Origin of the sequence: Kluyvera sichuanensis (genome assembly GCF_040930405.1) — a bacterium.
In the GTDB taxonomy this organism is placed as follows: Bacteria; Pseudomonadota; Gammaproteobacteria; order Enterobacterales; family Enterobacteriaceae; genus Kluyvera; species Kluyvera sichuanensis.
On sequence record NZ_CP162271.1, the window covers coordinates 1,525,789 to 1,583,459 of the forward strand.

Annotated in this window: 52 protein-coding genes and 2 pseudogenes (2 of these 54 only partly in view); 23 read left to right on the forward strand and 31 right to left on the reverse strand. The window is 51.5% G+C overall.

Annotated elements, in window-relative coordinates; all coding sequences use genetic code 11:
* Positions 1-1,037: the 5' portion of a CmpA/NrtA family ABC transporter substrate-binding protein gene (locus AB2B48_RS07635; RefSeq protein ID WP_368301431.1), read on the reverse strand. It extends 220 nt beyond the left edge of the window; only the first 1,037 of its 1,257 coding nucleotides appear in the window; the start codon lies at positions 1,035-1,037; its stop codon lies beyond the left edge, outside the window.
* A gap of 208 nt (positions 1,038-1,245) precedes the next feature.
* A complete protein-coding gene (nasR, locus tag AB2B48_RS07640) occupies positions 1,246-2,463 on the reverse strand; it encodes a nitrate regulatory protein NasR (protein WP_368301432.1) in 1,218 nt (405 codons plus the stop codon).
* 70 nt (positions 2,464-2,533) lie between these two features.
* Here nasR and AB2B48_RS07645 point away from each other — a divergent pair, with 70 nt between their 5' ends.
* Positions 2,534-2,887, forward strand: coding sequence for a DsrE/DsrF/TusD sulfur relay family protein (locus AB2B48_RS07645; protein WP_185669712.1), 354 nt, complete (start codon positions 2,534-2,536; stop codon positions 2,885-2,887).
* A 276-nt stretch (positions 2,888-3,163) separates the two neighbouring features.
* Complete coding sequence (locus AB2B48_RS07650; protein WP_185669711.1) at positions 3,164-3,409, forward strand: DUF1883 domain-containing protein; 246 nt, start codon at positions 3,164-3,166, stop codon at positions 3,407-3,409.
* Between the two features lie 43 nt (positions 3,410-3,452).
* Here AB2B48_RS07650 and AB2B48_RS07655 read toward each other — a convergent pair whose 3' ends face one another.
* Positions 3,453-4,115, reverse strand: a complete 663-nt coding sequence (locus tag AB2B48_RS07655; protein WP_185669710.1) for a gamma-glutamylcyclotransferase — start codon at positions 4,113-4,115, stop codon at positions 3,453-3,455.
* A gap of 364 nt (positions 4,116-4,479) precedes the next feature.
* On the opposite strand from AB2B48_RS07655, the gene chaA reads away from it, so the two are divergent.
* Positions 4,480-5,580, forward strand: coding sequence for a sodium-potassium/proton antiporter ChaA (chaA, locus tag AB2B48_RS07660; protein WP_185669709.1), 1,101 nt, complete (start codon positions 4,480-4,482; stop codon positions 5,578-5,580).
* A gap of 110 nt (positions 5,581-5,690) precedes the next feature.
* Here chaA and kdsA read toward each other — a convergent pair whose 3' ends face one another.
* From kdsA to hemA, 6 genes are read right to left on the reverse strand one after another with little or no spacing between them, the layout of a single operon-like run.
* Entirely contained in the window at positions 5,691-6,545 is an 855-nt protein-coding gene (gene kdsA, locus AB2B48_RS07665; protein ID WP_333494845.1) for a 3-deoxy-8-phosphooctulonate synthase, read from the reverse strand.
* A 52-nt stretch (positions 6,546-6,597) separates the two neighbouring features.
* Entirely contained in the window at positions 6,598-7,407 is an 810-nt protein-coding gene (gene sirB1, locus AB2B48_RS07670; protein WP_185669708.1) for an invasion regulator SirB1, read from the reverse strand.
* Positions 7,408-7,410: 3 nt separating this feature from the next.
* Positions 7,411-7,803 carry an invasion regulator SirB2 gene (gene sirB2, locus AB2B48_RS07675; RefSeq protein WP_368301433.1) on the reverse strand — a complete coding sequence of 131 codons (393 nt, stop codon included), beginning with the start codon at positions 7,801-7,803 and terminating at the stop codon, positions 7,411-7,413.
* On the reverse strand, positions 7,800-8,651 hold the full coding sequence (prmC, locus tag AB2B48_RS07680) for a peptide chain release factor N(5)-glutamine methyltransferase (RefSeq protein ID WP_368301936.1): 852 nt from the start codon (positions 8,649-8,651) through the stop codon (positions 7,800-7,802). The genes sirB2 and prmC overlap by 4 nt, the downstream gene beginning before the upstream one ends.
* The gene (gene prfA, locus AB2B48_RS07685; RefSeq protein WP_185669706.1) at positions 8,651-9,733 is read right to left on the reverse strand and encodes a peptide chain release factor 1; all 1,083 of its coding nucleotides are present in this window, start codon (positions 9,731-9,733) and stop codon (positions 8,651-8,653) included. The genes prmC and prfA overlap by 1 nt, the downstream gene beginning before the upstream one ends.
* Before the next feature lie 35 nt (positions 9,734-9,768).
* Positions 9,769-11,025 carry a glutamyl-tRNA reductase gene (gene hemA, locus AB2B48_RS07690; protein ID WP_185669705.1) on the reverse strand — a complete coding sequence of 419 codons (1,257 nt, stop codon included), beginning with the start codon at positions 11,023-11,025 and terminating at the stop codon, positions 9,769-9,771.
* Between the two features lie 197 nt (positions 11,026-11,222).
* Here hemA and lolB point away from each other — a divergent pair, with 197 nt between their 5' ends.
* The 4 genes from lolB (at position 11,223) to dauA (ending at position 15,655) form a co-directional block, all read left to right on the forward strand.
* Positions 11,223-11,846, forward strand: coding sequence for a lipoprotein insertase outer membrane protein LolB (gene lolB, locus AB2B48_RS07695; RefSeq protein ID WP_368301937.1), 624 nt, complete (start codon positions 11,223-11,225; stop codon positions 11,844-11,846).
* Positions 11,846-12,694, forward strand: a complete 849-nt coding sequence (gene ispE / locus AB2B48_RS07700; protein WP_368301938.1) for a 4-(cytidine 5'-diphospho)-2-C-methyl-D-erythritol kinase — start codon at positions 11,846-11,848, stop codon at positions 12,692-12,694. Before lolB ends, ispE begins: the two co-directional genes overlap by 1 nt.
* A gap of 206 nt (positions 12,695-12,900) precedes the next feature.
* On the forward strand, positions 12,901-13,848 hold the full coding sequence (prs, locus tag AB2B48_RS07705; protein WP_003856663.1) for a ribose-phosphate diphosphokinase: 948 nt from the start codon (positions 12,901-12,903) through the stop codon (positions 13,846-13,848).
* A gap of 151 nt (positions 13,849-13,999) precedes the next feature.
* The gene (gene dauA, locus AB2B48_RS07710) at positions 14,000-15,655 is read left to right on the forward strand and encodes a C4-dicarboxylic acid transporter DauA (RefSeq protein ID WP_368301939.1); all 1,656 of its coding nucleotides are present in this window, start codon (positions 14,000-14,002) and stop codon (positions 15,653-15,655) included.
* A gap of 94 nt (positions 15,656-15,749) precedes the next feature.
* On the opposite strand, the gene AB2B48_RS07715 is transcribed toward dauA, so the two are convergent.
* On the reverse strand, positions 15,750-17,213 hold the full coding sequence (locus AB2B48_RS07715; RefSeq protein WP_185669704.1) for a pyridoxal phosphate-dependent decarboxylase family protein: 1,464 nt from the start codon (positions 17,211-17,213) through the stop codon (positions 15,750-15,752).
* Between the two features lie 15 nt (positions 17,214-17,228).
* Positions 17,229-18,614: a diaminobutyrate--2-oxoglutarate transaminase gene (locus tag AB2B48_RS07720; RefSeq protein ID WP_072011324.1), complete on the reverse strand. Its 1,386-nt coding sequence runs from the start codon at positions 18,612-18,614 to the stop codon at positions 17,229-17,231.
* Between the two features lie 610 nt (positions 18,615-19,224).
* Between AB2B48_RS07720 and lysC the strand changes: the two genes are divergently transcribed.
* The gene (gene lysC / locus AB2B48_RS07725) at positions 19,225-20,586 is read left to right on the forward strand and encodes a lysine-sensitive aspartokinase 3 (RefSeq protein WP_185669703.1); all 1,362 of its coding nucleotides are present in this window, start codon (positions 19,225-19,227) and stop codon (positions 20,584-20,586) included.
* A gap of 89 nt (positions 20,587-20,675) precedes the next feature.
* On the opposite strand, the gene ychH is transcribed toward lysC, so the two are convergent.
* Positions 20,676-20,960, reverse strand: coding sequence for a stress-induced protein YchH (ychH, locus tag AB2B48_RS07730; RefSeq protein WP_185669702.1), 285 nt, complete (start codon positions 20,958-20,960; stop codon positions 20,676-20,678).
* 279 nt (positions 20,961-21,239) lie between these two features.
* On the opposite strand from ychH, the gene pth reads away from it, so the two are divergent.
* The 3 genes and pseudogenes from pth to AB2B48_RS07745 form a co-directional block, all read left to right on the forward strand.
* Complete coding sequence (gene pth, locus AB2B48_RS07735; RefSeq protein ID WP_368301434.1) at positions 21,240-21,824, forward strand: aminoacyl-tRNA hydrolase; 585 nt, start codon at positions 21,240-21,242, stop codon at positions 21,822-21,824.
* A gap of 160 nt (positions 21,825-21,984) precedes the next feature.
* Complete coding sequence (ychF, locus tag AB2B48_RS07740) at positions 21,985-23,079, forward strand: redox-regulated ATPase YchF (protein WP_106926651.1); 1,095 nt, start codon at positions 21,985-21,987, stop codon at positions 23,077-23,079.
* A gap of 181 nt (positions 23,080-23,260) precedes the next feature.
* Positions 23,261-23,543, forward strand: a pseudogene (locus AB2B48_RS07745) (integrase arm-type DNA-binding domain-containing protein); the annotation flags it as partial.
* A 6-nt stretch (positions 23,544-23,549) separates the two neighbouring features.
* Here AB2B48_RS07745 and AB2B48_RS07750 read toward each other — a convergent pair.
* The 8 genes from AB2B48_RS07750 to AB2B48_RS07785 form a co-directional block, all read right to left on the reverse strand.
* Positions 23,550-24,710: a Gfo/Idh/MocA family protein gene (locus AB2B48_RS07750; RefSeq protein WP_333010441.1), complete on the reverse strand. Its 1,161-nt coding sequence runs from the start codon at positions 24,708-24,710 to the stop codon at positions 23,550-23,552.
* Positions 24,711-24,720: 10 nt separating this feature from the next.
* Complete coding sequence (locus tag AB2B48_RS07755) at positions 24,721-25,599, reverse strand: TolB family protein (protein WP_368301435.1); 879 nt, start codon at positions 25,597-25,599, stop codon at positions 24,721-24,723.
* Between the two features lie 12 nt (positions 25,600-25,611).
* On the reverse strand, positions 25,612-26,616 hold the full coding sequence (locus AB2B48_RS07760; protein ID WP_368301436.1) for a Gfo/Idh/MocA family protein: 1,005 nt from the start codon (positions 26,614-26,616) through the stop codon (positions 25,612-25,614).
* A gap of 13 nt (positions 26,617-26,629) precedes the next feature.
* Positions 26,630-27,112 (reverse strand): heme-degrading domain-containing protein, encoded by a 483-nt coding sequence (locus AB2B48_RS07765; RefSeq protein ID WP_368301437.1) that lies wholly within the window; start codon positions 27,110-27,112, stop codon positions 26,630-26,632.
* Between the two features lie 215 nt (positions 27,113-27,327).
* On the reverse strand, positions 27,328-28,971 hold the full coding sequence (locus AB2B48_RS07770; protein WP_368301438.1) for a glycoside hydrolase family 43 protein: 1,644 nt from the start codon (positions 28,969-28,971) through the stop codon (positions 27,328-27,330).
* 193 nt (positions 28,972-29,164) lie between these two features.
* Complete coding sequence (locus tag AB2B48_RS07775; protein WP_368301439.1) at positions 29,165-30,766, reverse strand: glycoside hydrolase family 43 protein; 1,602 nt, start codon at positions 30,764-30,766, stop codon at positions 29,165-29,167.
* A gap of 35 nt (positions 30,767-30,801) precedes the next feature.
* On the reverse strand, positions 30,802-32,157 hold the full coding sequence (locus AB2B48_RS07780) for a glycoside-pentoside-hexuronide (GPH):cation symporter (protein WP_368301440.1): 1,356 nt from the start codon (positions 32,155-32,157) through the stop codon (positions 30,802-30,804).
* 185 nt (positions 32,158-32,342) lie between these two features.
* The gene (locus AB2B48_RS07785; RefSeq protein ID WP_368301441.1) at positions 32,343-33,209 is read right to left on the reverse strand and encodes a helix-turn-helix domain-containing protein; all 867 of its coding nucleotides are present in this window, start codon (positions 33,207-33,209) and stop codon (positions 32,343-32,345) included.
* Positions 33,210-33,324: 115 nt separating this feature from the next.
* Between AB2B48_RS07785 and AB2B48_RS07790 the strand changes: the two genes are divergently transcribed.
* Positions 33,325-34,668: a glycoside-pentoside-hexuronide (GPH):cation symporter gene (locus AB2B48_RS07790; protein ID WP_368301442.1), complete on the forward strand. Its 1,344-nt coding sequence runs from the start codon at positions 33,325-33,327 to the stop codon at positions 34,666-34,668.
* A 31-nt stretch (positions 34,669-34,699) separates the two neighbouring features.
* Here AB2B48_RS07790 and AB2B48_RS07795 read toward each other — a convergent pair whose 3' ends face one another.
* On the reverse strand, positions 34,700-35,869 hold the full coding sequence (locus tag AB2B48_RS07795; RefSeq protein ID WP_368301443.1) for a substrate-binding domain-containing protein: 1,170 nt from the start codon (positions 35,867-35,869) through the stop codon (positions 34,700-34,702).
* A gap of 42 nt (positions 35,870-35,911) precedes the next feature.
* Positions 35,912-36,805, reverse strand: coding sequence for a helix-turn-helix domain-containing protein (locus tag AB2B48_RS07800; protein ID WP_368301444.1), 894 nt, complete (start codon positions 36,803-36,805; stop codon positions 35,912-35,914).
* 209 nt (positions 36,806-37,014) lie between these two features.
* Here AB2B48_RS07800 and AB2B48_RS07805 point away from each other — a divergent pair, with 209 nt between their 5' ends.
* Complete coding sequence (locus AB2B48_RS07805) at positions 37,015-37,941, forward strand: NAD(P)-dependent oxidoreductase (protein WP_368301445.1); 927 nt, start codon at positions 37,015-37,017, stop codon at positions 37,939-37,941.
* 96 nt (positions 37,942-38,037) lie between these two features.
* On the opposite strand, the gene AB2B48_RS07810 is transcribed toward AB2B48_RS07805, so the two are convergent.
* Positions 38,038-38,922 (reverse strand): LysR family transcriptional regulator, encoded by an 885-nt coding sequence (locus AB2B48_RS07810; RefSeq protein ID WP_368301446.1) that lies wholly within the window; start codon positions 38,920-38,922, stop codon positions 38,038-38,040.
* A gap of 184 nt (positions 38,923-39,106) precedes the next feature.
* On the opposite strand from AB2B48_RS07810, the gene AB2B48_RS07815 reads away from it, so the two are divergent.
* The 5 genes from AB2B48_RS07815 to AB2B48_RS07835 all read left to right on the forward strand — a co-directional run bounded on the left by AB2B48_RS07815 (position 39,107) and on the right by AB2B48_RS07835 (position 43,994).
* Complete coding sequence (locus tag AB2B48_RS07815) at positions 39,107-41,119, forward strand: hypothetical protein (protein WP_368301447.1); 2,013 nt, start codon at positions 39,107-39,109, stop codon at positions 41,117-41,119.
* A gap of 10 nt (positions 41,120-41,129) precedes the next feature.
* Entirely contained in the window at positions 41,130-41,855 is a 726-nt protein-coding gene (locus AB2B48_RS07820; RefSeq protein ID WP_368301448.1) for a pirin family protein, read from the forward strand.
* 29 nt (positions 41,856-41,884) lie between these two features.
* On the forward strand, positions 41,885-42,472 hold the full coding sequence (locus tag AB2B48_RS07825; protein WP_333010461.1) for an isochorismatase family protein: 588 nt from the start codon (positions 41,885-41,887) through the stop codon (positions 42,470-42,472).
* 371 nt (positions 42,473-42,843) lie between these two features.
* Positions 42,844-43,131 (forward strand): DUF3892 domain-containing protein, encoded by a 288-nt coding sequence (locus AB2B48_RS07830; RefSeq protein WP_333010463.1) that lies wholly within the window; start codon positions 42,844-42,846, stop codon positions 43,129-43,131.
* 164 nt (positions 43,132-43,295) lie between these two features.
* Positions 43,296-43,994 (forward strand): hypothetical protein, encoded by a 699-nt coding sequence (locus AB2B48_RS07835; RefSeq protein ID WP_368301449.1) that lies wholly within the window; start codon positions 43,296-43,298, stop codon positions 43,992-43,994.
* 61 nt (positions 43,995-44,055) lie between these two features.
* Here the strand turns inward: AB2B48_RS07835 and AB2B48_RS07840 are convergent, their stop codons facing one another.
* From AB2B48_RS07840 to AB2B48_RS07855, 4 genes and pseudogenes are all read right to left on the reverse strand, one after another.
* Positions 44,056-45,264: an IS256 family transposase gene (locus tag AB2B48_RS07840; RefSeq protein WP_368301450.1), complete on the reverse strand. Its 1,209-nt coding sequence runs from the start codon at positions 45,262-45,264 to the stop codon at positions 44,056-44,058.
* Positions 45,265-45,369: 105 nt separating this feature from the next.
* Positions 45,370-46,278 carry a hypothetical protein gene (locus AB2B48_RS07845; protein ID WP_368301451.1) on the reverse strand — a complete coding sequence of 303 codons (909 nt, stop codon included), beginning with the start codon at positions 46,276-46,278 and terminating at the stop codon, positions 45,370-45,372.
* 20 nt (positions 46,279-46,298) lie between these two features.
* On the reverse strand, positions 46,299-46,526 hold the full coding sequence (locus AB2B48_RS07850; RefSeq protein ID WP_368301452.1) for a helix-turn-helix transcriptional regulator: 228 nt from the start codon (positions 46,524-46,526) through the stop codon (positions 46,299-46,301).
* A gap of 240 nt (positions 46,527-46,766) precedes the next feature.
* Positions 46,767-47,914, reverse strand: a pseudogene (locus AB2B48_RS07855) (IS3 family transposase).
* 26 nt (positions 47,915-47,940) lie between these two features.
* Between AB2B48_RS07855 and AB2B48_RS07860 the strand changes: the two are divergent.
* On the forward strand, positions 47,941-48,609 hold the full coding sequence (locus AB2B48_RS07860) for a molecular chaperone (protein ID WP_368301453.1): 669 nt from the start codon (positions 47,941-47,943) through the stop codon (positions 48,607-48,609).
* Between the two features lie 36 nt (positions 48,610-48,645).
* Here AB2B48_RS07860 and AB2B48_RS07865 read toward each other — a convergent pair whose 3' ends face one another.
* Positions 48,646-49,641, reverse strand: a complete 996-nt coding sequence (locus AB2B48_RS07865) for a LacI family DNA-binding transcriptional regulator (RefSeq protein WP_368301454.1) — start codon at positions 49,639-49,641, stop codon at positions 48,646-48,648.
* A gap of 174 nt (positions 49,642-49,815) precedes the next feature.
* On the opposite strand from AB2B48_RS07865, the gene AB2B48_RS07870 reads away from it, so the two are divergent.
* The 3 genes from AB2B48_RS07870 to AB2B48_RS07880 all read left to right on the forward strand — a co-directional run bounded on the left by AB2B48_RS07870 (position 49,816) and on the right by AB2B48_RS07880 (position 53,556).
* The gene (locus AB2B48_RS07870; RefSeq protein ID WP_368301455.1) at positions 49,816-51,252 is read left to right on the forward strand and encodes a glycoside hydrolase family 32 protein; all 1,437 of its coding nucleotides are present in this window, start codon (positions 49,816-49,818) and stop codon (positions 51,250-51,252) included.
* Between the two features lie 31 nt (positions 51,253-51,283).
* Positions 51,284-52,231, forward strand: coding sequence for an aminoimidazole riboside kinase (locus AB2B48_RS07875; protein WP_368301456.1), 948 nt, complete (start codon positions 51,284-51,286; stop codon positions 52,229-52,231).
* 65 nt (positions 52,232-52,296) lie between these two features.
* On the forward strand, positions 52,297-53,556 hold the full coding sequence (locus AB2B48_RS07880; RefSeq protein WP_368301457.1) for an MFS transporter: 1,260 nt from the start codon (positions 52,297-52,299) through the stop codon (positions 53,554-53,556).
* Positions 53,557-53,817: 261 nt separating this feature from the next.
* Here AB2B48_RS07880 and AB2B48_RS07885 read toward each other — a convergent pair whose 3' ends face one another.
* Genes AB2B48_RS07885 through AB2B48_RS07895 form a run of 3 tightly spaced genes read right to left on the reverse strand, consistent with a single transcriptional unit; the run spans position 53,818 to position 55,905 of the window.
* On the reverse strand, positions 53,818-54,210 hold the full coding sequence (locus AB2B48_RS07885; RefSeq protein ID WP_368301458.1) for a C-glycoside deglycosidase beta subunit domain-containing protein: 393 nt from the start codon (positions 54,208-54,210) through the stop codon (positions 53,818-53,820).
* Positions 54,211-54,220: 10 nt separating this feature from the next.
* On the reverse strand, positions 54,221-55,234 hold the full coding sequence (locus tag AB2B48_RS07890; protein WP_368301459.1) for a sugar phosphate isomerase/epimerase family protein: 1,014 nt from the start codon (positions 55,232-55,234) through the stop codon (positions 54,221-54,223).
* The gene (locus tag AB2B48_RS07895) at positions 55,231-55,905 is read right to left on the reverse strand and encodes a TIM barrel protein (RefSeq protein WP_368301460.1); all 675 of its coding nucleotides are present in this window, start codon (positions 55,903-55,905) and stop codon (positions 55,231-55,233) included. Before AB2B48_RS07895 ends, AB2B48_RS07890 begins: the two co-directional genes overlap by 4 nt.
* Positions 55,906-56,239: 334 nt before the next feature.
* Between AB2B48_RS07895 and AB2B48_RS07900 the strand changes: the two genes are divergently transcribed.
* Positions 56,240-57,671: the 5' portion of an MFS transporter gene (locus AB2B48_RS07900; protein WP_368301461.1), read on the forward strand. Its footprint extends 20 nt past the window's final position; the window shows 1,432 of its 1,452 coding nt (coding positions 1-1,432); its start codon is at positions 56,240-56,242; its stop codon lies off the right edge, out of view.

Genomic DNA, 57,671 nt, shown 5'->3' on the forward strand with positions numbered 1-57,671 from the left:
AACTGGGTTAAGAACCACATGCCGTCCGAGAGCCACGGGTAGCTCACCTCGCCCTGCTCGAAGAAGCGCATCGGGTGCGCATCCTGCCAGCGGCGGCCGATACCGTTGTCGTACTCCCCCAGCATTCGCCCGGTGAGGTACTGTTCTTTGGTGTTGAGCCAGCCGCGATGCGAGAGGATTTGCGCGGTTTCGCGTTTGTTATCGTCAGAGGCGTCAATCCAGCGGGCGGCATCCATCAGCGCGGCCACCAGCGCCCGTGCGGTATTCGGGTTTTGCTCCACCCAGTCACGACGCGCGCCAAGCACTTTTTCCGGATGCTCCGGCCAGATGTCCTGGCTGGTCGCGGCGGTAAAACCGATGCGATCGTTAATGGCGCGGGCGTTCCACGGCTCGCCGACGCAGAAGCCCACCATGTTGCCGATGCGCATGTTCATCACCATCTGCGGTGGCGGCACGACCACCGTGCGCACATCGTCAAATGGGTTGATCCCACCGCTCGCCAGCCAGTAATAAAGCCACATGGCGTGGGTGCCGGTCGGGAAGGTGTGGGCGAAGGTATAGGTACCCGGCGCGCTTTGCCCGACCAGGGTTTTCAGCGTGCTCAGGTTGGTGACGCCCTTTTCCTGCAGATCGCTCGACAGCGTGATCCCCTGACCGTTGCGGTTGAGGGTCATCAGGTTCGCCATCGGCTGCGGTTTCGCCGCCACGCCCAGTTCCAGCCCATATAACAGGCCGTAAAGCACATGCGCCGCGTCCAGTTCGCCGTTGACCAACTTATCGCGCACCGCCGCCCAGCTGGCTTCTTTGCTCGGTACCAGCGTAATGCCGTACTTTTTGTCGAAGCCCTTCAGTGAGGCAATCGCCAGCGGCGCACAGTCGGTCAGCGGAATAAAGCCCACCTTAACCGTCTGCAGTTCCGGCTTATCGGAACCTGCCGCCCACACCGCCTGACTCATACCGGGCAGCAGCATTGCGCCGCCCAGTGCTGCGCCCGCCTGCAACAGACGTCGCCGTGATAGTGAAACCGTCTCGCCCATACTCGCTCCCGAATGCAAAAAAAAAAGCGCCCGGCAATGCTTACGCATTGCAGGACGCCTTTATCCTCGTGGTGTGCAGGCCGCCATTGGCCCACCACCGACTATTTACTTTCTGACTACTCTAATGCAATTCAGATGCCAGCTTTTACAGCGCGAAATCCGGGGAAAATGTGCGCTCGATCGCTGTTTTTGCACCGGCGAAAGGCATTCATGCCCGTTCATTGTGCAACGGCGATGCCGGTTCGTTCTGCCACAGCGCCTTCACCGCCAGCAGCGCGCGGGCAATTTCCACCATGCGCTGGTTCTTATCCATCGCCATTTTGCGCAGGCAGTGCCAGGCCTGTTCCTCGTTCATCTGTCGATGGGTCATCAGCACGCTTTTGGCTTTATCAATCAACCGACGCTCCTCCAGCGTATCCTTGAGCGAGGCTAGCTGGCTGGAGAGCTGCTCCAGCTCCCGTGCCTGCTGGCGCACCAGCGGCAGAAGCTGGCGGTCGAGATGCAGCATCAGATTATCGCTGGCCGGATCGTCACCCGCCGGATCCAGCGCCTGCCGCTCTTCATCATCGAGCAGCAGGTCATCCACCGCCGCCATCAGCTCGCCAATCAATGCTTCTTCCAGACCGCGCATCTGTTCCAGACGCTGGGTTTGCAGCTGGAACCAACGCAGCGCACTGGCGCCGTCGTCCGCCGGGGGCTGGCGAGTACAGGCAATACGCCGCAGTTGTTCAATGGCGATACTCGCCTGACATTCGGTATAAAACAGCATCTTGAGCGGGCTGGTCGCCAGTGATAAAAAGCTGTCAAAACAGGGCTGCTGACCGTCGATACGATCCACCAGGCGTTGGCGCAGTTCGCTGCTAAAGCAGCCCAGGGCAAAACCCTGCGCCCCCAGCGCCCGCTCCTGGCCCACCAGCTCTTTGCCCTGCATAAAGCTATACAGCGCCACCAGCCGCCCGGCGAGCGTCGGGTCATCGATACTGTCGTTAAGCTGCGGGATGATATTCAGCAGATGGCGGATAGTGCGGTTGAACTGGCTGGTTGCCGTTTCCGCCGAGACCTGCAGACCGGCAACGCTTTCTCTCAGCGACGGTAGCTGTTCCAGCGACCAGACGGCGCGGGCAATGCGCTGGCATAACCCGCTGGCAGAAGGTAAGTATTGCGGCTGGAGATGGGCCAGCAGTTGGCGAATCTGTTCATCTACCAGCGCAGCGCTGGCGCGACGTTCGGCGGCGTATAATCGCCCCTGCGAACATAACCAGATGTTGGATGCCCCGCGTTCACACTGTAACATGTGCACCACGTGGCTTAGCTGGCTGACCAGTTGCCCTTGCTGCGCCAGCTGCCGGAGCTGTGCTTTCTGCACCTGACGCGCGTAACGAAACCACTCGATAGCGCCGGGTGTCTCATCTTCACGGTTTATCATGCGCTCTCCCGTTAGAGGATTTTCTTACCATCCTAACGTCTAGCAATAACCGTGCCTTAAAGGAGTTCTGATGCAACGTATCGTCATTATCGCCAACGGTGCTGCCTACGGCAGCGAATCCCTGTTCAATAGCCTGCGTTTAGCCATCGCCCTGCGCGAGCAGCAGGACGATCTGCAGCTACAGCTTTTTCTGATGTCAGATGCCGTGACGGCGGGCCTGCGCGGGCAGAAACCGGCCGAGGGCTACAACATTCAGCAGATGCTGGAAATTCTGACCGCGCAGGGCGTGCCGGTGAAGCTGTGTAAGACCTGCACCGACGGGCGCGGCATCACTAGCCTGCCGCTGATTGACGGCGTCGAGATTGGCACGCTGGTCGAACTGGCCCAGTGGACGCTGGCGGCCGACAAAGTGCTGACCTTCTGATTTGGCATCGCCAACGCCCCCATCAGCGTAGCCCGCTAAAACCATGACCATTTAAAGGATATTATTTCACCTCTGCGACATTCCTCACATTTTTGTCACGATGGCTGAATGGATTCAGGGATATTGTCATTTTTGTTGAAGTGTTACGGCATTTTTTGATCAAAATCAGCATCGGTGAGGTCAGGGTTTGGTGTTATGCGATGAGTGATTTGTGAACAACATCACAGGCAGGATTAACGCGTAGGGAGTGCGTAGACTCATTTGCAGCGGGGTATTTTGGCGATGGTAAAAGCAAGTTTGACGTTATTTGGCGGGGATACGGTGGTGGTGCGTTGTTCAGAACGTTGCCATATTCATTTAATGAGCACGCAGAAGAGTACCAGCAGCAGCGGTTCCGATATTTTAAGCGTGCAGAACGAAGAGAAAGCGTATCTGACCGTGCCTTACAGTGGGACCTGGAACGTGCTGATCGACAGCCACAGCCAGTCTCTTGAACACTCCATCAGCTACGTTGCCGCCTGATGATTCACCCCGGAAGCACGCACTTCCGGGGGTTTTTATTGACTTACTTCCCGCCCACCAGATGCCGCACGTTGCTAATCAGCTCGTTCAGGCCGTCGTCCGGCATTCCCAGCTTCTGTAACTCCTGCTCCAGCGAGAAGAGATACTGTGCATTGGTTCCCAATGGCCCACTGGCCCGGGCAATCAGCGGTGCAATCAACTGCACGCTGGTATCAGACTCATACAGCGGATGGCGCGGGTCCATAATAAACACCAGCGCGTTGACCGTCCGACCATCATCGAGCGCCAGCTTGCACCAGGTTGGCAGGTAGCAGCCGGTGATCATCTCGCGCTTCCACAGCAGCGACAGCTCGTTTTCAATTTCATCATCTGGCAAGCGGTAGGCCACACCGGTGGTGCGCCCGCCCTCTTTCAGCGCTAGCATACGCCCTGGCTGGCAGGCGCTGCCGCGTCCCGCCGTCAGGCGCAAACAGAAAGCACGATGCCAGCCCACCAGCGTACCGGTTACCGACTCGCTAAAATTGAGCGCCGGGTTCCACATCAGGGAGCCGTAGCCGAAAATCCATACCGGCCCATTATCTGGCCGACAGGCCAGCGTCGCCGCCAGCGACGCTGCACGCTGTTCAGCAGACCAAAGCAGAGATTCCTCAATGGCGCCAAACGCCGTTGTACAATCCGCCTTCATTAAGAAATCACGCGTTAACACTTTAAACCTCCACCGCCACTTCTCTTCCCTGCTTCACATGCGTTCTTACGGGAACGGATGGCGACCTCCGGAGCTGTCTTTGATGAAATATTATCCAGCTTTATGGTTCAGGATGCAATTTGTCTCCCATTGCGCTCCGCTGTTCAAGCCGGTTTTACCGATAAGTAAAATAGGAAAACCAGCGCATTAATACGCTGTTATTTAAAAAATATTTAGTCAGTATTTTATATTATAGCCATCTATTAGAAAAAATGGCGTTATGGGTAAACTTTAGTAAAAGATCGCAATCCTGGTGGAAAAATTTGTTAATTTACGCAGCTGATTTTTTCTATAATTATAAATACCTGCAGATATGGAGACAAACATGACCCACGTACAAGAGGCGGTGAAAACTCGCCATAAGGAGACGTCGCTCATTTTCCCGCTGGTGGCGCTGGCAATTCTGGCCTTCTGGGGAAGCAGCCAGTCATTGCCAGTGGTTATCGCTATCAACGCCCTGGCGCTGGTAGGTATTCTGAGCAGCGCCTTTAGCGTTGTTCGCCACGCGGACGTTCTCGCACACCGTTTAGGCGAGCCCTACGGCTCGCTGATTTTAAGCCTTTCGGTGGTTATTCTTGAGGTGAGCTTAATCTCAGCGCTGATGGCAACGGGCGATGCCGCGCCGACGCTGATGCGCGATACGCTCTACTCCATCATTATGATTGTGACCGGCGGTTTAGTCGGCTTCTCGTTATTGCTCGGCGGGCGCAAGTTTGCCACGCAATATATGAACCTGTTTGGTATTAAGCAGTATTTAATTGCTCTGTTCCCACTGGCTATTATTGTGCTGGTATTCCCGACCTCGCTGCCGGGCGCCAACTTTACTATTGGCCAGTCGCTGCTGGTGGCCCTCATTTCTGCCGCCATGTACGGCGTATTTTTGCTTATTCAAACCAAAACGCACCAGAGTCTGTTTGTCTACGAGCATGAAGATGACAGCGACGACGACGACCCGCACCACGGTAAACCGTCGGCACACAGCAGCCTGTGGCATGCGGTATGGCTGATTGTGCACCTGGTGGCGGTTATCGCCGTCACCAAAATGAACGCCAACCCGCTGGAGACGCTGCTGACCAGCATGAATGCACCGGTTGCCTTTACCGGCTTCCTGGTGGCGCTGCTGATTCTCTCTCCTGAAGGACTGGGGGCATTGAAGGCGGTGCTGAACAATCAGGTACAGCGTGCGATGAACCTGTTCTTTGGCTCGGTGCTGGCGACTATCTCACTGACCGTGCCGGTGGTGACGCTGATTGCCTATATGACCGGAAATGAGCTGATGTTTGGTCTTGGCGTGCCGGAGATGATTGTGATGGTCGCCTCGCTGGTGTTGTGTCACATTTCGTTCTCAACCGGGCGTACCAACGTGCTGAACGGTGCGGCGCATCTGGCGCTGTTTGCGGCGTATCTGATGACGATTTTTGTCTGAGTGCAGTTCCCGGCGGCGCTTCGCCTGGACGGGCTACAGGCCATTTACCATCAGGCAACCGTAACAAAAAAGCCGACCCTGAGGTCGGCTTTTTTATTCATCAGCAAAACTTATTTGCTGGTATCCAGCTCGTCGAAGCCTTTCACCAGGTCATCGATAGCTTTCATTTGCTTCAGGAATGGTTCCAGCTTGTCCAGCGGCAGCGCGGACGGGCCGTCGCAGCGTGCGTTTTCCGGATCCGGATGCGCTTCAATGAACAGACCAGCGATACCTACCGCCATACCCGCGCGCGCCAGCTCGGTAACCTGAGCACGACGACCGCCGCTTGCTGCGCCAAACGGGTCGCGGCACTGCAGGGAGTGGGTCACGTCGAAGATAACCGGGGAGTTGTTGGACGCTTTTTTCATCACGCCAAAGCCCAGCATATCGACAACCAGGTTGTCGTAACCGAAGTTAGAGCCACGGTCACACAGGATAATCTTGTCGTTACCGCCTTCGATAAACTTGTCGACGATGTTACCCATCTGGCCAGGGCTCACGAACTGTGGTTTCTTGACGTTGATGACCGCGCCGGTTTTCGCCATCGCTTCCACCAGATCGGTCTGGCGAGCGAGGAACGCTGGCAGCTGGATCACGTCAACCACGTCAGCAACCGGCTGCGCCTGGCTTGCTTCGTGAACGTCAGTGATGATTTTCACGCCGAAGGTCTGCTTCAGTTCCTGGAAAATCTTCATCCCCTCTTCCAGGCCTGGACCACGGTAAGAGTGAATGGATGAACGGTTGGCTTTATCAAATGAAGCTTTAAATACGTAAGGGATGCCCAGCTTCTGAGTCACGGTCACGTAGTGTTCGCAGATACGCATCGCCAGATCGCGAGACTCCAGCACGTTCATGCCGCCGAAGAGAACAAACGGCAGGTCGTTTGCTACCTTGATATCACCAATGCTAACCACTTTTTCTTTCATAAGATCGCCTTGTTAGGGAATTTTGCGCGATTATAACCGCGTTTGCCGCTAATTAGTGAAGAGTAATTTGCTTATGCGAGATGGTATTAATCTGCGCGCGGATCATTTCGCTAATCGGGTCTTCCGGACATTGCTCAACGAAATAATTCAAATCATTCAGCGCGATATGCTCACATTCAAGCTGTGCATAGATGAGCCCGCGATCGCGAATTTCGTACGGGTCTTCCGGATTAAACTGCAGCAGCGTCTGGCTAGCGCCCAGTGCCAGTTCCATCTGCCGCTCTTCCATCAACGCCGACTTCAACGTATCAAGCAATTTGCGGATCACCTCAGCGTTATCCGCTTCATCGAGGTCTTCATTGAACAGCTCAGCCATCGGGCCGATGTTGCCTTTCAGCCACACTTCCAACGTGTGCTCATCCAGCGTGTCGCCGTTAAACGGGTTAATCAGCCACATCTCGGCATCGTCAACGTCGGCACGCAGCAACAGCTGGGTAGGGAAGATGACGGGCACGACGGGAATCTCGAGGCTATCGGCAATCCACAGCATGATTGCGCCCAGCGCCACCGCGCTGCCGCGACGGTTTTTCAGTACCTGATCCAGCCACAGCGCGTCGGACAGACGGTATTTGCCGGAGGAATCACTGAAATTCCACTCATGATAAAAGAGCTCGATCAGGCGCTCCATCTGGCGCGTCAGCGTCCAGGATGGACTAATCTCTTCGCGCGCCAGCGCCACCAGGCACTCGAGCTGCTCACGCACCACCTGCGACGGGAAATCATCACGAATGAATTCGGAAATCAGGATCATACCGTCGCAGAGCGGCGCTTTATTAAATTCAAAATCAGCCAGTGACTTCATACCCTACCCTAGCAGCGGAACTTTAGTGATGGCGAGTTTAACGATGATGCACAACACCACCAGCGCCAGCAGAAAGGCGACAAAACCGCTCTGCTGACTGCGCGGACGACGACGGCCCAGCGCGACAAACCCTAAAACAATGTAAATGATAACGCCAAACAGCTTCTCAGTCAGCCACGTCCCTTCTTCGGTAAACGGGAAATAGCGCGTCATCACCATCAGCACAACACCGCTGAGCAGCAGCACGCTGTCAACGGTATGCGGCAGTATGCGCACCCAGCGCGCATCAAACAGCGCACTTTTGTGGTGTTTCCACCAGAAACGCAGGGCGAAAAAGCTCACCGAGACGATAGCCGAGGCGATGTGTAAATAGAGTACCCACAAAAACAGGCTCATGCATGTACCTCCATGTTTCCGGGCCATTGCGCCAGCGTCAGACGGTCATTATCACCGTAATCGCGGCAGGTTTGCGCCTGACGGTATCCGGCGTTGTCGAACAGTGCGCGCACGGCGGCACCCTGTTTCCAGCCGTGCTCCAGCAGCATGAAGCCACCGGGTTCCAGCCACTCGCGCCCCTGGGTGATGATATGCGCCAGGTCAGCCAGACCATGGTCACCGGCCACCAGTGCGGTTTTCGGCTCAAAGCGCACGTCGCCCTGCGCGAGATGCTCATCCTGCTCGTCAATATACGGCGGATTGCTGACTATCATCGCAAAACGATGCTCTTCCAGCGCGCTGAACCAGTCGCTTTGCATAATGGTGATATTGGTGATACCCAGGTGCTCGGTGTTACGTTGGGCAAGTGCGACAGCGTCGGCGATATAATCCACGGCGGTGAGCTGGCAGTCCGGGCGTTCGCTCGCCAGCGCCAGCGCTACCGCGCCGGTACCGGTGCCGAGATCCAGAATATGACAAGGCGTGGACGGCAGACGTGCCAGCGCCTGTTCGACCAGACACTCAGTGTCCGGGCGCGGAATAAGCGTAGCGGGAGAGACAAACAGCGGCAGCGACCAGAATTCGCGCGTTCCCACCAGATGGGCCACCGGCTCGCCGTTCACGCGGCGTGCCAGCAGCAGCGCCAACGTCTCAGTCTGCGCCGCGTCCAGTTCGGTTTCATCAAACGCGAGGATATAGGTACGCGCTTTTCCGGTCACATGCCCCAGCAGGATTTCCGCATCACGGCGAGGGCTTTCACCACCCTGTAGCGCCATCACGGCCTGCTGCAGCCATTGTCGATAGGTCATCATTCCTGCTCGGAGAGCGCCGCCAGCTGGTCGGCCTGGTATTCCTGAACGATAGGTTCGATCAGCATATCCAGTTTGCCTTCCATGGTTTCATCCAGACGGTAGAGCGTCAGGTTGATACGGTGGTCGGTCACGCGGCCCTGCGGGAAGTTATAGGTACGGTTACGGTCGCTGCGGTCGCCGCTGCCCAGCAGGTTACGACGTTCAGAGGCTTCCGCCTGCTGACGACGGGCAATTTCCGCCGCGCGGATACGCGAACCCAGCACCGACATCGCTTTGGCTTTGTTTTTATGCTGAGAACGTTCGTCCTGACACTCCACCACGATACCGGTTGGCAAGTGGGTAATACGGATAGCGGAGTCGGTGGTGTTAACGTGCTGACCGCCCGCGCCCGAGGAGCGGAAGGTATCGATACGCAGGTCCGCCGGGTTGATATCCGGTAATTCGGCTTCCGGTACCTCTGGCAGCACGGCTACGGTACAGGCGGAGGTGTGGATACGCCCCTGGGATTCGGTGGCCGGCACGCGCTGCACGCGGTGACCGCCGGACTCAAACTTCAGACGGCCGTAAACGCCTTCGCCGCTGATTTTGGCAATCACTTCTTTAAAGCCACCATGCTCGCCTTCGTTGGCGCTCATGATCTCCACGCGCCAGCGGCGTGATTCGGCGTAGCGGCTGTACATGCGGAACAGATCGCCAGCAAACAGCGCCGCTTCGTCACCGCCGGTACCGGCGCGCACTTCGAGGAAGGCATTGCGTTCATCGTCCGGATCGCGAGGCAGCAGAAGCACCTGCAGTTGTTGCTCCAGTTCTTCTTCTTTGGCTTTGGCTTCCTGCAACTCTTCCTGCGCCATTTCGCGCATTTCCGGGTCGTCGAGCATCATCTGGGCGGTTTCAATATCGTCCTGAACCTGACGCCAGTCGGTATAGCAGCGGGCTACGTCGCCCAGCTGTGCGTATTCGCGGGACAGCGCGCGGAAACGGTCCTGATCGGCAATAGTTGCTGCGTCTCCGAGCAGCGCCTGAACTTCTTCATGGCGCTCGTAGAGAGCTTCCAGTTTAGCAACAATAGAAGGCTTCATTGGCGTAAATGCACCTTGTTATAAATAGAGTTGTGCTACTCCAGCCCGAGGCTGTTGCGCAGAATATGCAGGCGTTCATCATCCCCGTCACGGGCGGCCTGCTGAAGAGATTTTGTTGGCGCGTGGATCAGGCGGTTGGTTAATTTCCGCGCCAGATCCTGCATGATGACCTGCGGGTCGCCGCCCTGTTCAAGAGCCGCGATCGCTTTAGCGGTGAGCTCTTCACGCGCCGTTTCAGCCTGGGAACGATAATCACGGATGATTTCGCTGGCGCTTTGCGCGCGGAGCCAGGCCATAAATTCACTGGTTTCCTGCTCAACAATGGTTTCAGCCTGAACCGCGGCGGCTTTGCGCTGCGCGAGGTTATTCTGAATGATGTTTTGCAGATCATCGACGCTGTAGAGATAGGCGTTGGCGAGTTTCCCCACCTCCGGCTCAACGTCGCGCGGTACGGCGATATCCACCAGCAGCATCGGCTGGTTACGACGCGCCTTCAGCGCGCGCTCCACCATCCCTTTACCGATAATCGGCAGCGGGCTGGCGGTAGAACTGATAATGATATCGGCCTCTTTCAGCCGCTCATCCACGTCGCTCAACGCGATCACTTCGGCCCCGACCTCATCGGCCAGCACCTGTGCACGTTCGCGGGTACGGTTGGCAATCACCATTTTTTTCACATGATGCTCGCGCAGATGGCGCGCCACCAGTTCGATGGTTTCACCGGCGCCGACCAGCAGCACCGTCACCGAAGAAAGTGATTCGAAAATCTGTCGCGCCAGGGTACAGGCCGCAAACGCCACCGACACCGCGCTGGCGCCGATATCCGTTTCCGTGCGCACGCGCTTGGCAACAGAGAAGGATTTCTGGAACATGCGTTCCAGTTCGCTGACGTGCAGATGCCCGCGACTGGAGTCGGCAAACGCTTTTTTAACCTGCCCTAAGATTTGCGGTTCGCCCAGCACCAGCGAGTCCAGCCCGCTGGCAACGCGCATCAGATGACTGACGGCGTCGTTATCCTGGTGCCAATAAAGGCTCTGGCGCAGTTCTTCTTCATTCAGGCCGTGGTAATCGCACAGCCAGCGGATAATTGCTTCATGCTGATTTTCCTGCTCCTCTACGCTGAGGTAGAGCTCGGTGCGGTTACAGGTCGACAGTACCACGCCTCCTTGCACCATTGGCTGAGCCAGCAGGCTCTCCAGCGCCTGGTCGAGCGTATCTGGCGAAAACGTTACACGTTCTCGCAGCGCTACCGGGGCTGTTTTGTGATTAATGCCAAGAGCTAAAAGGGTCATTGTGCGGGAGTAGTACCAGCGTTGATAAGGTTAGTCTGAGCGCATCATACAGGATGCGCGAGATCAATAAAAGGGACGCCCCCCTTTTGGAGTAATAGGCAGGCCAGGTTAATTTTATGATTTAAGACAACTTGAGCGTAGACGCTGCCCGCAGGCAACGCTAGCATTAAGCGTTATCACTGCAACGCATTTCAAGGATTGTCATGTCTGATTTCCGCCTGATTCGCCTGCTGCCGCTGGCAGCCCTGGTCCTTACCGCTTGTACCACTACTGCGCCAACCGGTCCGGGTAAAAGCCCTACCGCCCCACAGTGGAAGCAGCACCAGCAGGACGTTCTTCACTTAAGCCAGTATCAGACCCGCGGTGCGTTTGCGTATCTGTCTGACCAGCAAAAGGTTTACGCCCGCTTCTTCTGGCAGCAAACCGGCCAGGACAACTATCGCCTGCTGCTGACCAACCCGCTTGGCAGCACCGAGCTTGAACTGATTGGCAAACCGGGTTCAGCCCAGCTGACCGATAACAAAGGCCAGCACTATACCGCCGCCGACGGTGAAGAGATGATTGGCAAGCTGACCGGGATGCCGATTCCGCTCAACAGCCTGCGTCAGTGGATCCTCGGCCTGCCGGGCGACGCCACCGACTATAAACTTGACGACCAGTATCGTCTGAGTGAACTCAACTACACCCAGAACGGCAAAACCTGGAAAGTGGTGTACGGCGGTTACGACAGCAAAACCCAGCCAGCGCTGCCGTCCAACATGGAGCTGACCGAAGGCTCCCAGCGCATCAAGCTGAAGATGGATAACTGGATCGCTAAATGATGACCCGTTGGCCCTCTCCGGCAAAGCTGAACCTGTTTTTATACATCACCGAGCAGCGCGCTGACGGCTATCACACGCTGCAGACGCTGTTTCAGTTTCTCGACTACGGCGACACGCTGACCATTGTGCCGCGCCAGGATGGGCAACTGCGACTGCTCACCCCCGTGGACGGTGTGCCAAACGAAGAGAACCTGATTATTCGCGCCGCGCGCCTGCTGATGAAAACCGCCGCCGACAGCCAGCGCCTGACGGACGGCTGCGGCGCGGACATCAGCATTGAGAAACGCCTGCCGATGGGCGGTGGACTGGGCGGCGGCTCCTCAAACGCCGCTACCGTGCTGGTTGCGCTTAACCATCTGTGGCAATGCGGGCTCTCGGAAGATGAGCTGGCGGCTATTGGCCTGACGCTGGGTGCCGATGTGCCGGTGTTCGTTCGTGGCCATGCAGCCTTTGCTGAAGGGGTTGGCGAGGTGCTAACGCCGGTTGAGGTTGCGGAAAAATGGTATCTGGTGGCCCACCCGGGCGTCAGCATTCCGACCCCGGTTATCTTCCGCGATCCGGAGCTGCCACGAAACACCCCTGTCAGGTCAATAGAAACGTTATTAAATTGTGAATTCGGCAATGATTGCGAGGTTATCGCAAGAAAACGTTTTCGCGAGGTTGATGATGTGCTTTCCTGGCTGTTAGAATACGCGCCGTCGCGCCTGACTGGAACAGGAGCCTGTGTCTTTGCTGAATTCGACACGGAACTCGCTGCCCGCCAGGTGCTTGAGCAAGCCCCGGAATGGTTGCAAGGCTTTGTGGCGAAAGGTGTAAACCTCTCTCCATTGAAGCAAGCCCTGCTCTGAATCATTCGGTTTCCGTCAGTCATGCTGACGAAAGAAGAATGGTGATGAGTGACCCTGCCGGGCAAACTGAGCTCTGGTGACAACGTCACCCTGTTCCAGACGTTGCATCGCGCTCTTTAATACACCGCCTGGATGAAATCGCGCCTGGCCCGCACAGTTTTTGGCCCGTTTCATCCACCACTGGACGCATGCCTGAGGTTCTTCTCGTGCCTGATATGAAGCTTTTTGCTGGTAACGCCACCCCGGAACTAGCACAACGTATTGCCAACCGCCTGTACACTTCTCTCGGCGACGCCGCTGTAGGTCGCTTTAGCGACGGCGAAGTCAGCGTACAAATTAACGAAAACGTACGCGGTGGTGATATTTTCATCATCCAGTCCACTTGTGCCCCAACTAACGACAACCTGATGGAATTAGTCGTTATGGTAGATGCCCTGCGCCGTGCTTCCGCAGGCCGTATCACCGCCGTTATCCCTTACTTCGGTTATGCTCGCCAGGACCGTCGCGTTCGTTCTGCTCGTGTACCAATCACCGCTAAAGTTGTCGCTGACTTCCTGTCAAGCGTTGGCGTTGACCGCGTACTGACCGTAGACCTGCACGCTGAACAGATCCAGGGCTTCTTCGATGTTCCGGTTGATAACGTATTTGGTAGCCCAATCCTGCTCGAAGATATGCTGCAGCTGAACCTGGATAACCCAATCGTGGTTTCTCCAGACATCGGTGGCGTAGTCCGCGCTCGTGCTATTGCTAAACTGCTGAACGATACCGACATGGCTATCATCGACAAACGTCGCCCGCGTGCGAACGTTTCCCAGGTTATGCACATCATCGGTGACGTTGCCGGTCGTGACTGCGTACTGGTTGATGACATGATCGATACCGGTGGCACGCTGTGCAAAGCAGCTGAAGCGCTGAAAGAACGTGGTGCGAAACGCGTATTTGCTTACGCAACTCACCCGATCTTCTCCGGCAATGCGGTGAACAATCTGCGTAACTCCGTCATCGACGAAGTAGTCGTCTGCGATACCATCCCATTAAGTGATGAGATCAAAGCGCTGCCAAACGTTCGTACCCTGACTCTGTCCGGGATGCTGGCCGAAGCGATTCGTCGTATCAGCAACGAAGAATCCATCTCCGCCATGTTCGAACACTAATCGGATTTGGTTAAAAAACCCGCTGCGGCGGGTTTTTTTGTCTGTGTAGTTAATTTGTATGATTTATGCCAACTTCAACTATCATTCATATGGTAGATGATGCGCTCATGGATGAAAGACGACTGTGAATAAATTACTCTCCCCTCACGTTATGCCTTTCCGCGCGCTGATTGACGCCTGCTGGAAAGAGAAATACACCTCCGCGCGGTTTATGCGCGATCTGATTGCCGGTATCACGGTTGGGATCATCGCGATTCCGCTGGCGATGGCGCTGGCGATCGGCAGCGGCGTGGCACCGCAGTACGGCCTGTACACCTCCGCCGTCGCGGGGATTGTTATTGCCCTGACCGGTGGCTCGCGCTTTAGCGTTTCCGGGCCGACGGCAGCCTTCGTCGTTATTCTCTACCCTGTCTCTCAACAGTTCGGCCTTGCGGGCCTGCTGGTTGCAACCCTGATATCCGGGATATTCCTGATCCTCTTTGGCCTGGCCCGCTTTGGCCGCCTGATCGAATATATTCCGCTGTCGGTGACGCTCGGCTTCACCTCAGGGATTGGTATTACCATCGGGACCATGCAGATTAAAGATTTCCTCGGTCTGCAGATGACGCACGTTCCGGAACACTATTTACAGAAGGTGGGCGCGCTGGTGATGGCGCTGCCGACCATTAACGTTGGCGATGCGGCCATTGGCATCGTCACCCTCGGTACGCTGATCCTCTGGCCTCGCCTTGGCCTGCGCCTGCCGGGCCACCTGCCCGCGCTGATTGCTGGCTGCGTGGTGATGCTGATTGTGAACCTGCTCGGTGGCCACGTCGCCACCATCGGTTCCCAGTTCCACTACATCCTGGCTGACGGCTCTCAGGGTAACGGTATCCCGCAACTGCTGCCGCAGTTTGTGCTGCCGTGGGATATGCCGGGCTCAACCTTTACCTTAAGCTGGGCCTCCATTCACGCTCTGCTGCCAGCGGCGTTTTCCATGGCAATGCTGGGGGCGATTGAATCCCTGCTGTGTGCGGTGGTGCTTGACGGTATGACCGGCACCAAGCACAAAGCGAACAGCGAGCTGGTCGGTCAAGGCCTCGGTAATATTATTGCGCCGTTCTTTGGCGGCATTACCGCCACTGCGGCGATTGCGCGCTCGGCGGCGAACGTTCGCGCGGGCGCCACCTCACCGATTTCGGCGGTGATCCACGCGGTTCTGGTCATTCTGGCGCTGCTGATTCTGGCCCCGGTGCTCTCGTGGCTGCCGCTGTCGGCGATGGCCGCCCTGCTGCTGATGGTGGCGTGGAACATGAGCGAAGCGCACAAGGTGGTGTACCTGCTGCGCAAAGCGCCGAAAGACGACATCATCGTGATGCTGATCTGTATGTCGCTGACCGTGCTGTTTGATATGGTTATCGCCATCAGCGTTGGGATCGTGCTGGCTTCGCTGCTGTTTATGCGCCGTATTGCGCGCATGACGCGTCTTTCCGCCGTGAACGTCACCGTTCCGGACGATGTGCTGGTGCTACGCGTGATTGGCCCGCTGTTCTTTGCCGCCGCCGAAGGGTTGTTTAGCGATCTTGAGACGCGTATTGAAGGCAAACGTATCGTGGTGCTGAAGTGGGATGCCGTACCGGTGCTGGACGCCGGTGGCCTGGATGCCTTCCAGCGCTTCGTGAAAAAGCTGCCTGAAGGCTGCGAGCTGCGCGTCTCTAACCTGGAATTCCAGCCGCTGCGCACCATGGCCCGCGCTGGCATTCAGCCGATTCCAGGCCGTCTGGCATTCTTCCCGAATAAAGATGCTGCATTAGCAGACATCATCTAACCGTCTCCCGGCGGCGCTTCGCTTGGCCGGGCTACAAATGATAGGCAAAAAAAATGGCTCCCGTGGGGAGCCATTTTTATAGCATGCTTAATGCTTACGCTTTCAGCAGTTGCTCTGCGGTGTCTTTCACGCTTGCCAGCAGAACTTTAACGTCTTCCAGGCAAACCGTTGGGTTCAGCAGCGTCAGCTTCAGGCAGGTTACGCCATCAGCTTCGGTCACGCCCACGTTAGCACTGCCGGAAGCCAGCAGAACGTCACCAATACGTTGGTTCAGCAGGGCCACAAACGCGCTGTCGTTGTTTTCCGGACGGAAACGGAACAGCACGCTTGCCAGCTGCGGCTCCATGACCAGCTCCAGATGCGGCTGGGTTTTCACAAACTCAGCAACATCGCGCGCCAGCGTAACGCCGTTATCAATGATTTCGGCATACTGCTTTTTGCCCAGCGCTTCAAGGCCCATCCACAGCTTCAGCGCATCGAAACGACGCGTGGTCTGCAGAGACTTGGACACCAGGTTAGGCACGCCGTGCTCTTCGTCGAAATCAGAGTTCAGGTACGCCGCCTGATAACGCATCAGTTCATAATGACGCGCATCTTTCAGCAGGAACGCCCCGCAGCTGATGGTCTGGAAGAACTGCTTGTGGAAGTCCAGAGTGACGGAGTCAGCCTGCTCAAGTCCATTGAGGAAATGACGATACTTCTCAGACAGCAGTAACGCTCCGCCCCATGCCGCATCGACGTGAACCCAGATCTGCTCTGCGGCGGCCAGCGCGGTAATTTCCGTTAACGGGTCAATCGCGCCCGCATCGGTGGTACCTGCCGTCGCAACAATCGCCATCACCTGTTCGCCGTTGGCTTTCGCCTGCGCCAGCTTCTCTTTCAGGTCATTGATGTCCATACGAGAGAAAGCATCGGTTTTCACCAGCGTGACGGACTGATAGCCATGGCCCATCAGCGCCATGTTTTTCTGCACGGAGAAGTGCGCGTTCTCAGAACAGAACACTTTCATCTTGCGCAGGTCGCCGGTAATACCGTCTTGCTGTACAGAGTGCCCCTGACGCGCATAGAACGCATCACGCGCCAGCATCAGGCCCATCAGATTGCTCTGGGTGCCGCCGCTGGTGAACACACCGGCATCGCCTGCCGGGAAACCAACCTGCTCACGCAGCCATTCGATCAGTTTGATCTCAATAATGGTCGCGGATGGGCTCTGATCCCAGGAGTCCATGCTCTGGTTGGTGGCGTTAATCAGCACTTCCGCCGCCTGGCTAATGACCAGACTTGGGCAGTGCAGGTGCGCCACGCACTGTGCATGGTGAACGGACAGACTGTCTTTCAGAAAGTATTCAACCGCACGCTCAATGGCGGCCTGGTTGCCCAGGCCTTGAGACGTAAAGTTCAGGTTGATACGTTCACGCAGCTGTTCAACGGTTTTGCCCTGATACATCTCAGGCTGTTTTAACCATTCAACGACCGCTTTTGTACTCTGCTCGATAGCGTCCTGATAGGCAGCAATACTCTGCGCCGAGCCGGACAGAATCGGGTTTACGTCAGACATTCGATCCTACTCCGTTTAAACCGGCTTCACGCCAGCGGCATTCAGGGCGTTTTCAAATTTATCGAGGAAGATTTCCAGCTCATCGTTGGTGATCAGCAGGGATGGCAGCAGGCGCAGTACGCAACCGTTACGACCACCGCGTTCCAGGATCAGACCCGCCTGGAAGCATTTCTTCTGCAGCAGCGCTGACAGCTCGCCGTCAGCCGGGAAGCAACCCATGTGGTCAGGCGCTTCGTTAGGCTTAACGATTTCCAGACCGATCATCAGGCCCAGACCGCGAACGTGACCGATAACCGGGTAACGTTTCTGCAGTTCAGCCAGTTTGCCTTTCAGCCACTCGCCCTGGGCGGCAACTTTATCGGCAATTTTGTCGTCTTTGAGGATCTTCAGCGTGGTCAGGCCGGTCGCCATCGCCAGCTGGTTGCCACGGAAGGTACCGGTGTGGTGGCCTGGTGCCCATGCGTCAAACTGCTTTTTAATACCCAGAACCGCCAGTGGCAGACCGCCGCCAACCGCTTTGGACATGACGATGATGTCTGGCTCAATACCGGCGTGTTCGAAGGCGAACAGTTTACCGGTACGCGCGAAACCAGCCTGAACCTCATCGAGGATCAGCATGATGCCGTGTTCCTGAGTCACTTTACGGATACGCTGCAGCCACTCGACCGGAGCCGGGTTCACGCCGCCTTCACCCTGAACGGCTTCAAGAATCACCGCCGCAGGTTTACGCACGCCGCTTTCAACGTCGTTGATCAGGTTTTCGAAGTAGTAGGTCAGCGCTTTCACGCCCGCTTCGCCACCAATGCCCAGCGGGCAGCGGTACTCGTGCGGATATGGCATGAACTGCACTTCCGGCATCATGTTGCTGACGGCTTCTTTCGGTGACAGGTTACCGGTCACGGACAGCGCACCGTGAGTCATACCGTGGTAACCGCCGGAGAAGCTGATTACGCCAGAACGACCGGTCGCTTTTTTCGCCAGTTTGATAGCCGCTTCTACAGCATCCGCGCCGGATGGGCCGGTGAACTGCAGGCAATATTCTTTACCCTCGCCCGGTAACAGGGAGAGTAAATAAGATGAAAATTCATCTTTTAATGGGGTCGTGAGATCAAGCGTATGTAACGGTAAGCCACTCGTGATGACACTTTGAATGCTTTGAAGTACATCAGGATGATTATGACCAAGTGCCAGGGTGCCGGCACCCGCCAGACAGTCAAGGTATTGATTATTTTCAACGTCAGTGATCCAAACGCCCTGTGCCTTGGCGATAGCCAGCGGCAGCTTACGTGGATAGCTTCTGACGTTAGATTCAAACTCAGCTTGTCTTGCTAAAAAGGTATCATTGCTCTGTGGTAATGAATTAGCACGTAAAGTATCAATACGGACTTTATCCGTCATCATATCACTCCTACAACCAGGTGTAGATTAACGCCTGATTGAATAAATGGTTATAAGGATTACCTGTAAAAAATCGCGGCTAATATATGTTGTTTTAGCTAAGGACTCAATCATTTATTTTACGCGGTTTTCAGATGCCATTTTTCACTTTAAAATCAAAAGGTAACAACACAAAACTAACAACACCTTGATGCTAAATTGTTACCATTTATTTTAAAAAGCTTCAGAGAAATACAAAGCCTGCGATGTAATGATAGCCACCCAATTGTTAAGGTTTTATTATTTTTTTACGTGTCTTTACCGTAAATAAGGTTGAGGATTTCGAATAAAACGGGATTTTTCATTTATTTACTGAGAGATAAATAAAAAAGTCGATCCCTTGTGATAAATCACTTACTATGGCGCGCTTATTTACCCCCCAGTAAATATAGACTAATGCGCAGCACCCGATAGCGTGTGACGGGCAGAACACGTTATCGACAACAGGATTACTCCTGGGTTGTCATCCAGAAATGTTCGCGGGCGGACATTTCGTAAGGAGAAGGAACCTTCCCTTATGCCGAGAATGAAAATTTTCTAGCCATATATTATGGCGCCCTGATATGAGAGTGTTATGACCCGCATTTACCCACAATTCATCGTTGCCAAGTTTGGCGGCACCAGCGTTGCTGACTTTGATGCGATGAACCGCAGCGCCAGCATTGTGCTTGCCGATCAAAATGTTCGTTTAGTTGTCCTGTCTGCTTCCGCAGGTGTCACCAACCTACTGGTTGAGCTTTCTGAAGGTCTGGAAAGTCATCAGCAGTTAGACAAGCTTGAGACCCTCCGGACCATTCAATACAACATTATTTCCCGTCTGAAGCAGCCTTCTGTCATCAGCAAGGAAATCGATAATCTCCTCGATAATATTAGCCGTCTGGCGCAAACGGCGATGGTTTCACCGTCTGACGCATTGAGCGATGAGCTGGTGAGTCACGGGGAATTGATGTCCAGCCTGCTGTTTACGGAAGTGATGCGTGAACGCGGCGTTGAAACCAGCTGGTTTGATGCCCGCAGCGTGATTCGCACCGACTCCACTCACGGCTGCGCTGAACCTCAGGTTAGCGCCGTGGCTGAGCTGGCGGAAACGCATCTGCGCCCGCGTATCGAACAAGAAATCATGATTACCCAGGGTTTTATCGGCCGTGACGCTAACGGTCGCACCACCACGCTGGGCCGTGGCGGCAGCGACTACACGGCTTCCCTGCTGGGTGAAGCGCTGCACGCAGGCCGCGTTGATATCTGGACCGATGTCGCCGGTATCTACACCACCGATCCTCGCATCGCGCCAAACGCGAAACGCATCGACAGCATCTCGTTCTCTGAAGCGAGCGACATGGCAGGTTACGGCGCGAAAGTGCTGCACCCAGCGACGCTGCTGCCCGCGATGCGTAAGAACATTCCGGTGTTTGTAGGGTCCAGTAAAGACACGGCCGCTGGCGGTACGCTGGTATGCTGCACAACGGAAAACCCACCGCGCTATCGTGCGGTTGCGGTGCGCCGCAAGCAGACGCTGCTGCGCCTGCACCGTCTCGACGATCAGCCATCTAACCGTTTCTTAGCGCAGATTTTCACGCTGCTGGCTCAGCACAACGTGGCAACGGATCTGGTGACGACATCAGAATCGACCATCGCGCTGGCGCTGGACTCGTCAAACGCGACCTCCGGTGAAGATCACACGCTGACCACCGCGCTGTTTACGGCCCTCTCCTCCCACTGCCGTGTGGAAGTAGAAACCGGGCTGGCGCTGGTAACGTTAGTGGGTAATCAACTGACCAAAGAGCTGGGCGTGTGTAACGATGTCTTCTCTCGTCTGGAAGAGCATGCGGTGCGGATGATTTGTCACGGCGCGTCGCATAACAACCTTTGCTTCCTGCTGCCAGGCGATGCGGCCGACAGCGCGGTCAAGGCGTTGCACCATCGACTGTTCGAGTAAATTCGACCACTCTGAAAGCACAAAGTCCCGGCTTTCGGCCAGGACTTTGGAAGTTGTCTGTATGGCTCCCACGGGAGCCATTGTCATATTTAGCTGTGACGGTGAGAGGTATTATCGTTGCGGCGACAGCGTTTGTCATAGTGGCGTACCCACCAATATCTATCGCTCACCTGCTCGTGCCCACCGACACGCGCGCCAACCAGCCAGAGAAGTGCGCCGACAAAGATGCTTAACACCGCCCCATGCGCAAAAAACTGAGGTAGGTTAAGCTGCGGCATCTGGTTTAAAATAGAATAACCAACGCCGCCGATCATGACGACCAGACCTAACCCCATGAGCACATTACCGAGTAACGAAGCGTTTTTGCGTTTCATAGTGTCACCTCCGTAGATTGGCTTTGGGTTTAGGGATATATCCCTATTCCTAGTGTGTAAAGTATAGACAACACCGCCAGGGATAAGTGCGCTGGTGATCACAAATAAGAACATCTCATCAACAAATCTTTACATTTAAGTGACTGAAATACTTTCCAATCAACATTATTCCGGTTGTGAACTATTCAAGTTTTGCCGCTCAGGGCGCTTATTTTTGTCAAGCGCGCCCTCTCGACGTAAACTAGCCGCCGGAAAGATTGCCCACTCAGGAATAACAACGTGACGATTAAACTGATTGTCGGCCTGGCAAACCCCGGCGCAGAGTACGCGGGAACGCGTCATAACGCGGGTGCCTGGTACGTCGATTTGCTGGCAGAGCGTTTTCGCGCACCGCTGCGTGAAGAGAGTAAGTTTTTTGGCTACACCTCCCGCATTAATTTAGCCGGAGAAGATGTTCGCCTGCTGGTGCCGACCACCTTTATGAACCTTAGCGGTAAAGCCGTTGCGGCACTGGCGACCTTCTATCGCATTAATCCAGATGAAATTCTGGTGGCGCATGACGAGCTGGATCTCCCACCAGGCGTGGTGAAGTTCAAGCTGGGCGGCGGCCACGGTGGCCACAACGGTCTGAAGGATATCATCAGTAAACTGGGTAATAACCCTAATTTTCACCGCTTACGCATCGGAATTGGTCATCCGGGCGATAAAAGCAAAGTTGTTGGTTTTGTATTAGGTAAGCCGCAGGCGGCCGAACAGAAGCTGATTGACGATGCCGTAGACGAAGCGGCGCGCTGTACCGAGATCTGGCTGAAAGACGGGCTGACTAAAGCGACTAACCGCCTGCACGCCTTTAAAGCGCAATAAGTATTCACCGGTACGCTAAACTATTCAGGTTGCCGCCATCGCAGCAGGATGAAGTACGTTTTTTTTCCTGTATGACGTGTATAATAGGCGGAGTTATTAACTTTTCTACAATCTGTTTTCTATAACAGGTTGAATATCAAAAGATTAAGGTGATTTAAACATGGGATTCAAATGCGGTATCGTTGGTTTGCCAAACGTAGGCAAATCCACCCTGTTCAACGCGCTCACCAAAGCAGGTATTGAAGCGGCGAACTTCCCGTTCTGTACTATCGAGCCGAACACAGGCGTTGTTCCGATGCCCGATCCGCGTCTGGACCAGCTGGCGGAAATCGTTAAACCTCAGCGCATCCTGCCAACCACCATGGAATTCGTTGATATCGCGGGCCTGGTAAAAGGCGCTTCCAAAGGTGAAGGCCTGGGTAACCAGTTCCTGACCAACATCCGTGAAACCGAAGCTATCGGTCACGTTGTGCGTTGCTTCGAGAACGACAACATCATCCACGTGAACAACAAAGTGGACCCGGCTGACGATATCGACGTTATCAACACCGAACTGGCGCTGTCCGACCTCGACACCTGTGAACGCGCCCTGCACCGCGTGCAGAAAAAAGCCAAAGGCGGCGACAAAGACGCTAAAGCTGAACAAGCTGCGCTGGAAAAATGTCTGCCGCAGCTGGAAAACGCGGGCATGCTGCGCGCGCTGAAAACGCTGACCGACGAAGACAAAGCGGCCATCAAATACCTGAGCTTCCTGACCCTGAAGCCAACCATGTATATCGCCAACGTTAACGAAGACGGTTTTGAGAACAACCCGTACCTCGATAAAGTGCGCGAAATTGCAGCGGCTGAAGGTTCCGTCGTGGTTGCCGTATGTGCCGCCGTTGAAGCCGACATCGCTGAACTCGACGATGCCGACCGCGAAGAATTCATGGCTGAAATGGGCCTCGAAGAGCCAGGTCTGAACCGCGTTATCCGCGCCGGTTACGAACTGCTGAACCTGCAGACCTACTTCACCGCTGGCGTGAAAGAAGTTCGCGCATGGACCATCCCTGTTGGTGCAACTGCGCCACAGGCTGCGGGTAAAATCCACACCGACTTCGAAAAAGGCTTTATCCGCGCGCAGACCATCGCGTTTGAAGACTTCATCACCTACAAAGGTGAGCAAGGCGCGAAAGAAGCCGGCAAGATGCGTGCTGAAGGGAAAGATTACATCGTTAAAGATGGCGATGTGATGAACTTCTTGTTTAACGTCTAAATAAAGTTTGTTGTCTCATGAGGTTTCGCTGAATCTCAATAAGACGAAAAAACCGTTGAAAACCACGCGCTTGCGTGGTTTTTATATTGTCGATGAATCTCATTACATCCTATGTAAACCCAATCAAAAAGGAGTACATAAGTGAGTACAATGTCAGTATAGAAAACATACAGGAGTCAACATACTCACTGACACCCGCAGCCGTACAGCCAAGCCCAAAGAAAAGCGCTATCGGTTTAAGCTAGATGGCAAATCCAGCATGTTTGCTATCGGCGGGTATCCAGCCGTCAAACTTGTCGAAGCCCGCGAAAAGTGCGAACAGGCACGCAGGTTAGGTTCTGAAGGAGTAAACCCTGTACAATCTCGCCAATTAGATAAGATCCGTAGAATTAATGAAGCATCCAATACTTTTATTGATTGCCAATGAGTGGTTGCAAATGAAAGACTGGGTTGCAATCACCAAATTACCTCTATTTATTGTTCGACATACTAAATGCCAGACATGATTCTTCGTTCGCCCCTAGGTAACTTTCGCCTGGAAAACCCGATGGAAGCGCATTAGGGAGAGCAAATGTTGAGTTGATAGTTTTAAATCTTCGACTCTCACCACTAGCAACAATGCAATGCAGAATTTCCAACGCATGGTAAGCCATTTCCATACTTGCCCTATGTGGTTCAGACTTGCGCAAGGACCACGCCATTTCTGCCGCTCCCAGCCCTCGGCTTTCCGTATCGAATCCGTGGGCTTGCTGCATTACAAACGGTTCGTTGTTACCTTTGAGGATGACCTTAACATCGCCGCCAAATTTATTCGGATCCGCCATATAAACCACTCCCTTCGTACCATACAGGGTCATCACAGGCCGCTCCGGTTTAATCTGGATGGACTCGGAATCGAAGTGCAGAGAACCTACACTGCCATTTTCGAACAGCATCGTCCCAGATAACAATGTTTCGCATTCCATTTCGTATGACTCTCCCAGTTTGTCGAGGAAGTAATATTCCCGCTGTTTATCGCGAGTACGCGAATACCCACTAACCTCGTTTACTGGGCCCAGTATGCTAAGCAGAGCAGTGACATAATAAATACCGACGTCAAAACCAATCCCACCACCCGCCTTGCTGGTGAACGGAAAGATCTCGGCAAACAGTGCTGAATCTCGATTCAGCGCGCAGTGGCAGGAGGTCACTTCACCAATCATACCGCTGTCTACAATCGCTTTTGCTGTTTGTACGCTCGCCCCCAAAAAGGTATCGGGCGCACATCCAAGACGGCAGTTGTTCGCCTGCGCCAATGCCAGTAGTTCGCCAGACTGCGCCAGGTCGATGGTCAGAATTTTTTCGCTGTACACATGCTTACCTGCGTTCAGCAATGTCTTAATGACATCGTAATGGGCCTGTGGCGGGGTAAGGTTAATCACCATCTCTATCGTGGGATCGTCAAGAATCTGCTCCCAGCTCAGTACGGCAATATCGTAACGCTGTGCGGTGGCCCGACATTTATCGACATTTCGGTCATAGCACCCCGCAATCTCGATAATGGAAAATTTCGCCTGCAGGCTTTCAATATAAGACGTACTGATAACGCCGCACCCGACAATTACCGTGCGGACTTTTTTTACCAATGGCATGATTCATCCTCTACTTTAAGGCGTAGGAAACAAAAGCCAGGCGGCGGCTATCCGGTGCCCAGGCATTCACGTTGATGGTGCCCTGCCCGCCAAAAAGCTCGGCGAAAGCTTCAGGCTCTCCTCCTTCAGTCGGCATCCGCATGAGTTGGACATGTTTGTTCGCCGGGTGATCGTGTGCCTCCACATCGTCTGCAGAATAGGCAATGCACACCAGCGTTTTGCCGTCCGGCGAGATATGTGGAAACCAGTGGTTCGCTAGCCCTCTGGTCAGTTGTTGTGGGTTTGCACCATCTGCTTCCATTCGCCATATTTGCATCAGGCCGGAATGGGTTGAATTAAAATAGATATAACGACCGCACGGTGAAAACTCTGGCCCATCGTTATGGCCAAAATCTCTGGTCAGCGCTTTCTCCACCCCGCCCGTAGAAGGAATAACATAGATGTCATAACGGCCGTTACGTTCCGCGCAGTAGGCAAGCGTTTTGCCATCCGGCGACCAACTGTGTAAATAGCTAGGGCCAATAGGTGTCAGTAAGATCGGCACTCCGCCGCTAAGCGGCAACTGATAGATACGTGATAACCCGTCTTCATGCACATTGTGGCTAATGGCAATATTCTGCTGACATGGGGAAATAACATGATCGTTATTGCAATTACTTGCAAACCCGGTATCCAGCCGGGAAACTGCGCCGGTTGCGAGATGCAGCGAATAAATAGACCCCAGCGAGTTAAAATAGAGCTGCTGACTGTCGAGCGTCCATTCCGGGGCTTCAATCAGGTGATCGAACGTCTTGATGCTTTCCCTCACGCCGGTGAATACGTCAATAATCTCAAGCGTGCTGGTGACATTGCGGTATGTCGGGGTAAAATGCGCATTTAATATCTGCATAGAAAATTCCTTTTAATGTTCGCCTGGATAAACCAGTCCCCAGGTTTGACGAATGCTGTCCATCACCATAAGAACACCGCGGGTATCGTTGAGGGTTCTTTTCGGGTTTTCCTTTAAGCCATTTGCCAGGCAGCGCTCAATATCTTTAATTTCGTAATAGTAGCCAGCACCAATGTTCTTATTATCAATGACCTGTTCATGCCCGTCATGAAACGTGAACATGGCTTTATCCGGCATCCAGAAATTATTGATAGTGATAAAACCCGTTTCACCGTAAATCGTTGCACTATTCACGGTTTTCGTGACAATTGACGATGAGAGCATGGCCAGTTGTTCATCGCCATAGCGCAACAGATAACTACCACTCCCGTCCACACCCGTCGGCGTCATCACAGCTTGCGTCATGATATTCTGCGGCAGGCGCTGATAGACCATTTGCGCGAGCGTCAGGACATAAACACCGGTATCCAACAGACTGCCGCCGCCGAGTTCAGGCGCGTACAAACGGTCAGTAAAATCCTCTTGAGCTTTAAACCCAAAGTTGGCCTGTACCAGAGTGACCTTGCCGATTGTGCCCTCAGCGATGGCAGCGAGTACCTGTTCCATCACCGGGAAAAAGCGTGTCCACATCGCTTCCATAAAGAAGACCTGATGCTCAGCCGCCGCTAGTTCAATTTCTGCAAAATCACGAGCCGAAAGCGTTACCGGTTTTTCACACAGCACGGCCTTGCCCGCCCGGATGCAGGCTAGCGCCTGCGCTTTATGGAACACATGGGGAGAGGCAATATAGACAATATCGCAGTCGCTTTTTTGTAACAGAGCGTCATAATCGTCATACACCTCAGGAATAGAATACGTTTTGGCGAATTCATCGGCGCGTTGCCTATTTCGTGAGGCCACCGCAACGATATCACTGCCATCGGAAAGCAACAGATCGCTGGCAAACTTACTGGCGATCCGACCGGGGGCGATAATTCCCCACTTAATTTTCGTCGCTGGGCATGTAGCACTGTCCATACAAGTCCCTCACTTATTGTTGGCTAACGTTAAGATGTTGCGCGATGGCATTCACCACCAGATTATGGTCATCTATGTCGGTCAAACCTGAAACGGTAATAGTGCCAATAGGTCCGGTATTTTTGATGTAGATGGGAAAACACCCTCCGCTCAGGGTATAGCTACTGTCGAGGGTAACGCCGTTGACATGGAAGGAATCCGGGTTGTAGTGCTTAAATTTAAGATGCATGAGCATCGAGCAATGGCCGAATCGATTGGTCAGCTTTTTTTTACGCGAAACCCACTCTTCGTTATCTGGCGATGAGCCTGTATTAGCGAAATAATAAAGCGTCTGACCGTGACGACAAATATCAACAACCACAGGGTAACTATTTATTACCGCCTGCTGAGTAATCATCGTTCCAATAGCCAAGGCATCTGCGTTGCTAAATGCATTAAATTGCAACCGCGACTCTTGATTAAGTATTTTATCAATCATCTTATCACTATCGTTCATTGTGAACCCTTCTCTACAAAATTATCACTCTCACGCCATTTACTCTAGGATCAACGAGCCACAATAAATATATTGATGCATTTCTAAACTATAATTTTATTGCGTCAGAGTAGTTACTCCGATCACAGTATCAGATAGATTACTGATGCGAGGGGCCTTCACCTTTACAAGATGAAGGCCCGCTTCGTTAATAGCGATTGGTGGTTACGATAGTCTTAATCAATAAGGCGTGTTTCATCCGCTTCATAGCGTAAAAAATCAAAGTGGGCTTCATGTTTATGGAGCATGGTATCTACACAGGCCAGCCCGAAGAATGCGCCGGTAAATTCCCCATACTGACTATATTCATCAGAAAATGCCGTCGTATCGTAGCGCTCACCAATCGCCTGATACTCCCCGTCGCGCAATGACCAGTAACAACGAATATCCCGCCCCTCAATGCGCACCTGCAGGAAGATAGGCTCACGACCAGCAGCAACAGGCTGAGCAGTATCATATCGCTGTCCATTATCCATATGGATGACCGACAACACGGGTTCCCCCAATGATTCATCCCAGGTTTGCAGCAAGTAGAGATAGTTCATATTGTCGTAATAGAGCACCAGACCTGCACTGTGCTGATACACCTGTGGGGAAAAAGTGAGTTTGGTGGTGATGGTGCAATAAACCGAGGTCAACTTTTTCGCCAACAGGCTGACCTTGTTGGTCGAACTTAACGACTCCTGCCCGCGTAGTGTGACATGGCTGTCACGCCTGCTCAGCGATGCAAAACGGCGAAAATCGATGCGTGGCGCGTAATACGATTTACTCAGCGGCACCTCATCAAAATGATCTGTGGGCACATCCGGCGTAAATGGGCAGGACGGCAAGGCCGACTCGTTGACCTCATGGCGGGCAATATTGCCTCCACCTTTTAGCCTTAGCCAGTTGTCCGTCGTCCAGTACATCTCCTGTAGAGCCGTTTCTCTGCCAAGCGTGCAGCGCAACTCATCACGAAACGGTCGGCTACACAGATGGACCAGCCAGACTTCCCCCTGCGGGGTTTCAACATAGCTACCGTGCCCGGCTTTTTGCAGATAGGTCTCTGGGTTGAAGTACTGTGGTTTAAGATGGCCCGCATCGTGGCGCTCATTAAAGGTTTCACCGTTCGACGTGAGAATCGGATTTTGTGGGTCGCTTTCATAGGGCCCCCAGACATTTTTCGCCCGCCCCATCGTGACAGCATGGCCGTAGCCGGTGCCCCCCTCAGCCGTCATGATGTAGTAGTAATCCCCGCGTTTTGTCAGATGAGGCGCTTCAATGCAGCCCCGGTCTGTACCGCCGGACCAGATGCGCTGAGGAAAACCGGCAATGGCTTTCTGCGCCGGGGAGTACTCGACCAGGCAAATCGCACCAGGTTTTTCGTAGCCAGGACGCGTTTCCCACTCCAGGGAGACGATCCATTTTCGCCCATCGGTGTCATGCAATATTGAGGCATCAAAACCGGCGGAATGGAGATAGACCGGCTCACTCCAGGGGCCAGTTATCTCTTTGGCGGTAATCAGGTAGTTGTCGACATCAAAATAGCGGGAATTCATAGAGTTCATCACGCCATAAATGACATAAAACAATTGCTCTTCCTCGCACCAGGTCAGGCAAGGTGCCCAGATTCCTTTGGCGGAGGGAAGTTTACGCAAATCGGGGTCATGGTCATCCTGCAAAACATGCGTCAGCAACTGCCAGTTTTTTAAATCCCGCGAATGATAAATCGGGATCCCCGGAAACCATTCAAATGAGGAAACGGCAACATAATAATCATCGCCGCGACGGCAAATACAGGGGTCAGGATTAAAACCTTTGAATATGGGGTTCTGAATCATAAATAATCACTCTTTATCCGTTATTAGCGTATTCTGTTATCCCTGATTTTACCGCCCCTATTTCTTGCCAGGTATATTAAACGCCCTCACAAATATAAGAAGTGTCTTCGTACAGGTGATCCTATTCACAAAAATAAAAAGCGCCATAATCTCAATGGCGCTGGCAGGAAAACACATGCTGCCCTATCAACGGTTAGTAGGGTTCCGCCGAATAAGAAAAATAATCAAAGTCCGCATAAGCCTGCTCACCAGTCAAATCCTGGCAACACATCCCCACAAAGGCTCCTGTAAAACGCTCAATACTACGTTCTTTGAAGTACTCGTCGGACAGCTTGCTGTATTCCACGTATCCACCGACGGGGAACCACTCAGTTTCATTCAGCGAATAATAAAACCACGCCGCATCGCCCCTCACACAAACTTTGAGATACACCAACCCTTCACTGGCTATATGTATGCCATCACCGGTCACCATCGTGAATTTGTTCAGGTCGTTGACCATAAGATTGACAGTACGCCGTCCTTCCTCATCGCAAGAAATATTAAGATACAGGTAATTCGTCGTGTCATAAAAGCAGACCAACCCGGCCATTTGCTGAAATGAGCGCGGGGAAAAATCAACGCAAGTTTGCGCGGTATAGGCAAAATCCGTCTGCCGCCGGGCCTGCAAGCTTTGGTAATGGTGAGAACTGAGCGACTCACGGCCACGCAGGCGCAACCAGCCCTTTCGCTCAACAAGTGAACACATTTCTTCGTTGAGTGGAATGCGCAGCGATTGATAATGCAGCGGCAACGTTGGTGCATCAAAATCATCTTTAGCCGGCAACACGGGCCAGTGATGCTCTTCCAGACGTGTGTGAACCACATTTTCCGGCGTGGTCTTCTCATTGATAAGCCGTAACCAACCGTCTTCACTCCAGTACACCCGTTGAATGGCAGTTTCACGCCCCATCGGGCTACGCCCTTTTGTTGCCAGCGGCCTGCCGCACAGGTGCACAATGAACATCTCGCCGAGCGTATTTTCAAACAGGTCCGCATGCCCCACACGCTGTAACGGTATACGACAGTCATCCCGTGACGTCATCATTTGACCGATAGGATCGGTTTCGTACGGCCCGAAGAGGTTACGCGAACGAGCCATGGTTACACCGTGGTTGTAGAAAGTACCACCTTCGGCAGTCAGAAGATAAAACCAACCTTCGTGTTGATAGATATGCGGCCCTTCGGTCGTCCCTAGTGCACTTCCTGCGTAGATTTTCCGGCACTCACCCACCAACTTGTTTTCAAGCTCATCGTACTGCTGAATGATGATACCGTTCCACTTAGGAAATCCCGGTTTCCCGCCCTCCAGGTGGCTCATTTCCATGCTCACCAGCCACTTCGTCCCGTCGCTATGGTGGAATAGTGAGGGGTCAATGCCCCGGCTGTGAAGGTAGGTGGGTTCTGACCACTCCCCTTCAATATCGTCGGTGGTCACCAGGTAATTATTTGCGTCCCAAAAGCGTCCGGCGACATTTTTAATATCGCTAAAAATCAGATAAAAACGCCCATCGTGATAGCTCAGACACGGCGCATACACACCGCCAGAATCCGGGTTACCGATCATATCGAGCTGGCTTCTGCGGTTTAACGGATAGGCTATCCGTTGCCAGTTTTTCAGATCGCGAGATTTGTACAGACTCACCCCTGGAAACCATTCAAACGTCGAGGTGGCAATATAATAAACCTCACCAACACGAATAATTGATGGGTCTGGGTTAAAACCAGGAATAATGGGATTAGTGATAGCGGTCATAATATCAACTCCTTGTTATCGTCCGTAATAAATCGTTAGCGTCTGGCAGGTTGGTTTTGTACAGCGATCACCTTAGCGGTGTTAACTGGCTCTTCACTATTACGGTATTTTTTCAGAATTAAAATCAGGCTCAGGAGCAGCATCGCAGGGATCACAGTGAAAATGAGTCTGACAACAAGGGTCGCCGATTCTGTCTGCACGGGCGCATTGCCCACATAGCCGCCCACTGTCAGCAGCCAGCCGATAATAGCTCCGCCGACGGCAATACCAATCTTAATGGCAAAAATGTTGGTGGAAAAAACCAGACCGCTAAGGGATTTAGCTGATTTTTTCTCCACATTATCAATAATATCGCTAAGCAGACTCCATTGCAGCGGCGTTGCTGTGGAGTTGATGAAGTGAATAATACCTACCACCACACAGGTCAGGATAATGTAATCAGCAGGTACAAAGAACAGCGCAATCATCACCGCCGCCTGTACCGTCATCGCCAATTTGTAAGCCCATAAGCGGTCGAGTTTTCCGTATAATGTGGTGGTAAACATCGAGCCGATAAACTTCGCGCCGAGGATAATAGATAGCACCACACTGACCAGATCCGGGCGATGCAAATAATAATTCACAAAATACATGGCCCCGCCAGTTTTTAATATTCCAGCAATCAGGTTGACCACATTGAGGCTAAAGATGCAGCGCCAATTCTGATCTTTCAGCAGAATATTAAGGTCTTTATAGATACCGCTAAATTTCTGGGTTTTATCAATCTCTTTAACGTAGTGTTCTTTGGTCATGGCAAAGCACATCAGGAACATGATCGTACTCAGCGCCCCCATCAGAATCATGCCGTAGAAATACCCCTTTTGCAGATCACCATTACCCAGCACTTTAGTCAGGGGCAGCGCCACGGCAGAAACGATAATCCCACCCAATGCGGCAAAGGCGAAGCGGTATGACTGCATTGATACCCTATCTTTCGTATCACTGGAGAGATTGTTGATCATCGCGCAGTAGGGAACGTTAACCAGAGAGTAAAAAATCGACAGCGTGGTGTAGGAGACGTAAGCATAGATAATTTTGCCGGTTTCCCCGAAATCTGGGGTATAAAACGTCAACGCACCAAAAATGCCAAACGGTAGGGAAAACCAGAGTAAGTAAGGACGAAACTGGCCGTATTTAGTTTGTGTATGGTCAGCTAAATAACCGGCATAAACATCAGCAAATGCATCAACAATGCGGACCACCAGGAACATTGTCCCCATATGAAAAGCACTGAGGCCGTACACATCGGTATAAAAATAGGCCATAAATAGCATGATGGTTTGCCAGATTATATTGGAGGCACCATCACCCAGACCATAGCCTACTTTTTCTTTAAACCCTGCTCTATTCATAACAATACCTTTATTTTTCAAGGGATAGTCAACGTGGTGAAACAAGCACCGTATTCACGTTATGAAAAGTAGGCTTAATTACAGGCAAAAAATGTATTCTTTGGCGGAGTTTATATGATTTTTTTGCGCGACCAGGGAAACACCGATCACACTCAGAATAATCAGTCTGTTTTTAACATTTTCCGTTACAGGTGTAATCCGCTCCCCACATCCTTCGTGGTTCTGACTTTATCTCTGAATGAGAGCGGGGTATCGTTCATCATTTCCCGAAACTTAAGACAAAAGTAAGCACTATCGGTAAAACCAGCACGCTGGGAAATCTCGCTGATACGCAGGTCGGTATTGGTCAGTAAATTAATAGCAATATTAAGTTTTCTCAACAACATAAACTTCTTAAAGCTGAGACCAAAGGTAATTTTAAATATTTTTGAAAACCACGATTTAGACCAGTTGCAGGCCCGAGACGCTTCTTCTGTCGTTATCTCATAATTTTCAGTGGCATCAATGAATTTCAGTAATTTTATAAGTTCTCCGAGATAGGCATTATTTTCTCTTTCCGTAATATGAACTGCTGCTTTCAGGTTTTTAAATGCATGCAGCAAAATACTGCGGATCAGTGAACGGAAAAGCGTATCGGAAAAATCGCTAAACTCGCCACACCAGTTAAATAACACCTCCAGGCGGTCGGCGTCTTCTGTGCTCAGAACGGCCATCGCACCACAATGCAGCGCGTCGGATGCTAACGCGTACTCATCCAGCCACTCTTTTTCGAATTGCAGAAGATAGCGCACATGATTCGCCTGCGCCGGAATGCTCATCTCATGATTCATCAATGCAGGGACGAAGATCAACGTATTGTTTTTTATAGCCAATCTCTCGTTTCCGATAGTAAAACTACCCGCTGAATCTCGAAACCACATCAGCTCGTGCATCATATGATAATGCGGTACTACCTCGATTCCCTGAAAATCTCTGATAGCATCGGCCCGGAAGGTGAACAAGTCCCCGGCGCGAACAGGTATTTTTTCGAAAACGGGAGATTCATCACTCATGCTGTACACTCTTCTTATATTTGTCTGGATTGTTTATACATATCAGAAACGGGATTAGCAATAACTTAATTACGTCTACTTAAGCAAGTCCGTTACTTTATCCGATGGAGTCTGTATGAACAGTTCGCTAATAAGCGTAAAAGAAAAAATAAGTTATGGGCTAGGCGACACCGGTTGCAATTTAGTATGGCAGACCGTGATGTTGTTTATGGCCTATTTTTACACTGATATATTTGGTTTAAACCCAGCACATATGGGCACTATGTTCCTGGCAGTACGTTTAATTGATGCGGTAACTGACGTATTAATGGGGGCAGTGGCTGACAGAACTAAATCAAAATATGGCCAGTTTCGTCCTTACTTACTATGGTTCGCGATTCCGTTTGGTGTACTGTGCTGCTTAACGTTTTATACTCCTGATCTATCATACGGAGGAAAACTGATTTACGCATACGTTTCTTATACATTATTGTCGCTGGTCTATACCGCCATTAATGTCCCCTACTGTGCGATGATCAATAACATTTCCAATGACTCCAGAGAACGAGTATCATTACAATCCTGGAGATTTGCCCTTAGTACTTTGGGTGGATTGATTGTTTCCTTAACAGCTCTGCCGTTAGTAGCTTATCTTGGGAAAGGCAATTTGCAGAACGGTTATTTTTATACCATGATGGTAATGGGAACACTCAGTATTATTCTCTTTTTCATCTGTTTTGGCCTGACAAAAGAACGTTTTTCATCCGATGTTGAATTAACCAAAAAGAATAGTATACTTGATGACCTCAAAACACTATTTTCTAATAAAGACTGGCGTATTCTTTTTGCACTAAATGTGGTGAATCTGGTAGCGGTACTTTTTAAAGGTGGAACTACGCTCTATTTTGTAAATAGTATTATGAATCGACCTGATTTGGGCAGCCTGTTGCTAACCGCTACTCTGGCGTCGGGGGTACTGGGAGCAATGATATCATCTACTATTTTTAAAAATATCGATAAAGTAAAAGGGTTTAAAGCAGCAATGCTGCTCGAAGCCGCACTGTTGATGGGCATGTATTTTATTCCCGGCAGCAACATTATCGCCATTTTCTCACTGGTAATTATCATTAATATCATTCAGCTTGCCGCAACCCCCTTACAGTGGAGCATGCTGTCAGACATTATTGATGCCGAGGAGAAGAAAAGCGGGAAGAAACTCAGCGGTATTGTCTTTTCCACAAATTTATTCGCCATTAAGTTAGGGATTGCCATCGGCGGTGCACTGGTGGGGTACCTGCTCGCTTGGGGTAATTATGTCGGTGGAGCTACAACGCAACCCGCATCGGCGCTGGAAACTATCCGACTACTGTTCACTGTGTTACCGGCTATCCTTGTAGCCTTGCTGGTGCTTATAATGCGCAAATACAGCCTTAACGACAAAGCGTTGATGGCTATGGCGCAAAAAAACTCAACGATATAAATACATGATGGTGACCGGGATCCCCGGTCACTTACTCTTTTGCGTTCTGTTGACGGTAAATCGCGGGCGTGAGATTCATCTGGCGCGTAAAGAAGTTATAAAAGTAGGTAATAGATGGAAATCCGACTAGCGCTGGGATATCCGCAATCGGAATGTTTTTATTCTCCAGCAGCATCCGGCAACGAATGAGTTTTTCTCTCAGGATCACCGAATGGACTTTACACCCAAGCTCTTTTTGGAATTTGGTGTCAATAAGCGTTCGGGAAAGCCCCAGGTAGTTAATGACATGAATCACTTTCAACGGTCTGTGGATATTCTCGCTGATAAATGACAGCGCACGCCTCACCAAAGGATCATGCGTCAGTTTCACATCCGTTGACATTCGTTCTTTAATACCCACCGGAGGAACCACAATACGATACCGGGCTTTCTCACTTTCTGATGATAACTGTATTTGTAAAAGCCGGGCCGCCTGAAAACCTATTTGACGGGCACCTTGCACTACAGTCGTTAAAGAGATACGTGATAGATAGTTGACCAAATCCTCATTATCGATGCCAATGATAGCGACTTCATCAGGCACCTTTACACCGGCTATTGCACATGCCTGTAACAGATGGCGAGCACGTGAATCGGTGACGGCGATAATACCACTTTGTGGCGCAAGTGACCGGATCCACGCTATCAGTGAATTCATAGATATATCCCGCTGTTGAATTGCGGCATCATAATCATGGAATAATTCAGGGGTATAATAATGCGTTTTCGCCAGTTTCACATAGGCATTTTCACGCTCTGTAGCCCACCGTTTTTCACTGGCATCCTGTAGGCCAAAAAATGCGATATGTTGAATACCCTTTTTCATCAGATGCTCAAATGCCAGCTGAACCAATTTATCATTGTCTGTAGCTACATAATCACACCGCGGATAGTCGCGTTCCTGAGCAAAAGACCCGCCAACACCGACATAAGGTTTTACTGATTTTTCTAATGCTTTAACCAGGTAACGATCGTCCAAATCAGCAATAATGCCATCTGATGACGCCATAAGAGCATTTACTTTAGTTGTGCAAAATGACTCTTCAATATAAATATCCCAGTTGCATTCAGAGAAAGCAAAAAAATCCCCAATACCTTCTATAACCTGGCGGTCCCATGCTTTATTAGCATTAAATAGCAGTCCTACGTGATACTGGCACATATGCATATTCTTCGTATTCAGATCGGCGGAAAGATCAATTCATTATATTTTATCATGCTTTGTTGATAACTGTTTCGTTGAGCGACTGTTAGTTCTGAATTTCTTCGGTGTCACACCAACAACCTTTTTAAACTGAAAACAGTAATAGGCACTGTCGGTAAATTCGCACCGATAGGCAATATCCGTCACATTCAATTCGGTATTGGTCAACAGATCGGCGGATAGAGCAATTTTCTTTCTAACAAGGTACTCTTTGAAACTGACCTGCATAATCTTTTTAAAAGTACGCGAAAAATGACTCGATGACAGGCCTACTGATTCCGCCGCCTCATTAAGGGTAATATTAAATGAAGTGCGCGTCTCCATATCAATGATAAAATTTATAATACTTTCAAATGAGCTTGTACCTTCACTTTCCGGTAAGATTGGTTCTGCCTGTGAGGCATGGTGGAATACCGTATTGAGCAGTAGAATCATCAACGGATTAATCTCATGGGTGGAATGCGGTGTCTCATGTATTTCCGTAAACCATCGAAACAAGAACTGTAATCTTTTTCCATCCTGTTCATCAAGCTGCGTAACAATACCAGTGTGCGGTTTCAATGCCGGAAAGGGATATTTTAACCGACTAAGAACGGCATTATCATATTGCAACAAAAAACGTTCATGATCGCCGGTAAATGCCAACTCCATATCATGCAAGACGAGAGGACTGACGTAGATCAATGTGTTATTTTTCAGATTGAATTTTTCACTTCCAATCGTGTAGCTTCCCTCTGCTTTATGAAACCACATAATTTCATGTTCCAGATGCATATGCGGGCGGATGTACACCCCTTTATCCGGTACGCCTTCCCGAGCACGCAACATGTAATCAACACCAATGGTTGTGTCTATTTTTTCAAAAAAGTGATCTGCATTCCACATGGTGAGCATAAAAATTATATAAACCCCACTAAAAACTACATCTTTGAGATGTATATGATCGAAAAATTACATTTAAAGTAGATCAATTTTTTAGGCATGTATAGAGAAAATAACATTCTTATTTAAAAATATGTTTATCGAATTGATTTATCTATATATAAAAATTGAAAAATAACGCTAATTGAAACATCCTGCAAGCCCACCAGAAAGGTAATTTTATGAAAGCATTAATTTTAAAGCTTGATGGTATCCCCGAAAATCTTGAGCAACAATTGAAAAATGATTACATGCTAATTGATGTTCACGAAGCAACATCCCCATCGCAGCAAGAAAATATTAACATAGCTACTATTGGGGTTGCTAATGGGGAAAGCAGACTCGATGCCGACTTCCTTAAACAATTTCCTTCTTTGAAACTTATCACTATTTTTGGGGTTGGATTTGATGGTGTCGATTTGCTGTACGCACAGCAACATAATATCACCATCACCAACACTCCGGGGGTTTTAACCGAGGATGTCGCCGACCTCGCTCTCGCATTCTGCCTGGCGCTCACCCGTGAAATTATTCCTGCAAATGATTTTGTACAACAGGGATACTGGAACCATTCACGCTATCCTTTAACCACCAAATTCAGCCGGCACAAGGTGGGAATATTTGGTATGGGGCGTGTAGGCCAGGCAATTTTCCGTCGATTGTCGGCATTTGACTGTGACATTTATTATACTGATAGCAATGAGGTGGATATTGCGGCCAGGCGAATTGAGACCATACAGCGCCTTGCAAGCGAAGTAGATATTCTTATTTTATCGGCTAATTCATCCGAGCAAAATCACAATATTGTTGATCTGACGGTGCTAACTGCATTGGGTCGCTCTGGCTATCTGGTGAATATCGCCCGTGGCAGTTTGGTCAATCAGGACGATCTGATAATTGCGTTTGAAAACAACCTCATTGCAGGTGCAGCCCTCGATGTGCTGGCGAATGAGCCCGTAATACCGATTGCCCTGCAACGAGCCAATGTCATCATTACACCTCACTACGCTAGCGGTACAAATGAGACCCGTGAAGCGATGAAAAATCTGGTATGCGAGAATATCCGTTTATATTTGCATTCGGGTAAAGTGCTAACTCCGGTTAAATGACGGTTCACGCGACGATTTTTCTATCGTTCCCTTGCATAAATTTGAGCAGAAAGTGCAATCAGCAGATATAACCTAAGCGTCATTTCGAGCAATCTTTCATCTGGGTTCAGTACCCAGGCGTTTACGCAGAAATTCAAGAAAGCGTTGTGTCTTTGCAGGTAGCAGGCGGGTTTCCGTCATCGCATAAACTGGCATGGGCGAGCCATGCCAGCCAGGCATGATCGGCAGCAGCGCGCCAGCCAACAACTCATCAGCGACGATTTCCTGTGGCATCAGAATAATACCCATATCAAGCGTGGCCAGACGGCGAATCATTCCGACACTGTTGATCGAGAATCGACTGCTGATGGGCACTGTATAGGTCTGTTTACCATGACGTAACGTCCACGAACTCCCTTTAATAACACTCATGCATTCATGACATTCAAGATCGGCCGGCCCATTCGGATGCCCTGACCGCTCAAGATATCCAGGTGAGGCATAGAGATACGGTGTGAGTGATGCCAGTGGTCGCGCAATCAACTGTGAATTTTCAGATTCTCCCATACGAATTGCCACGTCGAACGGTTCAGAAACGAGATCAACCCTGCGCGGGGTAAGATCGAAATCGAATGAGATGCCAGGGTAAAGGCCAGCAAACTCGGCAATCAGGGGGGCGAGATAGGTCACGGCAAAATCTACTGGCAGTGACACCCGCAGGACTCCGCTCGGCTGTTCTAACATTTCGCCAAGCTGTTCATGCGCCAGACGAGCTTCATCCACGATGCGCTTGCATCGTTCAAAATAAATCTGACCAGCCTCAGTCAGTTCGATTTTTCGGGTAGTACGGTGTAACAGACGCAATCCGATTGTTTTCTCAAGCGAACTGATACGCCGTGAAAGCGTGGAATTTGGAATTCCTACCGCTTCTGCCGCGCCACGGAAACCCTTTGCCTTAACGACCTCGACAAACAGGGCCATATCTTTTAGGTAATTATCCATATTGGCTGCACCTTTTTACCATCTTTATGGCAATGCTGTGTACAGCCTGCCCCGGTCTGTAAAGCGCCCGATGTTACTATACCAATTGCGCCATTTATGGAGCAATGTTATCCAATAAATACTATTTATTCCAGTTTCTATAAAGGAGATGATGATCGCAATGTCATAGATTGAGGACTTATGAGTGCAACGAGATAAGAGCTGGAACTGGCATTCTGACAGGGACAACACCCCAGGCAGCAATATGCAAAACGTGGCCATCGTGGGTGGAACAGGCGGAATCGGAAGAGCGATTGCTCACATGCTGGCTTCCAGCGGCGCGCATGTCGTGGTTGTTGGACAAACGTTCCGGGATGCAGGTGTCCGGGGCATTGATTTTATCAAAGCCGATCTGAGTCTGATGAGCGAAGCGCAACGCGTGGGCAAGCTGCTGCCAGCAGAGACATTCGATCTGGTCATCTTCACGACGGGCATTTTTGCCGCACCGCAACGTGAAGAGACTGCTGAAGGTATCGAACGCGATCTGGCAATCAGCTATCTCAATCGCCGAGTCATTCTGCAACAAATCATTCAAAGGCTTGGGTCAGAGCGAACCAGCCCGGTATTGAAGCCGCGTGTATTCTTCATGGGTTATCCCGGCAGCGGCCAAATTGGTACTGCTGACGACCTCAACGCCGAACAGTCATACAAGGCAATGCCAGCACATATGAATACGGTTGCGGGTAATGAGATGCTGGTACTTGATTCAGCAGCGCGTTATTCCCACGCCACATTCTTCGGGTTGAACCCGGGTCTCATCAAGACCGGTATCCGGGACAATTTCTTTGGAAAGGACACGCTAAAATCACGCGTTGTGGAAGCGTTGATCGGATTGTTCACACCAACTGCTGATGCTTATGCCGGGCGAATTGCCCCCCTCCTGTTCACGTCCAATCTTGAAAATCGCAGCGGCGCCATGTTCAACAGCAAAGGGCAACCGATACTGCCGTCGTCAGGACTGACCAATGAGCACATTCATAAATTCATGGCTGCTTCCGATGCTCTGATAGATCGGGCCACCAGTCATTCAAATTCTGATTCTACTAGCCAACCTATTGATTCATTCACTACCGAGGATCTTTCTATGAGCAAATTGTTCGAGCCCGTTCAAGTTGGACATTACACCCTGCCAAATCGCCTGGTCATGGCACCCATGACCCGTTCGCGCGCACAGTATGACGGCACGCCGGGCGAACTCGCCGCCGAATATTATTCGCAACGCGCCGATGTCGGTCTGATTGTCACCGAAGGCACCCAGCCTTCCGACGATGGCCAGGGTTATCTCACCACTCCCGGTATTTACACCGATGCCCATGTTGCTGGCTGGAAGAAAACCACTGATGCCGTGCATGCCCGTGGTGGCCACATCTTCATTCAGCTCATGCATGCCGGTCGCATGTCGCATCCCGACAACACCCCACATCATCGTCAGGGTGTCGCGCCATCAGCGATAGCGCCAGGCACTGGCATGTTCACAGCAACCGGTATGCAGGATATTCCAACTCCGCACGCACTGACCATCGAGGAAGTGCGCCAAACAGTCAGGGACTTCGCGTATGCCGCCAAGCGTGCGATCGAAGCCGGTGCAGATGGCGTCGAGATCCATGGTGCCAACGCCTATCTCATTCAGCAATTCTTCGCCCCAAGCGCTAATAACCGCACCGATGAATATGGCGGCTCTATCGAAAACCGCGCTCGTTTCGCCATCGAGGTGGCCATCGCAGTGGCAGAGGAAATTGGCGCTGATCGCACTGCCATTCGCCTGTCGCCCGGCACCACGATGTGGGGCATAGATGAAGGCGAAGAAGGACCGGACTTATATCGTTACTTGGTTGCCGAACTCAACAAGCTCGGGCTGGCTTATTTGCACATCATGCACCAGGGTAACGAGCCATTACTGGCCGATATTCGCAAACACTGGTCTGGCAAGCTAGTTCTAAACCGTCCGGGTCGTCCGCGCGAACAGTTTGGCTCCGATGTTGCCTCAGGCCTCGCTGACCTGGAAGCTTATGGCGCAGCGGTTCTCTCCAACCCGGATTTTGTCGATCGCGTGAAAACTGGATCCCCATTCAATCAGGCCGACCATACGACATTCTTCGGCGGTAACGACAAGGGTTATACTGATTACCCATCCCTGAGCCATACCCAGGGGGCATGAGAATATCATCATGGCTTACATTGCTTCTCTGCAGCGGGCTAATCACGGTAGCCACTTCCGGGCATTTGGCCTGCGTGGCATGCCAGGCATGATCGATCCCTTCCTCGGCGTCGATCATGCCTGGATGAGCGGGCCAACTTTTCCGCCACATCCTCATTCCGGATTCTCTGCGGTGTCCTACCTGTTTCTGGACTCGGAAACAGGCATCATCAATAGAGACTCAGTTGGAAATCATAACCTGATACAGCCCGGTGGCCTGCACTGGGCGACCGCTGGCAGCGGCATCGTTCATGAGGAGGTGCCAGCCGAGAATGGCAAAACTGTCCACTCGCTGCAGATTTTCGTGAACTTGCCTCAAGAACGGCGGAATATGGAGCCCTTCACGTTGACACTGGAACCACAGGATGTTCCCATCGCGCAGCTGCCGGGCGTACGTGTCCGTGTACCCGCGGGCAGCTTCAGAGAATTGTATTCTCCGCTGAAGCTGCCCGCCGACGTGACAATTCTCGAGGTCTCGCTGGACGACCATGCAGAGTTATCTTTGCCCATAGAGTCTGGCCACTGCGCGTTCATAATGCCCATTTTCGGGACGATAAGCGTGGATGGTCAGTCCTTCGGGTTCAGTGACCTGAAACTGCCGGTTTATCCGGCGCAGGACATCCCCCAGGTTATTACACTCCATTCTTCCGGAGGAACCAGCAAGGTTATGCTGTTTTCCGGTCGTCCTCTAAACTGAAAGTTATCATCCGAATTAAGGAGTCTGACATGAGCTTTGAACGATTCACTGGTGAAAACGCCGCACTCCTTCTTATCGACCATCAGGTCGGTACGATGGGTTGGGCCAAATCCTTGCCGTTCGAGGAACTCAAACGTAACGCGTTGATGCTAGCCAAAACCGCAAAAATCCTGAAGATACCTGTCGTGCTGACTTCCAGCATGGAAGAATATGCGCAGGGCCCGTTGCTCTCCGAACTGGAGTCCATCCTACCGGATGAGTTCGCTGTCCGCATCAAGCGCCTCGGAATTGTTAATGCCATGGAAGACGAGAATTTTTCTGCCGCAGTCAAGGCAACCGGTCGCAGGAAGTTCATCATCGCCGGCGTGACCAACGATGTTTGCACGGTCTATCCGACCCTCAGCCTGGTCAGCGAGGGCTACGAGGTTCAGGTTGTTGCTGACGCAGGTGCTTCACCGACGAAGTTCGCCGATGACATGGCCCTGCGCCGCATGGAAAAGAATGGTGCAACACTGACCAGCACTAATCAGGTCATTGCTGAACTAACTGGCAACTGGAGTACACCTGAGGGTACAGCAATCGTACAGGAAGTCGTCATGCCAGCCCTGCAGGGCTGAATTTCAGCAAAGTTCTTACAGAACGAGTTTTCGCACACACAATACAAAGGAATGGTTCGTTCATAGTGACCATTCCTTTTCCCCTTAGTAAATCAACTTCATCACTGAGATGCATGCCATCAACTTCTGGACTGACCGCATGCCTCATAATTCGGCTACATGAGTCAAATATGATGTTATGCGATTGACTATAAAAGTAATTCAGCCTACAAATAATCCTGCCTAACTATTGATGCAATACAACTTGCAATACAAGTCTTCGCACTTAGAGTACGAGGAATCACCAAGCTCTTAGAAATCAAAAATTGTACCCAGCTGTATTTGGTTACTTGCTTCAACTCGGATTTTTCACAGCAAAAAAGGAGTGGAACATGGTAGATGTACGATTAACTTGTATTACTCTCTCTGACTCGGATGCTACGCATGAGCACATCACTCATGTTGGAAGCCCTCAATTTACCCCCCAAGGAAGTAAGTGGACCGTTGCAGATGTTGTCCGTGCAATCGAGAACAAACAGCATACTTTCTATGTTACTGATAGTTATGGTAAACGTGCTGATGTAGGTGTTGTTGACCCAGGAGGTGGGAGACGGAAATTTATTCGTACTTATGCTGATGGTCGATGGAACAACAATTTACTGTCACTACCTAAGTGCTAGGAATAACTGAGCGCTAATTCAATCCTAAAGTACCCACAGTTTGGTTCAAGGGCTGACCAGTGATCGTCGGCCCTTAGTCTTTTCTAGGATACCCTAGAGAAGTATTTGGGAGTAAACTCCCCCCTCACTTTCCCCTCAAACCGCTATACATGTGAGACCTAAAGATGAATACATCCGAAGTTCTAAATTTCTTAAACCAAAATTCTGGTGCACTGACAGTTTTATTCACAGCAGTTGTTACTATATCAACGGTGGTTTACTCCATTCTTACGGGAAAGTTGGTATCTGAAACAACAAAAATGAGGCAAGTTCAGACCGAGCCGAAGATAGAGATAACAATCAAACCTTTTGAGTTTGCAATAAACATCGTTAGGCTTCATATCAGAAATATTGGTCTTGGGCCCGCAATAAATGTCAAATTTAATCTGAAGATCATTTCTGGTGGGCAATTTGCCCAAACTCTCATTGATGAATTTACTGAAGCAAATTTCTTAAAGATAGGATTGACGTATTTCGGTCCCGGACAAGAGCGCTACTCGCATTACACTCAATTGACACAGCAATATAATGAAAAGATTGAGTCTATTTTGATTGTCGAGATCTCCTATCAGAGCACAACCGGTGCTAGTTATATAGAACAGTCAATAATCGATATGTCAGAGCTTAAAGGCGCATATCAGCTAGGAACACCTAACCTTTACTCAATGGCAAAAAGTCTCGAAAAAATCCAGCAAGACATATCTCACATCGTCAGTGGGCATAAGAAAATCAGTGCCCAGATTTACACGACAGAAGACCGTGAAAAAGAGAAAAAGAACATAGAAGCGCTTATCAAAAATGCTCAAGATAAACGAGATACATGAAATAGAAGGGAAAATTCGAAGGATTGGAGCCTGTCAGTAATTCTGTGTAACTGCCAATGTATTAAAGGTGATCGCTCAGGCGGTCACCGAACTCGATAATAAAACGGCTCATTGCTAACCGCCAGTTCTGGATCGGCATACTCCACTTTTTCGACGCATCCTTGATCGCCAGATAAATAACCTTTCGTACCGAGTCATCCGTCGGGAACACTTTGCGTTTCTTAATTGCAGCCCGGATCACACTGTTAAGCGATTCGATTGCGTTCGTGGTGTATATGGCCTTGCGGATATCCGGCGGATAACTGAAGAGCGTATTGAGGTTTTCCCAGTGCGCACGCCAGGTTTTGCTGATTTGCGGATATTTATCGTCCCAGACTTTCGCGAACGCATCGAGCGCCATCAGTGCCGACTCTTCGGTCGGGGCCTGATAGACAGTCTTCAAACCGCTGGTGACGGCTTTGTAGTCCTTCCAGGACACGTATTTCAGGCTGTTACGCACCATATGGATGATGCATAGCTGAATATGGGTCTGCGGGAAGACGCTGTTTATCGCATCAGGGAAGCCCTTAAGACCGTCCACGCAGGCTATCAGGATGTCCTGAAGGCCACGGTTTTTCAGCTCCGTCAGCACACTCAGCCAGAACTTTGCACCTTCGTTTTCAGCCAGCCACATGCCCAGTAACTCTTTCTGACCTTCGGTATTGATCCCCAGCGCCAGGAAAACGGCTTTGTTTATCACACTGCCATTCTGACGGACTTTGACGACAATACAGTCCATATAAACAATGGGATACAGCGCATCCAGCTGCCGGTTTTGCCACTCAGTGACCTGCTCTTTTACGGCGTCGGTGACCTTAGATATCAGCGTGGGTGACACATCGGCGTCGTACATTTCTTTGAAGGTGGCGACGATTTCGCGGGTAGTCATGCCTTTGGCGTAGAGGGATAAAATCTGGCTGTCCATCTGCGTAATGCGTGTCTGGTGCTTCTTAATCAGCTGTGGTTCGAAGGTGTTTTCACGGTCACGCGGCGTGTTCAGTTCGATCTCGCCGTCATCGCACAGCAGTGTTTTTGACGAGTAGCCATTGCGGGTGTTTGAACCTGTTTTGGGCGCATTTTTCTCATGCCCGAGGTGGTCAGTCAGCTCCGCATTGAGCGCTGTTTCGACGGTTAATTTCGTCAACATACGGGAAAACTGATTGAGGTCGGCTTCGGTTTTAAGGCCCTTAGCCAGTTCAGCCGCCAGTGCTTTGAGTTTCTTTTCGTCCATAATTTGCCTGTCTCCGTTGTTGGAGTGAACATATCAAAAACAGGCAATTACACAATTTTAATTACAGTCTCGAATATTTATCTCTCAACCTCGGACGTTTTTCTATCACAAGGCAGTTACTTCAATAATATGATCAACAAAATCCTTCACCTGCATTTTATTATTTTTATAATCAAGATAAAAAACCCCTCCAATATTATCATTACCTAAAGACTCTGATAACATAAAGAATATACTCGAAGTGAATTTACCAAACAAGGAAATTCCCACAGCAACATATTCACCAGTTTTAAAGCAAAACAGAGTGTGGATATTCTTGTCAGTTTTAGGATGCAAATATTCAGGAAGAAATGACCAATTCAATTGCATATTCGTGTTTTCCAGCACACCATTATTAAGGCATTTTACAATGTTACGCCCTTGCTCACTTGTAATAATTACATCACCGAAGGTAAATACCGCCACTAAATATGCTATTTTTAGCTGTTCTAGATAAAAAAGATTCAAATCCATCGAAAGATTTATTTTTAATGGGTTAGAACTTCGTGTCACAAACTGTTTTCCGACGATTGTCTTTCCTTTTGATTTTAATTTCTTACCAATTTTTTCCAATTCAATTTCAGCGTCATCGCCATAACCAACAACAGCATTAATTTCACCATCATCTCCTCGTCTAATTGGAACCATCATTTGTGGAGTGAAATTGTCACTATCAAATTTAACGATCACATCTTCATTATAAATTTCATCAGTTACCTTCTGGGAAAATACTACTTTCCCTGACCTTGACTTAACACCATTTGTGGCACTAATAAATCGCACAAAAGGCTCAAGTAAAAATGGTTCATCTATGCTTTTGTTAAAAATCTTATTCATTTCCTCAGAAGCCATCACACCAAATTTTTTAGGTGCCCCTAACCCGGCAGGTAATACATGTTCAAGGTCGCTAACTAAATCAATCAGTTTTTTCCCTGTGTAAGGGCATAATGTATTGTAAATTCGAGCAAATGACATAAACACTCCTTCTTCCGTAATTATTCAGCCCATTCCCCTTTTATCCATGCTTGAATTTCAGAGAGGCGATATGCTACAGCTGCGGAACCAATCTTGATCCGCTTAGGAAACTTTCCTTCCTTCTCCAGCTTCCAGCGTGTACTGTTCGCAAGGGTAGTTAACTCCCGACACTCTTTCTCACGGATCATCCGATCAATGTTAGGAATGTACTCAAGACCCTTTTTATCAACAACTGCCATTTTTTTCATGTTAACCAGCCTTTTGTTTGAGGATTGTCACTTTTGATTCAGCACCAGCGATGCTATTGAGGTATGTCGTCCAGAGCTCCTGAGCATCCAGTTTTTTAGCCATGAACTTACTTCGGTTGTAAACTCCTGCAACACCTGGTAGCGCATGACCTAACAGCTGTTCTACAACATGAAATTCAACGCCGAGATCACTTAGATGAGTTGAAAGAGTCCTCCGGAGGTTGAATCGCCACGGGTAATCTAGACACTTCCGAGCCGTTGATAATACTGGTTTTCATATTCTGCCGGTGACATCTGATCACTCGAACCATGCCGACGCTTACTGTTATAAAACATTTCGATGTAATCAAAAATATCGCTGCGGGCTTCTTCCCGCGTTCCGTAGATCTTTTTCTTTATCCGTTCACGCTTCAGCAACTGGAAAAAGCTTTCTGCAACCGCGTTATCGTGGCAGTTACCGCGACGACTCATACTCCCCTCCAGGCCGTGTGATTTCAGGAACGACTGCCACTCATGGCTTGTGTACTGACTGCCCTGATCCGAGTGAACCAGCACCTCTTTTTGAGGATTACGCCGCCATACAGCCATCAGCAATGCGTTCAGGACAATGTCCTTTGTCATCCGGGATTGCATTGACCAGCCGATAATTTTTCGTGAGAACAGATCAACAACTACGGCAAGATACAGCCAGCCTTCGTGGGTCCTGATGTAGGTTATGTCCGTTACCCAACGCTCATCCGGAGCATCCGGATTGAACTGCCGCTGGAGCCTGTTGGGCGACACGATACTGGCCTCGCCTTTACGTGCCCGCGGGCTCCGGTATCCAACCTGAGCCTTTATCCCGGCACGTTTCATCAGTCGCCAGACTTTGTTGACTCCGCACTGTTGCCCGCTGTCCCGCAGATCCAGATGGATCTTGCGATAACCATAGACACATCCCGATTCCAGCCAGAACTGTTTAATCTGTCCTGTCAGTCTCAGGTCTACCTGATGGCGTTGTGAATGCGGCTGCTGAAGCCAGGCGTAAAAGCCACTGGGATGAACATCCAGCACCCGACAGAGTAGGCGAGCAGGCCAGCAACAGGTGTTGTCACGGATAAAGGCGTACCTCAATCGGACAGCTTTGCGAAGTACGCCGCGGCTTTTTTTAATATGTCCCGTTCATCGGTAACCCGCTTCAGCTCTTTCTGGAGACGGCGGATCTCGGCCTGAGCATCTGACTGGTCTTTATTAGTGGAAGAATCTGGACCGTACTTCTTTATCTAGGCGTAAAGGCTATGGGTGGTGATATCAAGACGTGTTGCAACGCTGGAAACAGAATAACCGCGATCAACAACCTGTTTGACTGCTTCAGTTTTAAACTCTTCGGGATAACGCTTACCGCTCATGGGCACCTCTCTTTAAGCCATCTTAAATGACTCTGAGGTGTCTGTTAAACCCGTGGCGATTCAAAGAGACGCAGGGCATCAACATCATGAACATTAATGCCTACCCTGCGTTTGTGCAGGTGTGGGTCGATAGCGGCGACATTAACAATTTTGCCCAAAGTCCCGACACACCGTTTGTCCTTATTCCCCCGATATTTAATCTCCGGGCGGACGAAGTGAAATCAGTGAAAATCATCTACGATGGTAAAAAGTTAGCGGCCGACAGGGAAAGTTTGTACTGGATTAACCTTTATGAGGTGCCGGCGGTAAAAACGGGGCTTAGCCAGCAACAGTATCTGTTGATGTCTATGAAGACGCAGCTAAAGCTCATTTACCGCCCCAAAAACCTGAACGGTAACATCACTGCTGCGGGGAAATCCGTCTCGTGTACGGTAGAAAATAAGGTGCCGCTCACCCTGGTCTGCCGTAATCCGAGCGGCTATTTTCTCTCCTATAACGACATTAGCGTGAGCTTACGCGGCCACCGCTACCAGGCCACCGCAGAGCTTGACCTGATGCTCCCCCCCTTCTCTACTCAGCGCTTTGGGTTAAAAGCGCTGCCGCAAGCGTCACTCGAGACGGGAAATACCATCACCTTTCGGTTGATTAACGACGCCGGAGAGCGGGAAGAAATAAGCCAAGCGCTCAACCGCTAAACCACATTTTTTCATCGCGGCGCGGATTCGGGTTAATTATATCGATTCACGGGCAAGCCAGGGGCTGTCCACCCGCACGGTATCGCGGTGATCGAGCCCCTGAATAAGATGCAGTGCGCTGAGACGGCCAATTTCATAGTGCGGCAGTTGTACCGTCGATAGCGGTGGCAAAAACAGCTCGCCGGTCCCCACCATATTGTCATAGCCCAACACGGCGACATCCTGCGGAATGCGCAGCCCTCGCCCCAGTAAGACCTGATAAATAACAAAAGCCACGCGGTCGTTACCGCACACTACCGCATCAAACATCGGACGCGCGCCACTCAGGTAATGCCCGGCAATTTCCGCCGCATCAATATGGTGGCGCTCGCCCGGCGGGAGATAGTGGTGGAACATGGTATCCGGGTCGACGCCCGCTTCACGGCAGGCTCTCTCCATTCCCGCCCGACGGCGATCGGTCGCCACTATCCCTTTTGGCAGGTGGATGCACAGCAGCCGACGATAGCCTGCGGCCAGCAATGCTTTCACACCAAGGTATTGCCCCTGTTCATCATCGGGAATGTAGGTAGGAAAAGGGCCGCTAATGCTCTCGCAGTTCGCCAGCACGCAGCGATACTTATGCAGCTTTTCCGGCACAGGAACCTGCCGCAGACCCATCGCGGTGTAGATAATACCGTCCGGGCGATGCGCCAGCAGCAGATCCACCATTTTCTCTGGCTGGTCATTGCTGAACATATTCACCACAAAGCTATTCCAACCATGCGCCCGGGCAGTCTCTTCGATAGAGAGCGTGATCTCCACGGAAAATGGCGTGGTCATGGTGTCCAGCGCCAGCACCCCAATGGTATTAGCCGTGGTTTTTGCGCCACGAATTTTTTTAGCTGAGAGATCGGAGACATATCCCAGCGCATCCACCGCTTCCATCACCTTTTTATAGGTTTCTGGCCGCAGTCGTTCTGGCTCATTAATCGCTCGCGATACGGTCATTAACGAGACGTTAGCCCGTTGCGCCACATCCTTTAAAGATGCCATACCCTCTCCTTTGACGGCGTGAACTTTGCCGGGATCTGAAAATGCGATCTCGATAACACCCGCAAAATGTTAACGTTAACTTTTGTGATTAACATCGATATTACCATCAAATCTGCGAGAAAACCGAGAATGTTAACGTTATCTTTTGATCAACTTACTTACAGGGACAAGCAAATGACGTCACTACTCTCCACAGCTAACGAGGCCTTAAGCCAGCAGAAAGACCGTGTAAACCCGCGCTGGTATCCGCGCTATCACCTCGCTCCTCCGGCGGGCTGGATGAACGATCCCAACGGCCTATCCTGGTTCGATGGTTACTACCATGCGTTCTATCAGCACTATCCGTGGCAACCGGTCTGGGGTCCAATGCACTGGGGCCATGCGCGCAGCCGCGATATGGTGAACTGGGAGCACTTACCGATAGCACTCGCACCGGAAGGGCCAGAAGATAAAGATGGCTGCTTTTCTGGTTCCGCGGTGGTTGACGGCAATAAACTGGCTTTAATCTACACCGGGCACAAATTCGACGGCGAGGCAAAAGAGGAAAACCTTTATCAGGTGCAGTGTCTGGCCACCAGCACCGACGGGGTTCACTTCGAACGTCAGGGCATGGTTCTGGATACCCCGCAGGGCGTTCACCATTTTCGCGATCCGAAAGTCTGGCAAGAGGGAGAGAGCTGGTACATGGTGGTGGGTGCTCGGGTCGATGATGTGGGCGAAGTACAACTCTATCGTTCGCAGGATCTGCGGCACTGGCAGTTTGCCAGCACCCTCGGTCGGGCCGATGACAGCATGGGCTATATGTGGGAATGCCCGGACCTCTTCCCGCTGAACGATAAGCTCGTCTTCATGTTCTCACCACAGGGTATCGCCGCTAATGGATACGATTACCGTAACCTGTTCCAGAGCGGCTATATGGTCGGCGAATGGCAGGACAACCACCAGTTCCACGTGACCCAGCCCTTCCAGGAGATGGATCACGGGCATGATTTTTACGCCCCCCAATCATTTACCACCCCGGATGGCCGCCGCGTGGTGATCGGTTGGCTAGCGATGTGGGAGTCGCCGATGCCAGAACAGGCTGACGGCTGGGCCGGCATGCTCACCCTCCCCCGGGAAGTGACGCTTGATGCCAACCAGCGGCTGCGCATGAACCCGGTCAGAGAGCTGGAATCATTACGCGGTGAGCTTCATGTCTGGCCGGTTAGCGAGATGCGCAATCGCACTCTGATGGTGGAAGAGCAGGCGCTCGCTATCGAAATCGAACTGAGCCTCGATATCGCCCGCAGCCAGGCTGAACAATTTGGCATCGCGCTGGGTGACGGGCTGCGCGTCTACGTCGATGCCCAGTCACAGCGTCTGGTGCTGGAACGCCGCTACCCGCAGCATGGCCTCTCTGGCTGTCGTAGCGTCCCGCTGCCCGCCAATGATGTGCTGGATCTGCGCCTGTTTATCGATAGCTCTTCAATCGAAATCTTTGTCAACCACGGTGAGTACACCCTTAGCAGCCGTATTTATCCTGAGCCGGACGATCGCCAACTGACCTTATTCAGCCAGAACGGGCACGCCATCTTTACTAACGGACATGCCTGGCCGCTTGCCGCCCAATAACCACCCGTCTCACTGCTTAGGGGAAAAATTAATGACAATCTGGACGCTCGGAGATGCCGTGGTGGATTTACTGCCGCGCGACAATATGCAGTTTGAAGCCTGTGCAGGAGGCGCCCCCTTCAATGTGGCCATCGGCGTCGCTCGCCTCGGTCATGCCAGCGGCTTTATCGGCCGCGTAGGCAATGACGCCTTCGGCCGCTTTCTGCACCAAACGCTGGTGACGGCGCAGGTGGACACAGGAGGCCTGGAGTTTGATCCTCAGCGGCACACCAGTACCGTGCTAGTGTCGCTGGCTCCTGACGGCGAGAGACAGTTTGCATTTCTGGTCAATCCGTCTGCCGATCAGTTTCTCAGCCCGGCAAGCCTGCCCAACTTCGGTACCGATATTCTGCACTTCTGCTCGCTGGCGCTGGTCGCCCCTGACTGTCGTGCCACTCTCACCCAGGCGATGGCGGCCACGCGCCAGGCCGGTGGCACGCTGAGCTTCGACATCAACCTGCGTCCGCAGATGTGGAGCAATGAAACTCAGATGTTTGACCTTATCAGCGAGTTCGCCCGCCAGAGCGACATTCTGAAGATATCCGAAGAAGAACTGCTTTGGCTAACACAGGCCGACAATTTAAGCATCGCCTGCGAACGGCTGGCTGATTTTCCCGCACGCCTGAAAATCATTACCCGTGGAGCCAATGGCGCTATCGCTTTCTGGCAGAACAGCAAGCTGACGTTAAGCGGCTACCGCGTCGACAGCATCGATACCACCGGAGCCGGTGACGCCTTTATGGCCGGGCTGCTGGCGGCGCTCGCCGGAGAAGGCTGGCCTACATCAACGGCGGCGTTGTTCTCCCTTCTCGAACAGGCCAGCGCCTGCGGTGCACTGGCGACCACCCAGCGTGGAGCGCTAAGCGCCTTCCCCGACAGCCAACAGCTGGGCCACTTTATTCAGTCACACCCTTCGCTACGGAGAACGATGACCCCGTAATACTGCGCACGCGTTACGTTGCAGCAAAATGACCTTACAATGACCTAATCTGGATTGGAAAAAACATGAAAATAACGATGCCGTTCAGTAATAATAAATACCGGTATTCATCCGGCTATCTACTCTTTTTCTTTGCCGCCTGGTCGCTGTGGTGGTCTTTTTACGCCATATGGCTAAAAAGCAAATTAGGCCTGTCCGGTACGGAGCTGGGCATGCTGTATGCCGTAAACCAGTTTTTCAGCATGCTGTTTATGCTGGGCTACGGTTTTCTGCAGGATAAGCTCGGTACCCGCAAACCCCTTATCTGGATGATGGGGATAGTCATCACCCTCAGCGGCCCGTTCCTGATTTATGTTTATGAACCGCTGCTGGTCTCCAACTTCAAGCTTGGCATGATACTGGGCGCCATTTTCTTTGGCCTTGGCTATCTCGCCGGTTGCGGTCTGGTGGAAAGCTTTGTCGAAAAAGTGAGCCGTAAATTCAACTTTGAATTCGGCACCGCCCGCTTCTGGGGGTCGCTTGGCTACGCCGCAGGGACGTTTGTGGGTGGCATCTTCTTTAGCATCAACCCACACATTAACTTCTGGTGCGTATCGGTAATGGGGGTGATATTCCTGGTGATTAACGTGTTGTTCAAAACCGACGCACCGGCTCCAACGTCTGCGGCAGTCAGTTCGCCCGAGCCAGATGCGCTGACCCGAAAAGATTTTCTGACCATCTTTAAAGATTCGCAGTTCTGGTTCTTCGTTATCTTTGTCGTCGGCACCTGGTCGTTCTATAGCATTTACGACCAGCAGATGTTCCCGGTGTTTTACGCCAGCTTATTTGACGATCCTGAGCTGGCCCCGCGCGTATACGGCTACCTCAACTCGGTACAGGTATTTATGGAAGCCGTCGGCATGGCGCTGATCCCGTTCCTGATAAACCGCATCGGGCCTAAATCCGCATTGCTGCTGGGTGGCACCATCATGACCTGTCGAATTCTGGGCTCAGCGCTGTTCACCGATATCTATATTATTTCCCTGATCAAAATGCTGCATGCGCTGGAAGTGCCGCTGTTTGTCATCTCGGTATTTAAATTCAGCGTCGCAAACTTTGATAAGCGCCTCTCATCAACGATGTACCTGATTGGCTTTAATATCGCCAGCTCCATCGGCATCATCGTGCTCTCGCTGCCTATCGGTAAGCTGTTTGATAAGGTGGGTTATCAGGAGATCTTCTTGATTATGGCGAGCATTGTGGTCATCACGCTGATATTTGGTTACTTCACGCTCAGTAAAAAGCATCACTCTTCAAGGGAAATGGCTGAGTTGGCTGCGGAATAATAAGACGAGATTAACAACGATAAATTAAAGCCAGCACGGTGCAGAGAATAATAAAATCCACGCGTAGTCGTGGATTTTTACTTCTATGTCTGCGGCGATTCCAGCCAAATGTTTTTCGGCACTGCACGTGTCGGTACATTTTTATCGTTCATGCCCATGATCGTAGTACTAAAAAAAGTCCACCCAACGTCATGCTGTGCAGAGTGGACTGACATCACCTCAACGCCATAAACATCAGGCCATATAAGGGCCGAAAGCGGCTCATGAGGTCACTTCGAGTTCAGTGGCATAACGGGTGACCGGAACAAACGGCAGATAAGAGATACGCAGACGTTCCGCCAGTTCCAGCGTGTGGCTGCCGATTGCCAGCCCGCCGGGCATCAGAACGGTAATCGTCGCTTTTTCACCAAAGTTCCACCGATCGTCATAGACGGTTTCCAGTTCATCCAGCGTCCATTCGCGACCACGAATCGCAAAGCGAATAGCCTGGCGATCGATTTTCGTGCCGTTGATGGTAATACCCAAATCTTCGACCATCGACAGCCCCAGCCCGCGATAATAGGGCAAACGAGCCTGAAAACGAAAACCGATCACTTTTTCATTTTCAGTGACGTTACCAAAGCCATCGCGGCAAATAATATGGTGATCAAACATCGTTAGCTCCTTAGCGAGAAAGTAATGCAGGGGTCGGCGTTTCGTTTAATAACCGGCAGAACATCAGTTGCTGGCGGCGTACCTGCTCAAGGCTATCGACCTCCTGAGCATCCTCAACCCAGCGATTACCTTCGTATTCAGAGCAGATATAGCCTTCGTAACCACCCTGCTTCAGTACGCGGAACACTTCATCATAAGGGATGGACCATTCGACATTCTCATCCGTCATCTCATAGAATTTTGCATGGATGTTATGAATGCGCGGCATAAAATCGAGCATCCGTTTTGGCTCAAACGCCGCGTTGTGGCGCAAGGTTTCCGCCATCGCTATCTGTGGTCCTGGCCCCCATTTCTGCATCACGTCCAGAATAACGTATTCGCTCAGCACGCGGTCATCGTAGGCTTTTTCAATAAAATCGGCCGCCGCCTGCGGGCAACCATTGCGGATAAAGCGCTCCTTCCACACACGAGGGAAACGGAACAGGAACATCCCCATATCGGGCAGGAAGCCCAACGCACGGGTATTCGCTTTTTCATAGGCTTCCGCATGGCGGATAATCCAGGGGTGATCGAAATGCAGCGGCGCGTGCACCTCAAGCAGGATCGTAATCCCCTTATCTTCCGCATAAGGCGCTGCCGCCACCAGCACCTCGGGCGCAACCGACACCAGCGAGCGAATAAACTTCATGCCCAGGCGGGCGGCAAAGTCGATATCCCGCTTGACGCTGTCGACCTGTTCAGCAAACGGCATCGGTCGGTCTTTATAGCGTTTGTAGTCGAGCATAAAGTCATGGCACACCGGTACCGTATCGTACTGGTGCATCAGGCGGTGCCATTCGGCAATCGCCTGGTCCGGCACGCCACACTCAGGCCATCCGTGAAACGTCTGTTCACCGATAACCTCAATGCCTCTTGCCCCCATGCTGGCGCAGTGCCCAATCACCTCTTCAAGCGTCATTTTGCCGAGATAGGTTTCGTTTTGAAAACTGTAGAGGCTGACGCCCCGTTGGATGTTATGGCTCATAGTGATTCCGTTTTGTCTTTCATCGTCAGGGCTAAGCCCGTTGCGTCACACACTTTTGCCACCGATTCAGCAACCGGTAGCGAAGGTTTATACTCGAGGCCCACGGCGCCGCAATAGCCTAATGTGCGCAGCGTGCGCAGGGTCGAGGTCCAATCGCTTGCCGCCGCGTCGGGTTCATCGCGCCCCGGCGCCTGAGCAATCTGTACATGCCCCACCAGATGCATTCTGCCCGCCAGCACCGCAGTCAGGCTCTCCCCCATCACCGTTGAGTGATAAACATCAAACAGCAGTTTCAGGTAAGGGCTACCAATTTCTTCCACGATATCGAGCCCCATCAGGGTGCTATTCAGAAACATACCGGGGTGGTCGATACGGGTATTCAGCGGCTCAAGCAGCAGCATAATTCCCGCCTCCTGGGCCAGGTTTGCCGCTTTGCGCAGCACGCTGAGCATCTGTGCTTTTTGTTCGTCAACATCGACGCCTTCGCGGCTGAAACCAGAGGCGATAACCAGCGGTGGCGATCCCAGCGTCAGCGCGGTCGCCAGGCTCTCCTGCAGCGCCGTGAGAAACTCGTCATGCTGCGCGGGGTCAACCAGGCTGCGGCGAGGCTCAACCACAAAACTGCTGAGCTGTATGCCGGTCTCTTCCAGCGCTTTTGCGAGCGCAGGCAAGGGTTTATCACGCCAAAGGTGAAATTCGACATGCGAGAAACCAAGGCGCTTCGCAGCGTATACGCGCTGCGCAACATCAGGGTGTTCTTGACTAAAAAGCCATTCAATACAGGCTGACAGGTACATCCTTCCTCCACGGTGGATTGGTGATTACATGCCCAATATAGAATAAAAATTCTAATTCTAGATTTAGCTTGTTTTTAACATCAACTTTCCGTCATTATCCGACAGAACAGCACGATAAATCAGAATGCGAGCACTAATTCTATTATTTAAATCCGTAGTGATGTCAATAATTTTTAACAAATCATTAACTAAAATTTGAAGGTACATCATGTTAAGCCCTACCCGAATGGCTGAAGATCGCGTCGCAGAAAATGAACGCGAACGTAAACGCACCTTTGCCGTGGTGGTCGTTTCTATTGCGATGGTGTTGGAGATAATCGACGTCTCAATCCTTAACGTTGCCGTTCCGGTACTGCAAAACGATCTGCAGGCCAGCGGCAGGCAGATTGAGTGGGTATTTACCGGTTACCTCTTTTTCTTTTCCGTTTTATTACTGACCGGCGGGCGGCTGGGCGATCTGTTTGGATATCGCCGCCTGTTTATGGGCGGGCTACTGACGTTCGGTATCGCCTCCGCGGGCTGCGGATTAGCCGTCTCTGCCGACATGCTGATTGCCATGCGCATTTTACAGGGGATCAGTGGCGCCATGATGGGGCCGCAAATCCTGTCGTTAGTTCAGGTTCTGTACCCGCCGCACGAGCGCTTCAACGTGATGAGTATTTTCGGTATTCTCGGCGGCGCGGCGGGCGTGCTCGGGCCCATTCTCGGCGGTGCAATCATTGAATATGATATTGCCGGGCTGAGCTGGCGGCCGGTCTTTTTAATTAATATTCCCGTGGTTATCATCGCTTTTGTGCTGGCATGGCGAGTGCTGCCTGACGTCCGTAGCCCCCACGCTCGCCAGATAGATATCACCGGCACGCTGCTGGCCATTACCGGCGGTGGAGTACTGCTTTTCACCCTCGTCGAAGCGCCTTCGCTACGCTGGCCGTGGTGGATATTCTTACTGCCTTTACTGTCGGCGCTGTTGTTAATTCTGTTCTGGCGGCATCTCAAACGTCGCACCCTGGCAGGTGGGGCCGCCCTCTTTCCCCCCGTTATTCTGCACGATCGTTTTTTTGTCACCGGCATCACCATCACCCTGCTCTATCAGCTCGCCACCGCCTCTCTGCTACTGGCAACCTCGCTGGTTCTGCAAAGCGGCATGCGTCTTTCCCCACTGCACACCGCCCTGATGCATATTCCCTTTGCACTTGGCGCCGCGTTCTCGATTGCGGTAGCCGGTCGCCGTCTGGTGGTGAAACTTGGCCGCCTTATCACCCCCGTTGGCGTAGCCGTGCAAATAGCGGCGCTTGCGCTGATGGCGGCAGGCGTTCTCTATGCGGACACACCGTTCAGCCTGCCGTTGTTGGGGAGCGGTTTCGGACTCTGCGGATGCGGCATGGGGCTGGTTTCCGCCCCCTTACCTGCGTTTGCCATGGCTCAGGTTCCGGTCGCCCATGCCGGAGCCGCCTCCGGGCTATTTCGCACCGGGCAGCAGTTTGGCGCCGCGCTGGGAATGGCCACGCTGGGCGGCTTTTATCTGGCGCAGACCGCCACTGTACCGGCGCAGTGGTCCAGCGCCTTTATCACGTTGTTGGCGATGAATGGGCTGATATTGCTGCTTATCGCCCTGTTAAGCCGCGGCTTGCCGGGTGATG

What these genes read in the sequence shown, in the direction of transcription:
- nasR (WP_368301432.1), bottom strand. Translation starts at nt 2,463, where the DNA reads ATGATAAACCGTGAAGATGAGACACCCGGCGCTATCGAGTGGTTTCGT.
- AB2B48_RS07645 (WP_185669712.1), top strand. Translation starts at nt 2,534, where the DNA reads ATGCAACGTATCGTCATTATCGCCAACGGTGCTGCCTACGGCAGCGAA.
- chaA (WP_185669709.1), top strand. Translation starts at nt 4,480, where the DNA reads ATGACCCACGTACAAGAGGCGGTGAAAACTCGCCATAAGGAGACGTCG.
- kdsA (WP_333494845.1), bottom strand. Translation starts at nt 6,545, where the DNA reads ATGAAAGAAAAAGTGGTTAGCATTGGTGATATCAAGGTAGCAAACGAC.
- sirB1 (WP_185669708.1), bottom strand. Translation starts at nt 7,407, where the DNA reads ATGAAGTCACTGGCTGATTTTGAATTTAATAAAGCGCCGCTCTGCGAC.
- sirB2 (WP_368301433.1), bottom strand. Translation starts at nt 7,803, where the DNA reads ATGAGCCTGTTTTTGTGGGTACTCTATTTACACATCGCCTCGGCTATC.
- prmC (WP_368301936.1), bottom strand. Translation starts at nt 8,651, where the DNA reads ATGACCTATCGACAATGGCTGCAGCAGGCCGTGATGGCGCTACAGGGT.
- prfA (WP_185669706.1), bottom strand. Translation starts at nt 9,733, where the DNA reads ATGAAGCCTTCTATTGTTGCTAAACTGGAAGCTCTCTACGAGCGCCAT.
- hemA (WP_185669705.1), bottom strand. Translation starts at nt 11,025, where the DNA reads ATGACCCTTTTAGCTCTTGGCATTAATCACAAAACAGCCCCGGTAGCG.
- ispE (WP_368301938.1), top strand. Translation starts at nt 11,846, where the DNA reads ATGACCCGTTGGCCCTCTCCGGCAAAGCTGAACCTGTTTTTATACATC.
- dauA (WP_368301939.1), top strand. Translation starts at nt 14,000, where the DNA reads ATGCCTTTCCGCGCGCTGATTGACGCCTGCTGGAAAGAGAAATACACC.
- AB2B48_RS07715 (WP_185669704.1), bottom strand. Translation starts at nt 17,213, where the DNA reads ATGTCTGACGTAAACCCGATTCTGTCCGGCTCGGCGCAGAGTATTGCT.
- AB2B48_RS07720 (WP_072011324.1), bottom strand. Translation starts at nt 18,614, where the DNA reads ATGATGACGGATAAAGTCCGTATTGATACTTTACGTGCTAATTCATTA.
- lysC (WP_185669703.1), top strand. Translation starts at nt 19,225, where the DNA reads ATGACCCGCATTTACCCACAATTCATCGTTGCCAAGTTTGGCGGCACC.
- ychH (WP_185669702.1), bottom strand. Translation starts at nt 20,960, where the DNA reads ATGAAACGCAAAAACGCTTCGTTACTCGGTAATGTGCTCATGGGGTTA.
- ychF (WP_106926651.1), top strand. Translation starts at nt 21,985, where the DNA reads ATGGGATTCAAATGCGGTATCGTTGGTTTGCCAAACGTAGGCAAATCC.
- AB2B48_RS07750 (WP_333010441.1), bottom strand. Translation starts at nt 24,710, where the DNA reads ATGCCATTGGTAAAAAAAGTCCGCACGGTAATTGTCGGGTGCGGCGTT.
- AB2B48_RS07755 (WP_368301435.1), bottom strand. Translation starts at nt 25,599, where the DNA reads ATGCAGATATTAAATGCGCATTTTACCCCGACATACCGCAATGTCACC.
- AB2B48_RS07760 (WP_368301436.1), bottom strand. Translation starts at nt 26,616, where the DNA reads ATGGACAGTGCTACATGCCCAGCGACGAAAATTAAGTGGGGAATTATC.
- AB2B48_RS07765 (WP_368301437.1), bottom strand. Translation starts at nt 27,112, where the DNA reads ATGAACGATAGTGATAAGATGATTGATAAAATACTTAATCAAGAGTCG.
- AB2B48_RS07770 (WP_368301438.1), bottom strand. Translation starts at nt 28,971, where the DNA reads ATGATTCAGAACCCCATATTCAAAGGTTTTAATCCTGACCCCTGTATT.
- AB2B48_RS07775 (WP_368301439.1), bottom strand. Translation starts at nt 30,766, where the DNA reads ATGACCGCTATCACTAATCCCATTATTCCTGGTTTTAACCCAGACCCA.
- AB2B48_RS07780 (WP_368301440.1), bottom strand. Translation starts at nt 32,157, where the DNA reads ATGAATAGAGCAGGGTTTAAAGAAAAAGTAGGCTATGGTCTGGGTGAT.
- AB2B48_RS07785 (WP_368301441.1), bottom strand. Translation starts at nt 33,209, where the DNA reads ATGAGTGATGAATCTCCCGTTTTCGAAAAAATACCTGTTCGCGCCGGG.
- AB2B48_RS07790 (WP_368301442.1), top strand. Translation starts at nt 33,325, where the DNA reads ATGAACAGTTCGCTAATAAGCGTAAAAGAAAAAATAAGTTATGGGCTA.
- AB2B48_RS07795 (WP_368301443.1), bottom strand. Translation starts at nt 35,869, where the DNA reads ATGTGCCAGTATCACGTAGGACTGCTATTTAATGCTAATAAAGCATGG.
- AB2B48_RS07800 (WP_368301444.1), bottom strand. Translation starts at nt 36,805, where the DNA reads ATGCTCACCATGTGGAATGCAGATCACTTTTTTGAAAAAATAGACACA.
- AB2B48_RS07805 (WP_368301445.1), top strand. Translation starts at nt 37,015, where the DNA reads ATGAAAGCATTAATTTTAAAGCTTGATGGTATCCCCGAAAATCTTGAG.
- AB2B48_RS07810 (WP_368301446.1), bottom strand. Translation starts at nt 38,922, where the DNA reads ATGGATAATTACCTAAAAGATATGGCCCTGTTTGTCGAGGTCGTTAAG.
- AB2B48_RS07820 (WP_368301448.1), top strand. Translation starts at nt 41,130, where the DNA reads ATGGCTTACATTGCTTCTCTGCAGCGGGCTAATCACGGTAGCCACTTC.
- AB2B48_RS07825 (WP_333010461.1), top strand. Translation starts at nt 41,885, where the DNA reads ATGAGCTTTGAACGATTCACTGGTGAAAACGCCGCACTCCTTCTTATC.
- AB2B48_RS07830 (WP_333010463.1), top strand. Translation starts at nt 42,844, where the DNA reads ATGGTAGATGTACGATTAACTTGTATTACTCTCTCTGACTCGGATGCT.
- AB2B48_RS07835 (WP_368301449.1), top strand. Translation starts at nt 43,296, where the DNA reads ATGAATACATCCGAAGTTCTAAATTTCTTAAACCAAAATTCTGGTGCA.
- AB2B48_RS07840 (WP_368301450.1), bottom strand. Translation starts at nt 45,264, where the DNA reads ATGGACGAAAAGAAACTCAAAGCACTGGCGGCTGAACTGGCTAAGGGC.
- AB2B48_RS07845 (WP_368301451.1), bottom strand. Translation starts at nt 46,278, where the DNA reads ATGTCATTTGCTCGAATTTACAATACATTATGCCCTTACACAGGGAAA.
- AB2B48_RS07850 (WP_368301452.1), bottom strand. Translation starts at nt 46,526, where the DNA reads ATGAAAAAAATGGCAGTTGTTGATAAAAAGGGTCTTGAGTACATTCCT.
- AB2B48_RS07860 (WP_368301453.1), top strand. Translation starts at nt 47,941, where the DNA reads ATGACTCTGAGGTGTCTGTTAAACCCGTGGCGATTCAAAGAGACGCAG.
- AB2B48_RS07865 (WP_368301454.1), bottom strand. Translation starts at nt 49,641, where the DNA reads ATGGCATCTTTAAAGGATGTGGCGCAACGGGCTAACGTCTCGTTAATG.
- AB2B48_RS07870 (WP_368301455.1), top strand. Translation starts at nt 49,816, where the DNA reads ATGACGTCACTACTCTCCACAGCTAACGAGGCCTTAAGCCAGCAGAAA.
- AB2B48_RS07875 (WP_368301456.1), top strand. Translation starts at nt 51,284, where the DNA reads ATGACAATCTGGACGCTCGGAGATGCCGTGGTGGATTTACTGCCGCGC.
- AB2B48_RS07880 (WP_368301457.1), top strand. Translation starts at nt 52,297, where the DNA reads ATGAAAATAACGATGCCGTTCAGTAATAATAAATACCGGTATTCATCC.
- AB2B48_RS07885 (WP_368301458.1), bottom strand. Translation starts at nt 54,210, where the DNA reads ATGTTTGATCACCATATTATTTGCCGCGATGGCTTTGGTAACGTCACT.
- AB2B48_RS07890 (WP_368301459.1), bottom strand. Translation starts at nt 55,234, where the DNA reads ATGAGCCATAACATCCAACGGGGCGTCAGCCTCTACAGTTTTCAAAAC.